This window comes from Streptomyces sp. NPDC048416 (assembly GCF_043200435.1).
Lineage (GTDB): Bacteria > Actinomycetota > Actinomycetes > Streptomycetales > Streptomycetaceae > Streptomyces.
Window position 1 is genome coordinate 57,384 of sequence record NZ_JBICXU010000029.1, and the last position, 51,556, is coordinate 108,939.

General features: G+C 71.5%; 45 protein-coding genes, 5 pseudogenes and 1 riboswitch (1 of these 51 running past the window's edge). Of the genes and pseudogenes, 36 read left to right on the forward strand and 14 right to left on the reverse strand.

Annotated features, from left to right (window positions below; all coding sequences use genetic code 11):
- Together ACGFW5_RS28310 and ACGFW5_RS28315 are read left to right on the forward strand one after the other, a co-directional pair.
- Window positions 1-38, forward strand: a pseudogene (locus tag ACGFW5_RS28310) (tetratricopeptide repeat protein); its annotated part reaches 982 nt to the left of the window's first position; the annotation flags it as partial.
- A gap of 332 nt (window positions 39-370) precedes the next feature.
- Complete coding sequence (locus tag ACGFW5_RS28315) at window positions 371-1,540, forward strand: polyprenyl synthetase family protein (RefSeq protein ID WP_393837129.1); 1,170 nt, start codon at window positions 371-373, stop codon at window positions 1,538-1,540.
- A gap of 66 nt (window positions 1,541-1,606) precedes the next feature.
- On the opposite strand, the gene ACGFW5_RS28320 is transcribed toward ACGFW5_RS28315, so the two are convergent.
- The gene (locus tag ACGFW5_RS28320; protein WP_393837130.1) at window positions 1,607-2,662 is read right to left on the reverse strand and encodes an isopenicillin N synthase family dioxygenase; all 1,056 of its coding nucleotides are present in this window, start codon (window positions 2,660-2,662) and stop codon (window positions 1,607-1,609) included.
- A gap of 462 nt (window positions 2,663-3,124) precedes the next feature.
- Between ACGFW5_RS28320 and ACGFW5_RS28325 the strand changes: the two genes are divergently transcribed.
- Window positions 3,125-3,637: a GNAT family N-acetyltransferase gene (locus ACGFW5_RS28325; protein WP_393837131.1), complete on the forward strand. Its 513-nt coding sequence runs from the start codon at window positions 3,125-3,127 to the stop codon at window positions 3,635-3,637.
- Window positions 3,638-3,847: 210 nt separating this feature from the next.
- Here ACGFW5_RS28325 and ACGFW5_RS28330 read toward each other — a convergent pair whose 3' ends face one another.
- Window positions 3,848-4,288: an SPW repeat protein gene (locus tag ACGFW5_RS28330; protein ID WP_393837132.1), complete on the reverse strand. Its 441-nt coding sequence runs from the start codon at window positions 4,286-4,288 to the stop codon at window positions 3,848-3,850.
- A gap of 248 nt (window positions 4,289-4,536) precedes the next feature.
- Between ACGFW5_RS28330 and ACGFW5_RS28335 the strand changes: the two genes are divergently transcribed.
- Window positions 4,537-5,433 carry a class I SAM-dependent methyltransferase gene (locus tag ACGFW5_RS28335; RefSeq protein WP_393837133.1) on the forward strand — a complete coding sequence of 299 codons (897 nt, stop codon included), beginning with the start codon at window positions 4,537-4,539 and terminating at the stop codon, window positions 5,431-5,433.
- A 170-nt stretch (window positions 5,434-5,603) separates the two neighbouring features.
- Here the strand turns inward: ACGFW5_RS28335 and ACGFW5_RS28340 are convergent.
- The 3 genes and pseudogenes from ACGFW5_RS28340 to ACGFW5_RS28350 form a co-directional block, all read right to left on the reverse strand.
- Window positions 5,604-5,882: pseudogene (locus ACGFW5_RS28340) on the reverse strand (esterase); the annotation flags it as partial.
- 263 nt (window positions 5,883-6,145) lie between these two features.
- Window positions 6,146-6,625: a GNAT family N-acetyltransferase gene (locus ACGFW5_RS28345; protein WP_393837134.1), complete on the reverse strand. Its 480-nt coding sequence runs from the start codon at window positions 6,623-6,625 to the stop codon at window positions 6,146-6,148.
- A gap of 477 nt (window positions 6,626-7,102) precedes the next feature.
- On the reverse strand, window positions 7,103-7,576 hold the full coding sequence (locus ACGFW5_RS28350; RefSeq protein WP_393837135.1) for a MarR family winged helix-turn-helix transcriptional regulator: 474 nt from the start codon (window positions 7,574-7,576) through the stop codon (window positions 7,103-7,105).
- 52 nt (window positions 7,577-7,628) lie between these two features.
- On the opposite strand from ACGFW5_RS28350, the gene ACGFW5_RS28355 reads away from it, so the two are divergent.
- Window positions 7,629-8,234, forward strand: a complete 606-nt coding sequence (locus tag ACGFW5_RS28355) for a TIGR03086 family metal-binding protein (protein WP_393837136.1) — start codon at window positions 7,629-7,631, stop codon at window positions 8,232-8,234.
- A 154-nt stretch (window positions 8,235-8,388) separates the two neighbouring features.
- Here the strand turns inward: ACGFW5_RS28355 and ACGFW5_RS28360 are convergent, their stop codons facing one another.
- Window positions 8,389-9,219, reverse strand: a complete 831-nt coding sequence (locus tag ACGFW5_RS28360) for a class I SAM-dependent methyltransferase (RefSeq protein WP_393837137.1) — start codon at window positions 9,217-9,219, stop codon at window positions 8,389-8,391.
- A 69-nt stretch (window positions 9,220-9,288) separates the two neighbouring features.
- Between ACGFW5_RS28360 and ACGFW5_RS28365 the strand changes: the two genes are divergently transcribed.
- The 9 genes from ACGFW5_RS28365 (at window position 9,289) to ACGFW5_RS28405 (ending at window position 15,932) form a co-directional block, all read left to right on the forward strand.
- Window positions 9,289-9,891: a TetR/AcrR family transcriptional regulator gene (locus ACGFW5_RS28365; protein ID WP_393837138.1), complete on the forward strand. Its 603-nt coding sequence runs from the start codon at window positions 9,289-9,291 to the stop codon at window positions 9,889-9,891.
- 237 nt (window positions 9,892-10,128) lie between these two features.
- A complete protein-coding gene (locus tag ACGFW5_RS28370; protein WP_393837139.1) occupies window positions 10,129-10,590 on the forward strand; it encodes a VOC family protein in 462 nt (153 codons plus the stop codon).
- 319 nt (window positions 10,591-10,909) lie between these two features.
- Complete coding sequence (locus tag ACGFW5_RS28375; RefSeq protein WP_393837140.1) at window positions 10,910-12,142, forward strand: SLC13 family permease; 1,233 nt, start codon at window positions 10,910-10,912, stop codon at window positions 12,140-12,142.
- Window positions 12,143-12,151: 9 nt separating this feature from the next.
- Complete coding sequence (locus ACGFW5_RS28380; protein WP_393837141.1) at window positions 12,152-12,736, forward strand: universal stress protein; 585 nt, start codon at window positions 12,152-12,154, stop codon at window positions 12,734-12,736.
- Between the two features lie 231 nt (window positions 12,737-12,967).
- On the forward strand, window positions 12,968-13,468 hold the full coding sequence (locus ACGFW5_RS28385) for a fluoride efflux transporter FluC (RefSeq protein ID WP_393837142.1): 501 nt from the start codon (window positions 12,968-12,970) through the stop codon (window positions 13,466-13,468).
- Window positions 13,465-13,812, forward strand: a complete 348-nt coding sequence (locus tag ACGFW5_RS28390) for a DUF190 domain-containing protein (protein WP_393837143.1) — start codon at window positions 13,465-13,467, stop codon at window positions 13,810-13,812. Before ACGFW5_RS28385 ends, ACGFW5_RS28390 begins: the two co-directional genes overlap by 4 nt.
- Window positions 13,809-14,183 (forward strand): fluoride efflux transporter CrcB, encoded by a 375-nt coding sequence (gene crcB, locus ACGFW5_RS28395; protein ID WP_393837144.1) that lies wholly within the window; start codon window positions 13,809-13,811, stop codon window positions 14,181-14,183. Before ACGFW5_RS28390 ends, crcB begins: the two co-directional genes overlap by 4 nt.
- Before the next feature lie 327 nt (window positions 14,184-14,510).
- Window positions 14,511-15,128, forward strand: coding sequence for a phosphatase PAP2 family protein (locus tag ACGFW5_RS28400; RefSeq protein WP_393837145.1), 618 nt, complete (start codon window positions 14,511-14,513; stop codon window positions 15,126-15,128).
- A 120-nt stretch (window positions 15,129-15,248) separates the two neighbouring features.
- Entirely contained in the window at window positions 15,249-15,932 is a 684-nt protein-coding gene (locus tag ACGFW5_RS28405; protein ID WP_393837146.1) for a hypothetical protein, read from the forward strand.
- Between the two features lie 148 nt (window positions 15,933-16,080).
- Here ACGFW5_RS28405 and ACGFW5_RS28410 read toward each other — a convergent pair whose 3' ends face one another.
- On the reverse strand, window positions 16,081-16,704 hold the full coding sequence (locus ACGFW5_RS28410) for an RraA family protein (RefSeq protein ID WP_393837147.1): 624 nt from the start codon (window positions 16,702-16,704) through the stop codon (window positions 16,081-16,083).
- A gap of 958 nt (window positions 16,705-17,662) precedes the next feature.
- Window positions 17,663-17,846: riboswitch (cyclic di-AMP (ydaO/yuaA leader) on the forward strand.
- A gap of 2 nt (window positions 17,847-17,848) precedes the next feature.
- Here ACGFW5_RS28410 and ACGFW5_RS28415 point away from each other — a divergent pair.
- From ACGFW5_RS28415 to ACGFW5_RS28430, 4 genes are all read left to right on the forward strand, one after another.
- Entirely contained in the window at window positions 17,849-18,631 is a 783-nt protein-coding gene (locus tag ACGFW5_RS28415) for a transglycosylase SLT domain-containing protein (protein ID WP_393837148.1), read from the forward strand.
- Between the two features lie 355 nt (window positions 18,632-18,986).
- A complete protein-coding gene (locus ACGFW5_RS28420; RefSeq protein ID WP_393837149.1) occupies window positions 18,987-19,418 on the forward strand; it encodes an anti-sigma factor antagonist in 432 nt (143 codons plus the stop codon).
- Between the two features lie 534 nt (window positions 19,419-19,952).
- Window positions 19,953-20,255: a hypothetical protein gene (locus tag ACGFW5_RS28425; RefSeq protein ID WP_393837150.1), complete on the forward strand. Its 303-nt coding sequence runs from the start codon at window positions 19,953-19,955 to the stop codon at window positions 20,253-20,255.
- The gene (locus tag ACGFW5_RS28430; RefSeq protein ID WP_393837175.1) at window positions 20,252-20,701 is read left to right on the forward strand and encodes a nucleoside deaminase; all 450 of its coding nucleotides are present in this window, start codon (window positions 20,252-20,254) and stop codon (window positions 20,699-20,701) included. The genes ACGFW5_RS28425 and ACGFW5_RS28430 overlap by 4 nt, the downstream gene beginning before the upstream one ends.
- 51 nt (window positions 20,702-20,752) lie before the next feature.
- Here the strand turns inward: ACGFW5_RS28430 and ACGFW5_RS28435 are convergent, their stop codons facing one another.
- Window positions 20,753-21,463: an HAD family hydrolase gene (locus ACGFW5_RS28435; RefSeq protein WP_393837151.1), complete on the reverse strand. Its 711-nt coding sequence runs from the start codon at window positions 21,461-21,463 to the stop codon at window positions 20,753-20,755.
- 295 nt (window positions 21,464-21,758) lie between these two features.
- Between ACGFW5_RS28435 and ACGFW5_RS28440 the strand changes: the two genes are divergently transcribed.
- Window positions 21,759-23,366 carry an adenosine deaminase gene (locus ACGFW5_RS28440; protein ID WP_393837152.1) on the forward strand — a complete coding sequence of 536 codons (1,608 nt, stop codon included), beginning with the start codon at window positions 21,759-21,761 and terminating at the stop codon, window positions 23,364-23,366.
- 151 nt (window positions 23,367-23,517) lie between these two features.
- On the opposite strand, the gene ACGFW5_RS28445 is transcribed toward ACGFW5_RS28440, so the two are convergent.
- Window positions 23,518-25,626 carry a glycoside hydrolase gene (locus ACGFW5_RS28445; RefSeq protein WP_393837153.1) on the reverse strand — a complete coding sequence of 703 codons (2,109 nt, stop codon included), beginning with the start codon at window positions 25,624-25,626 and terminating at the stop codon, window positions 23,518-23,520.
- Window positions 25,627-25,762: 136 nt separating this feature from the next.
- Here ACGFW5_RS28445 and ACGFW5_RS28450 point away from each other — a divergent pair, with 136 nt between their 5' ends.
- The 3 genes and pseudogenes from ACGFW5_RS28450 to ACGFW5_RS28460 all read left to right on the forward strand — a co-directional run.
- Window positions 25,763-26,236 (forward strand): hypothetical protein, encoded by a 474-nt coding sequence (locus ACGFW5_RS28450; RefSeq protein ID WP_393837154.1) that lies wholly within the window; start codon window positions 25,763-25,765, stop codon window positions 26,234-26,236.
- A 163-nt stretch (window positions 26,237-26,399) separates the two neighbouring features.
- Window positions 26,400-27,329, forward strand: a pseudogene (locus ACGFW5_RS28455) (ISKra4 family transposase); the annotation flags it as partial.
- A 165-nt stretch (window positions 27,330-27,494) separates the two neighbouring features.
- A pseudogene (locus tag ACGFW5_RS28460) lies at window positions 27,495-28,097 on the forward strand (ISKra4 family transposase); the annotation flags it as partial.
- Between the two features lie 20 nt (window positions 28,098-28,117).
- Here ACGFW5_RS28460 and ACGFW5_RS28465 read toward each other — a convergent pair.
- The 3 genes and pseudogenes from ACGFW5_RS28465 to ACGFW5_RS28475 form a co-directional block, all read right to left on the reverse strand.
- Window positions 28,118-28,876 (reverse strand): 2-phosphosulfolactate phosphatase, encoded by a 759-nt coding sequence (locus tag ACGFW5_RS28465; protein ID WP_393837155.1) that lies wholly within the window; start codon window positions 28,874-28,876, stop codon window positions 28,118-28,120.
- A 70-nt stretch (window positions 28,877-28,946) separates the two neighbouring features.
- Window positions 28,947-29,270, reverse strand: a complete 324-nt coding sequence (locus tag ACGFW5_RS28470; protein WP_393837156.1) for a hypothetical protein — start codon at window positions 29,268-29,270, stop codon at window positions 28,947-28,949.
- Window positions 29,254-30,061 (reverse strand): annotated as a pseudogene (locus tag ACGFW5_RS28475) (IS5 family transposase). The gene ACGFW5_RS28470 and the pseudogene ACGFW5_RS28475 overlap by 17 nt, the downstream one beginning before the upstream one ends.
- Before the next feature lie 55 nt (window positions 30,062-30,116).
- On the opposite strand from ACGFW5_RS28475, the gene ACGFW5_RS28480 reads away from it, so the two are divergent.
- Complete coding sequence (locus ACGFW5_RS28480; RefSeq protein WP_393837179.1) at window positions 30,117-30,335, forward strand: hypothetical protein; 219 nt, start codon at window positions 30,117-30,119, stop codon at window positions 30,333-30,335.
- A 200-nt stretch (window positions 30,336-30,535) separates the two neighbouring features.
- Here the strand turns inward: ACGFW5_RS28480 and ACGFW5_RS28485 are convergent, their stop codons facing one another.
- Entirely contained in the window at window positions 30,536-31,204 is a 669-nt protein-coding gene (locus ACGFW5_RS28485) for a helix-turn-helix transcriptional regulator (RefSeq protein ID WP_393837176.1), read from the reverse strand.
- A 116-nt stretch (window positions 31,205-31,320) separates the two neighbouring features.
- Here ACGFW5_RS28485 and ACGFW5_RS28490 point away from each other — a divergent pair, with 116 nt between their 5' ends.
- The 11 genes from ACGFW5_RS28490 to ACGFW5_RS28540 all read left to right on the forward strand — a co-directional run bounded on the left by ACGFW5_RS28490 (window position 31,321) and on the right by ACGFW5_RS28540 (window position 48,379).
- Window positions 31,321-34,479, forward strand: coding sequence for a bifunctional cytochrome P450/NADPH--P450 reductase (locus tag ACGFW5_RS28490; RefSeq protein ID WP_393837157.1), 3,159 nt, complete (start codon window positions 31,321-31,323; stop codon window positions 34,477-34,479).
- Window positions 34,480-34,657: 178 nt separating this feature from the next.
- Entirely contained in the window at window positions 34,658-35,590 is a 933-nt protein-coding gene (locus ACGFW5_RS28495) for an NADP-dependent oxidoreductase (RefSeq protein ID WP_393837177.1), read from the forward strand.
- Window positions 35,591-35,739: 149 nt separating this feature from the next.
- Entirely contained in the window at window positions 35,740-37,005 is a 1,266-nt protein-coding gene (locus ACGFW5_RS28500) for an imelysin family protein (protein ID WP_393837158.1), read from the forward strand.
- The gene (efeB, locus tag ACGFW5_RS28505; protein WP_393837159.1) at window positions 37,002-38,231 is read left to right on the forward strand and encodes an iron uptake transporter deferrochelatase/peroxidase subunit; all 1,230 of its coding nucleotides are present in this window, start codon (window positions 37,002-37,004) and stop codon (window positions 38,229-38,231) included. The genes ACGFW5_RS28500 and efeB overlap by 4 nt, the downstream gene beginning before the upstream one ends.
- Window positions 38,232-38,581: 350 nt before the next feature.
- Window positions 38,582-40,486, forward strand: a complete 1,905-nt coding sequence (locus ACGFW5_RS28510; protein WP_393837160.1) for a phospholipase C — start codon at window positions 38,582-38,584, stop codon at window positions 40,484-40,486.
- A gap of 166 nt (window positions 40,487-40,652) precedes the next feature.
- Window positions 40,653-41,567, forward strand: coding sequence for a glycoside hydrolase family 25 protein (locus tag ACGFW5_RS28515; RefSeq protein ID WP_393837161.1), 915 nt, complete (start codon window positions 40,653-40,655; stop codon window positions 41,565-41,567).
- A 92-nt stretch (window positions 41,568-41,659) separates the two neighbouring features.
- Window positions 41,660-43,273: an APC family permease gene (locus ACGFW5_RS28520; RefSeq protein ID WP_393837162.1), complete on the forward strand. Its 1,614-nt coding sequence runs from the start codon at window positions 41,660-41,662 to the stop codon at window positions 43,271-43,273.
- Window positions 43,274-43,550: 277 nt separating this feature from the next.
- The gene (locus ACGFW5_RS28525) at window positions 43,551-45,689 is read left to right on the forward strand and encodes a hypothetical protein (protein WP_393837163.1); all 2,139 of its coding nucleotides are present in this window, start codon (window positions 43,551-43,553) and stop codon (window positions 45,687-45,689) included.
- A gap of 54 nt (window positions 45,690-45,743) precedes the next feature.
- Window positions 45,744-47,387: a hypothetical protein gene (locus ACGFW5_RS28530; RefSeq protein WP_393837164.1), complete on the forward strand. Its 1,644-nt coding sequence runs from the start codon at window positions 45,744-45,746 to the stop codon at window positions 47,385-47,387.
- Between the two features lie 143 nt (window positions 47,388-47,530).
- Window positions 47,531-48,016, forward strand: a complete 486-nt coding sequence (locus ACGFW5_RS28535; RefSeq protein WP_393837165.1) for an Asp23/Gls24 family envelope stress response protein — start codon at window positions 47,531-47,533, stop codon at window positions 48,014-48,016.
- A gap of 45 nt (window positions 48,017-48,061) precedes the next feature.
- Entirely contained in the window at window positions 48,062-48,379 is a 318-nt protein-coding gene (locus tag ACGFW5_RS28540) for a YkvA family protein (RefSeq protein ID WP_393837178.1), read from the forward strand.
- Here ACGFW5_RS28540 and ACGFW5_RS28545 read toward each other — a convergent pair.
- Complete coding sequence (locus ACGFW5_RS28545) at window positions 48,336-49,751, reverse strand: pyridoxal-phosphate dependent enzyme (RefSeq protein ID WP_393837166.1); 1,416 nt, start codon at window positions 49,749-49,751, stop codon at window positions 48,336-48,338. The genes ACGFW5_RS28540 and ACGFW5_RS28545 overlap by 44 nt on opposite strands.
- Before the next feature lie 241 nt (window positions 49,752-49,992).
- Here ACGFW5_RS28545 and ACGFW5_RS28550 point away from each other — a divergent pair, with 241 nt between their 5' ends.
- On the forward strand, window positions 49,993-50,352 hold the full coding sequence (locus ACGFW5_RS28550) for a peptidase inhibitor family I36 protein (RefSeq protein WP_393837167.1): 360 nt from the start codon (window positions 49,993-49,995) through the stop codon (window positions 50,350-50,352).
- 106 nt (window positions 50,353-50,458) lie between these two features.
- Window positions 50,459-51,424: a class I SAM-dependent methyltransferase gene (locus tag ACGFW5_RS28555; protein ID WP_393837168.1), complete on the forward strand. Its 966-nt coding sequence runs from the start codon at window positions 50,459-50,461 to the stop codon at window positions 51,422-51,424.
- Window positions 51,425-51,556: the final 132 nt, after the last annotated feature.

The window sequence follows — 51,556 nt, forward strand, 5'->3', positions numbered from 1 at the left end:
ACATGATCGCCAAGGCGCGCACCGACCTGGGCATCCCGGCCCGCACCGACCCGAGCGCCGACGTACGTGCTCGGGACGCGGACGCACCCGCTCCGGACGCCGCCGCACATGCGCCCGAGGCGGACGCCGAAGCGCACGGGGGAGCCGGCGCCGAAGCACATGGGGCAGCTGTCGCTGACGCCGACGCCGACGCCGACGCCGATGACGCTGGCGTTGACGTACACGTCCCGGACGACGCCGCTGCCCCCGCCGCCGCCGCCGCCGCCGACGCTCGCGCAAGCGTTGCCCCCACCCCCGTCCCCGCCCGCTGAGCGCCGCTCCCGTGAAGTTCCGGGCCCGCTACGCACCGCCCACGTCAGGAGCAGAACCCATGCCCAGCCATCCCGGTCTGCATGCCACCGCGTCCGAGATCGTGCCCACGGAGGCGGCTCGCCGTCCGCGTACTTCCCGGGGCGCCGGGCAGCTCCCTGAGGGTGAGCGGCCGACGGAGGCGGACGCGCCCCGCCCCGCCGTTCAGCCGGCCGCCGCCACCCTCGACCGGTGCCGGAGCCTGGTCGAGCCCGCTCTGCGCAAGGCCGTACGGGGGCTGCACCCGGGCCCGCGGCGGATAGCGTCGCACGCGTTCGGCTGGTGCGAGACGGACGGTACGCCCAGTGCCCGCGGCGGGGGCAAGGGCGTCCGCCCGGCGCTCGTCGTCCTCGGGGCGGAGGCGGTGGGCGCTCCCGCGGACGTCGCGGTGCCGGGGGCCGTGGCGATCGAGCTGATCCACACCTTCTCCCTGATGCACGACGACATCATGGACGGTGACGGCAGCAGGCGTCATCGCGACAGCGCATGGAAGGCCTTTGGGACGGGCCCCGCGCTTCTCGCGGGGGACGCTCTGTTCGCCCTCGGGGTCCGTACGCTGGCCGAGGTCGGCGGAGACCGCGGCGGCGAAGCCGTCCGTCATCTCACCGTCATGCTGGGGGAGTTGGTGCACGGCCAAGCCGACGACGAGCTCTTCGAATCCCGGCCCTGGACCGGCCCGCAGGCCGTGGGCATCGCCGAGTACCGGGCCATGGCGGACCGTAAGACGGGCGCTCTGCTCGGCTGCGCCGCAGCCATCGGCCCCGTGCTCGCGGGCGCTCCGCGCCGGCTCACGTACGCACTCGCGCAGGCCGGACGGGAGTGGGGTCTCGCGTTCCAGGCGGTCGACGACGTCCTGGGGATCTGGGGCGATCCCGCGGTGACCGGGAAGCCGGTCCACAGCGATCTGCGGCGTGCGAAGAAGACGCTGCCGGTCCTCGGGGCGCTGGCCATGGACCCGTCCCTGGGGCCCCGTCTCGATCAGCTCATCGGCGCGGACACCCCGCCCGACGACGCCCGCCTGCGGCAGGCCGCCGACCTCATCGAGCGCGCAGGCGGCCGCGCGTACGCTCTGCGGGACGCGCGCAGCCGGGTGGCGGCCGCACGCGATCAGCTGCGGACGGTGCCGCTCGCGGCGCCCTGCGTGGACGAACTCGTCGCCCTGTCGGAGCTCTTCGTGGACCGGCGGGTGTGATGACGCCCTCCGTCCCGGGGAGCCGGCGGTGCAGAGGACGACCGTCCCCGTCGGGCCGGGCCGCGGTCAGGACGCCAGGGCGACACCCGAGAGGGGGCGCTCGGTGAGGAGTAGGTCGGCGTGGTGGCGGGCGGCGACCAGCGGGTGGGCCCGGAGCTTGCCCTTGAGCTCGTTGCGCCCGTACTCGGCGAACAGCGGGTTCGCCGGGTCGGCCGTCGCTCCGGGGGCGTGGGCCGCGTACGGGAAGGGAAGCGGCTCGATGCGGGCGTCCAGGCGCGGGTTGTAGAAGAACGGCACCGAGAAGCGCTCGGTGGCCCCGGCCGGGCTCACCACGCGGTGGTTGGTGGCCAGCAGATAGCCGTTGGTCGCCACTTCCAAGAGCTCGCCCAGGTTGACGACGAAGGCCCCAGGCATCGGCGGCACCGCGTGGAAGCGGCCGTCCTCGCGCTGTACCTCAAGTCCTCCGACGGTGTCCTGGTGGAGCAGGGTGAGGAAGCCGTAGTCCTTGTGGGCGCCCACGCCCTGGGCGCTGCCGTCCCCCGCGCTTCCGGGGTAGCGCACCAGCTTGAGGTGGAGGTGGGCGCGGTCCCCGAAGACGTCGTCGTAGAAGTCCTCAGGTGCGCCGATCGCGGCGAGCAGTTCGTGCAGCAGCTTCTCGGCGACCGCGCTCAGCCGGTCGATCCAGGTGAGCGCCGCGGTACGCAGCGCGGGCAGCGCGCCGGGCCACTGGTTGGGGCCCTGGAGCCACCAGTACGCGGGGTCGCCAGGGCCGGGCCTGCGCGCGGGGCGCTCGGCTCCGATGTCGAGCTGGTCGCGCCAGTCGCGCGAACCGCCGGTGCGTTCGTCGCCGATGCGCGTGTAGCCGCGGAAGTGGGGCGAGTTGACGTTGTCGATGGCGAGCCGGTCCGCCTCCGGCAGCCGGAAGAACGCCCGCATGGTGTCGTTGAGCGCGGCCGTCTCGGCGTCCGTGACGCCGTGCCCTACGAGCTGGAAGAAGCCGACGCCGTGCGCGGCGTCGTGGAGTTGGGCGTGCAGCAGTCGGCGGGCCTGGGGGCCGCGATCGGCGGCGGAGAGGTCGATGACGGGGAGCTGCGTGGACGTCGGGTACGACATGGGAGCCATCCGCTGGGATATGTCCCGGCCGGCGCGGGTGGGCGCGGTCGCGGCTCCGCCGGGATGAGGCGGGCGCCGCAGTGGCACGGGGAGGTGTGAAGGGGGGCCTGGGTCAGCGGTGAGCGCGACAGGCCATGCTCGTGACGCGGACGAAGTCCACGTGGCGGCGTCGAACGAGCGGAGGCATGACGCCAGGTTACTCCCGTGCGGCCCGGCGGAGATGTGATAGCGCTCACAGGCTCTGGCGGGAGCCGAAAGTGCCGCGATGAGAACGGCGGGCCCGCACGCCCCTCGGGCGAGGCGCGGGACTGCCAGCGATCCCGTGCCGGGGGAGGACGGCATGACCAGCGCCCTGCCGGTGTCGACCTCTTCGCGGTGGCGGCCCGGTTCGCCGATGGCGGCCGCTTCGATGTCACGATCGTGCGACGTGCCACCCCAAGGAGGCGGGGCGCCGACCGAAGGGATCACCAAGTGACCGTCACGGCCCAGCGCATCGAGACCGCGCGGCTCGACCTCGTACCGCTGCGCGTCGATCATGCCGACGAGATGGCCGCCGTGCTGTCGGACCCCGCGCTGCACGCCTTCACCGGCGGAGCCCCGGACACGGCGCGGGATCTCCGTGCCCGGTACGAGCGCCTGAGTACGGGGTCGCCGGATCCGGCGGTGAGCTGGCTGAACTGGGTGATCCTTCTGCGGGACGAGGGATGCCTGACCGGGACGGTCCAGGCCACGATCGGGCCCTGCGCCCTGGGGGCCCGCGCCGAGATCGCGTGGGTGGTGGGTACCCCTTGGCAGCACCGGGGGATCGCCGGCGAAGCGGCGCGAGGACTCGTCACATGGCTCGGCGGGCAACCGGTGGAGGAGCTGGTGGCCCACATCCACCCGGAGCATCACGCGTCCGCGGGGGTCGCCGCGACCTGCGGGCTCACGCCCACCGATGAGTGGCAGGACGGTGAGCGCAGATGGCTGCGCCGGGTGGGCTGACTGACCTGACCTGACCTGGCCTGGCCTGGCCTGGCCTGGGCCGACAGGCCCACAGGCCGACGGCGCCTGCGTCAACTCCCGGATATCGGTCCAGTGTTGAGGCGCGGGCGCCGTGCGAGCCGTGTGCGGGGGCCGCCGTGCCCCGGCGCTCCATGAGCCTGCGTACGAACGCCGAGGGGCTTCATGGGGTCGGGGGTCCGACGTCGGACGTCAGGTCTTTCGGGACCTGGTCATCAGCATGCCTCCCGCGACCAGTGCGAACAGGCACACACATGCGCCCGTGATGACGTTGCTGAGGATGGCTCCGGTGCCGGCGCTGCGTGCGACGACCCAGGGAGAGATGATCATCCACGCGCCGAGGAGCAGGACCACGAAGTTCAGGTCGTGAGACCTCTCCGGGACCATCGACATGCAAAGACCCAGAACGGCGAGGGCTATGCCGACGATCAGGTTGCTGATGGCGAGGGTCGGCTTGGCGGCCGAGAAGTGGACCGTCCAGCCAGAGATCGCGGCGTAGATTCCGGCGAGGATCACGAGTTCCTCGACGGCCGCGACACCACGGGTTTCCATCACCCGTGCGTAGCGGTCCCGCATTTCCGATGCGTCGGGGTGCCCCGAGATATCACCAGGGCGGTGTGAGACGTCGGCCATGCGACTCGCCTCCTTCTAAAAAGTCTGCACGTCTGGCCGCGCTGCGACACGGTGTCGCCCTCCCATTGTGCTCTTATCTGCCCTTTATGAGTAGTTGGAAGTCAAATTTCCTTTTCGCCCCATGTCGCCGTGACGAAGAGTAGTTGTACGTGTGCTGGTGGTGAAGAACCGCAGCGCTTCCGCGGCGGGATGCCTCGCGCTCGCCCATCGGCCATGTCCTGGCCATCCGGCGGGGATAGGACCGGGCCATGTCACCCACGACGACGCAATCGCCCACCGCGTCCCCGGCCAACTTCTCCGACGTCAAAGGCTGGTTCTGGCCGGCCGATCAACTGCTCTTCGACTGGTTCCTGACCCGTCAGGCCCAAGTTTCCCACCAGCGCGGTGACTTGCTCGAACTCGGCGCATATCTTGGCAAGAGCGCGATCTTCATTGGCGGTCATGTGCGGCCGGGTGAGGAATTCACGGTCTGCGATCTGTTCGACTCACCGGCGCCGGACGACCCCAACAGCGCGGAAATGAACAGGTCGTACGCCACACTGACCCGTCGCGCCTTCGAGACGAACTACCTCGCCTTCCACGAAAGGCTGCCCACCATTGTGCAGGCGCCGACCTCGGTCATCGGCGGCCGCCTGAAAGCGGGCAGCTGCCGCTTCATCCATGTCGATGCCTCGCACCTGTACGAGCACGTGTACGGGGACATCGAGGCGGCCAGGACGCTGGCCGCCACCGACGCGATCGTGGCCCTCGACGACTTCCGGGCCGAACACTGTCCCGGCGTCGCGGCGGCGGTCTGGGGCGCGGTGGCGACCAAAGAGTTGAAGCTCATCTGCATCACCGCCACCAAGGCGTACGGCACATGGGGCGACGCGGAGCCGGTGCGGGCCGAACTGCTGGACTGGCTGACGTCGCGTACGGACCTGTGGCACGGGGTGGAAGAGGTGGCGGGTGCACCGCTGATCCGGATCGGCGGCAAGAACGCCCAGGCGCCGACTCCGCCGCAGCCGCTGCACCCGACCCCGCCGCAGCCGCCGCACTCCGCCCCGCCGGAGACGCCCGACGCGGCGGCTGAGCCCAGCCCAACGGTCCAGTCCACGGGACGCAACGTGTTCGCCCGTGTCGTCGGCGGTCGGCGCCGGCGCTGAGAAACCACGAACCCCGGCCTCGGCGCTCCGGGCGGCTCGACACTGCGAGCCGCCCGGAGCCTCCGGCCGGGGAACAGTCAACTGCTGTGCCAGGAAAGCGACTTCACGCTAACCGGCACGGCGGCGGGACCTCAGTGTGCCGCGCCCACCGCCGGCAGCAGCTCCTGGATACCCGAACCGAGGTGGGCCGAGTGGTCGACGACCACGCCCACTCCCTGCTCCTGCCCGAACAGGTCCGTCCACGAGCCGAAGAACAAGAACGAGTTGTTGGTCGCGAGCCCCACCGCCGCGAACACCAGCACCTGTGTCGCCACCAGCAGGCCGAGTCGGCCAAGGAACGTCTTCCAGTTCTGACGTGCCAGACGCGGCCACAGCCAGATGGTGACGGCGAACATCACCACGGCGCACAGTACGGTCAGTACCAGCACCCTGTTACTCGTGAGACCCATGGGTCGACAAAACTCTCTGCCAGAAGATCATCCGGGCCGTCCCGGACGGCACCGCTCGCGGGTGCTCAGGAGTCTAGACAGTGATGGAGGCCGATCCGTTCCCATGCGGGCGGGGCAGCATTCGGCAGCCGTCGAAGGCCCGCCGGATCATGGTCCCGCGTGTGATCCGGGCGATCCGGGTCGGGAGCCCCGCGTCCAGCGCTCCCGGATCCACAGGACGCGATCCACGGGGGCTTCGGCGCAGGCCGGTCGGCCGGGCCGCGTCACACCTGGCGTATGAGCCGGAGCCCCGGGCGGCCGTTCAGCTGGATCCCGCCCACCGGGGTGAACCCGGTGCGGGCGAGGACGGCGCGGGAGCCGGCGTTGTCCAGGGTCACGCGGGCGTGCACCTCGGTCAATCCGTACGCCGTCGACGCGAGCGCGCAGGCCTGCCGCACGGATGCCGTGGCGAGCCCTTGGCCGGTGGCCCGCTCGGCGACCCGATAGCCGAGCTCCGCCGAACCGCCTTCCGCGTCAACCAAGTTGACCCGCCCCAGTATCTCGCCGTCGGCGTCCACCACCAGATGGAAGAAGCATGTGCCCGTTTCCTGCTCGGCCAGCAGCGCGCCGAGACGGGCGTCGAAATGGGCGAAGTAGTCGTCACCCCGGTCGGGGATCGAGGCGGCGAAATACGCCCGGTTCTCCCGCTCGAATCTCAAGAGGGCCGGTGCGTGGTCGAGGCGGAGAAGCTGGAGTTCGGGCATGCGCCCAGGCTACGGGGGTCGGCGCGAAGCGCGGTTGGGGCGGGCGGCGGCTCGGCCTCACCGTCGGCGTCGGCGGCCTGATCAGCCCCTGCTGGGACGCCTCGCCGATGCCACCTCGCTGCGCACCGCCCTGACACCCCTGATCGCCATGCCCGCGCTGAGCCGTCTGCTCTTCCATGCGCTGCCCGAGCTCGCGGTTCCCCGGCGTAAGCCGGCCGCTCCGGCACACCAAGACGCGTAGCGCCTGCACGGACACGCGACCACGCACAGGTTTCCTCACGCCTCCGAGCCCGTTGAAGAGCGATGGACACGGGATGCCCTCGTAGGCCCAGCGGCACGAACCCGCCGGCCCGCTCCGCCAGCCCCTTCGGCCGGCCCGCTCTGCCGGTCCGTTCCGCCGGACGTACGAGGGCATTTCACGCGAAAAGGCGGCAACCTGACTCCTCCACGAACCTCTGCGAGGCAGCCTCAACAGCCTCAGTGCCCGGAGATTTCCTCGGGCGGCAGCGTCGACAGCAGGCGCAGGGCGTTGAGGAAACCCCGGCGGTCCGCCGCCGGGAGACGGGCCAGGAGGTGTTCCTCGCGAGCCTGGATGGCCAACTGGACGGCGTCGCGCAGCCGTCGCCCCTCGGGTGTCAGGGACAGCAGGCGGACCCGGCGATCTGCGGGGTCGGGGCGGCGGGCGATCAAGCCGCGCTGTTCCAGATCGTCGAGCACGCCGATGATGCGCGTCTTGTCGGCGCCGATGGACTGCGCCAGCGCCAACTGGGTGCGCACGGGCCCGTCCTCCAGGTGAAGCAGCACGGAGTAGGCCCACATGGCCAGGCCGTGGGACTCCAGAACAGGAAGCTCGGCGGCCACCAGGGCGCGGCCGAGCGGTACGACCATCGCCGCCAGGTCCTTGCGCGCGGGCCGTGCGCCGCGCTCCGTTGCGCTTCCGCTCTCGGTCATGGCCAGAAAAATACACGTTGACAGATCGTACGCCGAGGCAGACCGTAGGCGTATGCCTATTGATTTGAATCGCATCAGGGACTTCGACGCCCGGGCCGTGCGGTACGGCGCCGAGCTCGTCGCCACGGTGAAGCCCCGTGATCTCGGCAGACCTACTCCCTGCTCCGCATGGACGCTCGCCGATCTGCTCGCCCATATGACCGCCCAGCACCGGGGATTCGCGGCGGCCGCGGCCGGCCGGGGCGGCGAAGCGGAACCCTGGCGCGTCGTGCCCGCCGGGCCCGAGGCTGTCAAGGACTACGCCGCGGCCTGCGACCTCGTCGTGGACGCCTTCGCTGCCGTCGATTCGGCGGAGCGCGGGTTCGACCTGCCCGAGTTCGGTGCCGGAGCGGCGTTCCCCGCCGGGCGGGCCATCGGGTTCCACTTCATCGACTACGTCGTGCACGGCTGGGACGTCGCCCGTGCGCTGGGCCTTCCCTACGCGCCGCCACCCGGGCTCCTCGAAGCAGCACTGCCGATCGCCCTGGCCGTACCCGACGGAGATCGCCGACTCGAACCGGGCGCGGCCTTCCGCCCGGGACTCGTACCGCGCGACGACGCCGGCCCCCTCGACCGAATCCTGACCGCCCTGGGCCGCTCGCCAGGGTGGGCCGTCTGAAGTCGCCGTCGGAGAAAGGGAGTTGGCGGCCATGAACAGGAGCCCGGCCTTCCCCGCGCCGCGCCGGGTCCCGACGGGGCGTGCGATCCCGGGCGACGTCACGGCTCTTGAGCGTGCCATGGCGCCGACCAGGGGCGGTTCGGCCCGCGCTCCCTCAGGCGTTACCTGTTCGCGCCGCGCAGATCGCCACCGTCGCGTAGTGCATCGTGAAGCGGCCGCCCAGTGTGTCGACGGCCGCTCCCACCTCGCGCAGAATCGCCGTCAGTTCGTCCGGCGGGAGCCGGGTGAGCAGGCCGGTGGTGGGGAGCTGGTCGAGGAAGGCCTCGCGTGTGTAGACCGCCTCCCAGTCGAACCGCCACCGCTCCGGCTCGCCGAACCCGCCTGCTGCGCCGATCCCCTCGGAGGCGGTGGTGAGCATCGTCCCGTACGGATCCACGGCCGACCGCACCATGCCCTTGGGGTCGAAGGGGGCGTCCGGCACCACGTTGCGGTACGCCGTCGAGAACGCCTGCGCGACCTCCTGCGGAAGCTGGAAGGCGTTCCAGAACGCGACGAGACGCCCGCCGGGCCGCAGTGCTTGCGCGGCCTTCACGGCCCCCGCGACCGGGTCGATCCAGTGCCAGGACTGGCCGGCGGTGACCACGTCGAACCTGCGCCCACCCGGCTCCCAGTCCTCGAACCTCGCCACGTCCACCACGACCCCGAGCCGCCCGGCCACCTCGGCCATCCGCGCGTCGGGCTCCACCCCGAGCACCCGGCAGCCGACGTCCTGGAACTGCCGGGCGGCGATGCCGGTTCCGCATCCCGCATCGAGGACGTCCGGCCCCGGAGCCAGGGCGCGGATCCGGCGCACGAGGGCGTCGGGATAACGAGGCCGGGCGCGGTCGTAGCGTTCGGCATCCGAGCCGAACGACTCGGCCATGTGACGGGCCCGGTGCGGCTCGGAACCGGAAAGGCGTGAGCCCTGCGGTGGCATAGTGGGCATGCGCCCACTATTGTGGGCGCATGCCCACTCGTCAAGGGGAGGGCCGGACAGAGAGCGGGGACCTACGCGATGCCGACCGGTGTGGCCATGCACGACGCGCGCCGCCAGCTGTTCTCCGCCGCCGAACAGATCCTCGTGCGCGACGGTGCCAACGGGCTGACCAGCCGTGCCGTCACCGCGGAGGCGGGCTGCGCCAAAGGCGTCCTGCACCGGCACTTCGACGACTTCGACGACTTCCTCGCCGAGCTGGTGCTCGACCGGATCGGCCGGATCGGGACACAGGGCGCCGCGCTGCGCGAGGCGGCCGGCAGCGGAGCCGTCGCCGACCACCTGACCCATGCCCTGAGGGAACTCTTCGGACCGGTCGCGGTGGCGATCGTCGGCCTCGTCATCTCCCGGGACGCCCTGCGCTCCCGGCTGCGGCGCACCACACCGCAGGGCATCCCCCTCCTCATGCAGGCCACGGCCATGCTCGCCACCTACCTCGCCGCCGAACGAGATCTGGGCCGCATCGCACCGGACGCCGACGTCGACGCCCTCGCCCCCACACTGATCGGCGCCGGGCATCTGCTGTTCGCCGACCGGCAGGGCCCGGCGCCGGACGCCGAAGCCGTCCGCAGGACCGTGCTCACCGTCATCGCGGGCGCGGTGCGGCAGCCGCCGGGCCGATAGTTCGGACGGGTACGGACGGGTGGGGGAATCAGCCCGCTCGCTCCGTCGTGCCGCGTTCACCGTGCCCACCGGTGTCCATGGCATCCCCCTGTCGGGGATTGAGGACCGATCCTGTCCGCCACGGGTGCCACAGTGGGCGCCATGGACGCCCATCAAGAGCCATCCACCGCCTCGCCGAGTCTGCCTGGTGCATGACCTCCACCTGTACGCCTCCCCCTCGATGACCGGAGCGACCCGATGAGCCGTCACCTTCAGATCACCTTCGACGCCCATGACCCACGAGCGCTGTCGCAGTTCTGGCGCGAGGTCTTGGGCTATGTCCATCCCGGGCCGCCCGGAGTCGAGTTGCCCCAGGGGGCCGACCCCTTGGCCGCGTGGGACGACTTCCTCGCGCGGGCCGGCGTACCGGAGGAGCAGCGCAACACGAGGTCGGCCGTCGAGGACCCCGAGGGGCACGGGCCACGGCTGTTCTTCCAGCAGGTGCCGGAGGGCAAGACCGCCAAGAACCGCGTCCACCTCGATGTCCGTGCGGCCCCTGGGCTGCTGGGGGACGAGCGGATGGCGGCGCTTGAGGCGGAGTGCGACCGGCTCGTGGCCCTCGGAGGTGCGCGGGTACGCCGACACGAGCCCGCGCCCCCGATGAGCGCCGGCTTCATCGTGATGACCGACCCCGAGGGCAATGAGTTCTGCCTGGACTGACACCCTTCGGCCGACCGGCCCAACCCCGTGACCGCCCCCCAACCCCGTGGCCGCCCCCAACCCCGTGACCGCTCGACCCCATGGCCCCTCAACCCCATGGCCGCTCAACCCCCGTGGCCGCACAGTGGTGTGCGTGCGTGGACGGGCGCGTATCGACCAGGTTTCCGTCCGGGCCTGTTCCGCGGACGCGGTGCTCCTGTCGGACAATGCGGGGAGGTGACCAGCGCGTAAGGTCACCTGCGGTGGTGTGGCACGGGGCCCGCGGCCGCGATCGTCCGTCGCCCGGAGGCCGACCCTGAGTACCGTCACCGCCGAGATCGTGTCGGCCGTCCTCCTGTTCGGCGTGCTCGCCTTCGCCGTCGTACGCCCCCGCGACCTGCCGGAGGCGGTGGCGGCGATCCCCGCGGCGGGACTGGTCGTCGCGCTCGGCGCGGTCTCGCCCACCGAGGCATGGCAGCAGACCCGCGACCTGCTGCCCGTCGTCGGTTTCCTCGCCGCGGTGCTCGTCTTGGCTCAACTCTGCGACGACGAGGGCCTGTTCGCGGCCGCCGGAGACGCCGTCGCCCGGCTGTGCGGGGCCAGTGCCCAGCGGCTGCTCGGCGGGGTGTTCGCCGTGGCCGCGGTCATCACGGCCGTCCTCAGCCTGGACGCGACGGTCGTGCTGCTCACCCCCGTGGTGTTCGCGACCGCGGCGCGCGCCGGTGTCCGGGCCCGCCCGCACGTCTACGCCACCGCGCACCTGGCCAACTCGGCGTCGCTGCTGCTGCCCGTCTCCAACCTCACCAACCTGCTGGCGCTCGCCGCCAGTGGGTTGTCCTTCACACGGTTCGCCGCGCTGATGGCGCTGCCCTGGCTCGCCGCCATCGCCGTCGAGTACGCAGCCTTCCGAATCTTCTTCCGTGCCGATCTGGCCGCCGCCCCGGGCGGGGCGCGGGCGCGGGAGAGCACGCCGGTGCCGGTGTTCACCGTGGTGGTCCTCGCCCTGACGCTCGCCGGGTTCGCCGTGACCTCGTTCGCGGGCCTCAGCCCGGCCTGGGCCGCGCTCGGGGGCGCACTCGTCCTCGCTGCCCGCGCCCTGTCACGGCGCCGCACCACGCCGCGCAAACTGGTGGCATCGGCGGGGCTCCCGTTCTGTCTGTTCGTGCTCGGACTCGGGATCGTCGTCAAAGCGGTCGTGGACAACGGCCTCGGCTCCGCCATCGGCCATCTGCTGCCCGAAGGCGACGGGCTGCCCGCCCTGCTCGCGGTCGTCGCCGTGGCCGCGGTCCTCTCCAACCTCATCAACAACCTGCCCGCCGTACTCGCGCTGCTGCCGGTCGCCACCGCGGGCGGCCCCGGCCCGGTCCTCGCCGTCCTCATCGGCGTCAACCTCGGCCCCAACCTCACCTACGTCGGGTCGCTCGCCACCCTCCTGTGGCGGCGCATCCTGCACGAACACGACGACGCGCCCGCACTCGGGCACTTCACCCGCCTCGGACTGCTGACCGTTCCCGCCACACTGGTCGCGTCCACCGCCGCGCTGTGGGCGGCGCTGCACACGATCGGAGGCTGACCGCATTCCATGAGCGTCATCATCTGGATCACCGAGGGCAGCTGGCCCGCCTGCGTGGACGCCGCACGCGCGCACGCCACTGCCGACGCCGACCTGGTACTCCTGCACGTCACCGACGACGCGGTGGCCGAGGCGGCACACGGCGCGTTCGCGGGGCTGCTCGGCCGTGGCCACCGCGAACGCGATCCCGGCACCCGGCTCGAAGACCTCGCGCGGGCCGCCACCGACGACCTCTTCGCCGAGGCCGAGCGGCGCCTGAACCGTCCGGCCCGCCGCATCGAGCGGCACGGCCGCGCCGAACAGGAGGTCGTACGCGCGGCCGAAGGCGCCGACCTCCTGGTCTGCGCCCGCGACGGCGACCGCAGCCGCCTCGGTCCCCGCAGCCTCGGCCACGTCACCCGTTTCGTCGTGGACCACGCGCCCTGCCCGGTCCTGCTGGTCTGGCCGGACGCGGCGCCGGACCTCGGCTCCCTGCCCAGCACGCCGCCCCCGCCGCCACCGCCACCGCCGCCGCCCCCACCGCCACCGCCGCCGCCCCCGCCGCCACCGCCGCCGCCCCCGCCTCCACCCCCACCGGGCCACCCCGGTCGCTGAGCTCGCCCCCGGTTCGAGGCCGGTTGGCGAGCGGGCTAGCGCGGGCGCTAGCCTGGAGGCAGCGGCGGTCCTGTGGGCCCGCCGCGCGGCGGTGGGGCCCGCCGTACCCGAACCGCGGCATCCGCGCCGCCAACGGTCCCTACTTGCGAGCGCGTGCGCCCGGATCGGGGTCTCCCTCTCTCTCGAAGGAAGCCGAGAGCTCGGGAAGGGTGCCCAGCAGGTAGGAGAGGTATGTCCGACGGAGCCAAGCAGCCCCTGACGGCCGACGGCCGCACCGAGTCCGACATCGACCCGGATCTGCCGCCCGCCGCGCCGCGCCGGCGCGACGCGGCGCGCGGCCTCGGGCCTGTCCTTGCGGTGGTGGCACTCGGCGGCGCCATAGGCACCAGTGCCCGCTACGGCGCGTCCCTCCTGTGGGCCACCGCGCCGGGATCCTTTCCCTGGACGACCTTGCTGGTCAACGCCGGGGGCTGCGCCGTGATCGGCGTGTTCATGGTGGTGATCACGGATGTGTGGGCCGCGCACCGGCTCGTGCGTCCGTTCTTCGGGACCGGTGTGCTCGGCGGCTTCACCACCTTCTCGACGTACGCCGTCGACATCCAGAAGTTCATGACCCACGGGCAGCCCCGCACCGGTCTCGCCTATCTGGCGCTGACGTTGCTGACGGCGCTCGTCATGGTGTGGAGCGCGGTGTGGACCACCCGCCGCGTCCTGGCGTGGAGGCAGCGATGACCAGACCGACCGGGCGGGCCCTGCGCCTGACGATCCTCATCGGCGAGAGCGACCTGTGGCACCACAGGCCCGTGTACACCGAGATCGTGCACCGTGCCCACGCGGCGGGCCTGGCCGGAGCCAGCGTGTTCCGGGGCATCGAGGGCTTCGGCGCGTCCTCCCGCATCCACACCCAGCGCCTGCTCTCCCTGAGCGAGGACCTGCCCGTCGCCATCGTCGTCGTGGACGACGAACAGCGGATCCGGGACTTCTTGCCCCAACTCGACGAGCTGGTCGCCGAGGGGCTGGTCCTGCTCGACGCGTGCGAGGTCATCCGCCACGGCGGACAGGAGCGCGCCCGGTGAACTGGCTGCTGGTGACGCTGGGCGCGGCGATCGGCGCCCCCCTGCGGTTCCTGACCGACCTGACCGTGCAGAAGAGGCACGACAGCGTCTTTCCCTGGGGCACCTTCACGGTCAACGTCGTGGGCTGCCTGATCCTCGGCGTGCTCACCGGCGCGGTCAGCGCGGGCGCCGCGTCCTCGCACGTGCAGCTGTTCGTCGGCACCGGCCTGTGCGGAGCACTGACCACGTACTCGACGTTCTCCTACGAGACGCTGCGGCTCGCCGAGGACGGCGCGAAGTTCTACGCCGCCGCGAACGTCGTGGTCAGCGTGGTCGCCGGTCTCGGCGCGGTGTTCATGGGCGTGACGCTCGCCGAAGCCCTCTGGGCCTGAGACCCCGCCTGAGACCCCCGGGCGGCGGCGGAACCGCCGGGGGGCCGCGTGGGGGCGAGGTGAGTCGTCACCGGGGCGCCGCTCGGGGGCGAGGCGGGCTGCCACCGGGTTGCCGGCTGGCCCCACACGCCGCCCGGCGAGCCGCCGCCCGGCGCACCCGCGCAACCGATCGGCTTTCTTTTACGTCTACGAGCCTGTAGACATTCACGGAGCCCCTGAAGATTCGCCCGACCGCCGCCCGGCCGTCACGCGCAGGCCCCCTCGTGGACCCGCCGCGACGGCAGCCGAGCGCGCGCTGCCCGCCCAACCTCCGGAGAACCCCACCCCATGACCAGTTCCACCGTTACGACGCAGGCCCTGGACGGAGCGTCCATCGACGGCGGCCTGTACGGCGACATCACCGACTTCGCCCGGCACACACACTGGCTGAACGGCCCGGTGTTCGCCTACACCAGTTACGGCGTCGCCCTGTTCGCGGTGTTCATGCTCGTCGGCTGGTGGGCGGCACGGCGCAAGGACGCGTCGGTGATGGCGGCGGCGCTGGCCGCGCCGGTCGCGATGGTGCTCGCCTACGCGGTGAACGACGCGGTCAAGTCGGTGTTCACCGAGCCGCGCCCCTGCCGCGCCCTGCCGCACGACTTCCTGATCGAGAAGTGCCCGCCCCTGGACGACTACGCGTTCCCCAGCAACCACACCACGGTCGCCGCGGCCGCCGCCGTCGCCCTGTTCTTCGTCGACCGCAGGCTCGGCGCCGTCGCCACGCTGGCCGCGCTCGCGATGGGCGCCTCCCGGGTGTACGTCGGAGCGCACTACCCGCACGACGTGCTGGTCGCGTTCGTGGTCGGAGCGGTGGTGGCGTTCGCGGTGACGTGGTCGGCGCGCCGCTACGCGGCGCCGCTCGTCACACGGCTGCGAAGCGGCGCCCTGAAGCCTCTGCTGGCCTGAGGCGCGAGGGCCCGGTGACCGGAAGCCGGGGTGCGGACGGCGAAGTCCGGGACGACATCCCGCGTACGGGCGGGCGCTCACCGGTGTCCACAGCGCGCCGCAGCCCCTAGGCTCGGCGACGTGCTGCGAATCGTCGATGAACTCGCCGGACCTGGCCCCTTGCGCGTCTGCGCCCATGCCCCCGCCGACGGTGACCCGGGCACCGCCCTGCGGGTGCTGCTGATCGCGGACGTGCTGGCGCGCGTCGTCGAACTGCGTGGCCGGGCGGTCCTCGTGGGACGGACCGGCCCGGTGTGGCCCACGGCGGCCGCCGACATCCGCCCGGCCGACGCCGAGGGCGGCCTCGACGAGGTCACCGAAGGACTCGGCGGCCCGCCGGACGTCCATCTCACCAGTGGTACGTACGAGGGTGTGAACACCGCGTGCCTGAGGATCGGCGAGGCCGATCTGCCCCCGCTCGACGACCTCGATCCCCTGGCGCTACGTCTGTTGCTGCTGCGCCGGCCCTACGAGGAGCCGGTCACGGCCACTGCCGAGGAGATCGGCGACGCCGCCCGCACGCTGGGCCGCTGGCGGCGTGCCGTGGCGACCTGGGCCGGGCAGCCGTCGAAACCGATCCCGGCCGAGCTCAAGAGCACGGCCCGCGCCGCTCTGGACAGCCGGCTCGACACCGCCGCCGTGCTGCACCTCCTGGAGGACCTGGAGACGGCGCCCGAGGTGCCGGAGGGCGCCAAGTTCGAGACCTTCGCCCACCTGGACCGCGTCCTGAGTCTGGAACTCGTGCGTGAGGTGGGCACGGTCTGACCCCGCCGCCGTTCGCCGCCCGGCCGGCCCGACGGACCGGCCGGCCCGGGGGCGCGGTGGATGGCGAGCATCGTCGGCGCACCGACCGCTGACACCCCCACCTGGCCCTCAACGGACCGCGCCAGACGCCCAGTTGGCGCGTGTGCGCTCAGCCCTCGAAGCCGCCCTGCTTCAGGAGCTCGTCGATGCGGCCACGGTGCGCCGCTTCCCACGCGTCGAGTGATTCGTCGGCCTCCATGGCGAGCTTGCGCCGGGCGTCGAGGAGCACCTGCTCCCCACGGGCCCGCGGCGTGACGACGACCCCCTCCTCGTCGGCCACCACGAGATCGCCCGCCTCCACCAGCACTCCGCCGCAGCGCACCGGGGCGTTGAGCGGCCGGACGGCCTTCTTGGCCCCCGGGACGGGAATGACGCCCCGGGCGAAGACGGGAAAGCCCAACTCGCGCACCTCGGCGAGGTCACGGATGAGCCCGTCGGCCACGAACCCGGCGACGCCCCGGCGTTGGGCCACGGCGCACACGTTGCCACCGGCGAGCGCGTAGTCCAGATCGCCCGATTCGACGACGATGACCGAACCCGGCTCGGCGCGGTGGATGGCCGCGTGCAGCATGAGATTGTCGCCCGCGGGACAGCGGACCGTGAACGCGGGCCCGGCGAGGCGCGGAATGGGGGACCAGAGAGGGCGAATTCCGATATCCATGACCTGCTCGCGTCCCAGAAGGTCGGCGAGCGTGGTCGGGGAAATGTTCTTGAATTCATTGATGTCGTTCATGTTCATCCTCGGTCGTGTTGCGAGTGGTCCGGCACGGAAGGGTGGTTCTGATGGACCGTTCGTGATGTTACGCAGCGCATTCCGAGATGGTCTCAGGCGATCTGACCGGCCGCCAGAAGCCTTTCCCGTACGAGGGACCGTGACCCCGGGCGCCGTACACAGGGCGAACTCCCGGTGGTGGTCGGCCAGTCCGTCCCAGGTGTGGAGGAGATCTGTGCCGGCCGGGGAGATCGGCGGGGCGAAGTCGACACCCCGCGCAGTCAGCCGCTCGCGCACCTGGGCGCCGGTCCGGGCGTCGCCGACCCAGTCGATCAGCGCGACATCGAGGCCTAGGGGGTGTCTGGTGGATCATGGCCGGGGGTGCGGCGCCTGGCACGGCACCTCGCGGCGTTGCCGAAACGCCCCGATAGCTCCGCTATCACGACGTTCCGGCGCCTTGCGATGCACCGCACCAGGCGCCGCACCCTGACCGACCCTGATCCACCAGACACCCCCTAGTGCCCTGGCTCCGAGGGCCACGGTCACCCCGGTGTGCGGGCCGTGAGCATGATCTCGAAGTGACGGCGGGGCCGCGCCGCTTTGGTGCCCGGGCAGCAGCGCCACCTTTGTCGCCCGGGCAGGGCACCGGGTGCACGGCAATATGCCCTTGTGTCCGAAATGGAACGCTATGGGATTTCCTGTCACGGCCGGGACAATGTCCCAATTGGGGCTATTGGGCGAACCTCACCACTTTTGATACCAGCCCGTACGGTTCCCCGAAGGGCAAGTGAATTGGGTCACTCACCGGACGGTGTGTCAGTGGAGTCCGCAGGGCCATTTCCGTTCGTTTACAAGAGAGTTGAGGAATTCGATCAAGCGACGGAGGCGTGCCGATTTCGGTGGATCAATATCCCGGGCGGCCTTCATTGAATTCCCACCTTGTTTCTCCTCGGTCCATTCGTTTACGTTCACCGTCAATCCGGATGGAACGCCGAATCCTGCCACCGTCCGGAACCTCCCACACACGTATGGCAGGAGCGGGGGACCCAGGTAAGCCGCCGGTCCGGATTCCGGAACGGCTGGGGTGAAGTCGTGTGCAGCACGACCGGACATCTCCCGTCCGAACCCGACAGCTCACCTCGCAGGCGAAGGAGAGGACATCACCATGCCTGCAAAGGGCAAGCACCGCCGCCCCAAGTCCAACTCGCTCACCCGGGGCCTCGCCGCCGCCGGCACCGGCGGTGCCGTACTCGCCATGCCGGTGATCGGTGCGACCACCGCCACCGCCGCTCCCGCGACGGTCCACTCGGCCACCGTGGCGAGCGTCGTCGCTGCCGCCCAGCCGGTCACGACGGCGAAGGCGGCCACGAGCTACGCCGTCGTCCAGGGTGACTCGCTGGCCAAGATCGCCGACACCCTCCACGTGAGCGGCGGCTGGAAGCAGCTGTACCAGGACAACCGGGGCGTCATCGGCGGCAACCCCGCCGTGATCCACCCGGGTCTCCGGCTCACCCTGAGCGGTCCGGCCAAGGCGGCCGCTGCCCCTGCTGCGCGGGATGCCTCGGACGACCGCGCGGACCGCTCCGCACGGTCGACCACCCTGACCGCCGCGACGACGACGTCGTACGCCAACAACCTCGACGGCTGGATCAAGCAGTCGCTGGCCGTCATGGCCCAGCACGGCATCCCCGGCACGTACGACGGCATCTACCGCAACATCATGCGCGAGTCCTCGGGCAACCCGCTGGCCATCAACAACTGGGACTCCAACGCCGTGGCCGGCACCCCCTCCAAGGGTCTCCTCCAGGTCATCCAGCCCACGTTCGCGGCGTTCCACGTGCCGGGCACGTCCACGGACCTCTACGACCCGATCGCGAACATCACCGCGGCGTGCAACTACGCCGCCAAGACGTACGGGTCGATCGACAACGTCTTCGGCGCCTACTGAGGCAGTCTCTGAGACAGCCCCTGCGGCCGGGCGCTCCTCCCGGCCGCAGGCAGGGTGTCCGGGTCGCCCCGGCGCCGCCCGCCCGGCAGTACGGCCCCCACCGGCCGTCTGCCGGGCGCGGTTCGCTCCGGCGTCTCGCGGCCGTCGCGAGGGCCCCGCACCCCGCTTGGGGCGTTCAAACGGGGCCGCCGCAAATTCCGTTCACCCCCCGGGGTGAACAATTTGAAGGTTGTACGTTTCTGCATGCGGGCCTTTTCCTAGGGTGGTAGTGCGTCACCCCGGGACCACGGTGACTGCCCGATGACCGTGCACCTCCGTACCGGCGGGGGTCCTTGCTGGACCGGGAGCTGCTGCCATGGGAACCACCGCTCGGCCATCCGTACCGGCCCCCGCATCGCCGGGGCTTCTCCCGGAGCGATGCCGCAATGCCAGGACCCACCTCATGCGGGGCGCCACGGTCGTCGAGGTCCTGGGCACGGTCGACCTGGCCACCGCGCCCGACGTGCGGCGCCATCTCGACGCGGCGACACAGCCGCCCGGCGCCCGCGTGATCGTGGACCTGCGGGCCGTGGACTTCTTCGACTGTGCCGCCCTCACCCTGCTCTGCCGGGCCCATCGCAGGATCCGCGAGCGCGGCGGCCGGCTCGGTGTGGTGTGCGTACGACCCTGGCATCTCCGGGTCCTCGCGGCGGGCGGACTCGACGGTCTGATCCGGCCGGCCGCCACGGTCGAGGAGGCGGCCCGCACCCTGGTGGCGCCCCCGGCGCCTGGCGCCAACAGGCCCTGACCGAAAGCCCGTTGCTTCGCGGGGGCGGCACGGTCCTTCATGGTGGACGGGGGAGGCCCTGATCGCTGCGGCCGATGCCCGTGCCCTGCTGGCTGCCTGTTGTGCCTTCGCCCCACGACCCCACCGGTGGTAGCACGTAGGGCCCGTTTTGGCGTCCCGCTACCCAAGGGGCTCACGTGGGGAACGTCCGCCGAGTCGCCGACCCCGTCGCCAACACCGCTGTGCGTGAGCAACGGGCCGTGGGGCGTGAGCAGTTGCTCAATGCGGCCGGTGAACAACGCTCACCCGCAACGGAGTTGAGACGCATGGCCCGCTACCTCGACGAGAGTCGGCTGCCGGGCCTGATCGGCTCTCTCTGTCAGGCACCTGCGAGCAGCCCCGCGCGAAGCCGGTCGGCGGGACGCTGACCCACGCGTACGGAAAGCTCACCCACACCGATGAGCGCCGGGTGCAGGCGCAGGGCGACCTCTTCGGCCGGGGGCTCGGGGCGTCGCTCCGGCCAAGGCGGGTGCCGAGCGGCGTATCTTTTCGTGGGTGAGTGCCCTTCAGAAGGCCGACTGGAACACCACCGTCAAGCGCGAGGCCGTGGTGGAGGAGAGCGAAGCGCTCAAGGCGCAAGCGGGTCGAGACCTCGTGCTCGGCGGTGCCGATCTCGCGGCCGCCTTCCGGCGCCACGACGTCATCGACGACCACCACGTCTACCGCAACGGCCGGAACGGCACGACCGGGGACCGGGCGCGGGGGCGCAGGGACGCCCGGACACGTCATCAGGACGGCGCGGAGCCGCGCGGAGTGGACACGCCACCGGGACGGGGGAGCGGCACGTGCAGCCCATGACGCGGGACCTGGCCGCGCGATGGCTTGCGACGGCCCTCGAAGAGGCGCGGGCAGGCCTCGCGGAAGGCGGCATCCCGATCGGCGCCGCGCTTTACGGCGCCGACGGCACACTCCTGGGGCGCGGTCACAATCTGCGCGTACAGCAGGACGATCCTTCCCTGCACGCGGAGACCGCCGCCTTCCGTGCCGCGGGAAGGCAGCGGTCCTATCGGGGCACGACCATGGTGACCACGCTGTCCCCCTGCTGGTATTGCAGCGGCCTTGTACGGCAGTTCGGTATGGCACGTGTCATCGTGGGTGAGGACGAGACATTCCGGGGCGGCCAGGAATGGCTGGCCGGGCACGGAGTGGACATCGTGGTGCTCGACGACCCGGAATGCGTGAGCATGATGACGCAGTTCATCGCGACACACCGCGCATTGTGGAACGAGGACATCGGGCAATGACGGCGCACGGGGGTGTTCAGGATGGCAAACCCGCCCTGCGCGCCGCCGGCCTCAACGCGCTTGCTGCGCAAGGCGGTTCAGGTGGGCGGGCAGATCACCGACGTGTCCGAGTGTGGCGATGGGCCCCGGCAGCGCTGCCGGGCGTGGCAGTGAGGTGATGAGAACGGCGGACATGCCGTAGCGGTGGGGAGCCGCGGCGTCGTTCTCCGCGTTGTCGCCGACGAACAGGATGTTCTCCGGCGGGCAGCCCGCGGCCCGCGTCACCGCGGCATAGAAGCGGGCGTCCGGCTTGCGGATGCCGAGCGAACTGGACAGCACCAGCGCGTCGAAACAGTGGGCGATCCCGGCTGCCCGCAGCGTACGAAGGCGTACCGGCTCGGGGCGGTCGGTGTTGGAGGCCAGCACGCAGGCCAGTCCGCTCGCGCGCAGATCCCGCAGCGCCCGCGCCGCCCGCGGGTCGACCCGCGCGTCGGGGACCGCCGTGAACACCGCCTCGACCGCGAGTCGCAGGTCCGGGACGGCGGCGCCGCAGTCATCGGCGGCGCGGCGCAGGCGTGAGGCGAACGAATGGTGGGCCCCCGGGGAGCCGTCGCCCGAGCGGGATCGGCGCGTGACGTGGTCGAACCGGGCGGCGAAGATGTCCGGGACCACCGCTCCGGGCAGGGCCCGCAGCACCCGGGCCACCAACTGGCCGTCGGGCGCCGGTCCATGACCGGCCAGGGTGCCGACGAAATCGAGCGCGAGCACGCGGACCTGAACCATCCGGACGTCCCCCTTCCGTTTTCCTCCTCACCTTACTGAGCGGGCTCCCGGACACCGGGTTCATCGGCATGCGTGTGCGGACGGATCCGCCGAAGCAGCCAAGGCCGGCAGGGGCCCCGCCCCGGCAATTCGGTCGGCCCGGCAGTACGGCAGTCCGGCGGTCCTGACGTCCGGTGTCCCGCGGCCCCGCCGTCCGACAAGTGCGGCGTCCGGCGGGGCAAAGGGGTCTTCCGGGTGCCCCGTGGTGTGATGCTGCCCGGGTGTGACCCCGCGTGCACGAGAAGAGGGACGGACCATGCGGAAGTGGCTCGCGAGCCGGTGGTCGGTGGTGGCCGCGTCAACGGCCCTCGGCATGGCCGCGGGAGTGCTGCCCGCGGCGGCCGTTCCACCGCGGCAGGGTGAAGCGGTCGGCGAACAGGCCCGTACACAGGCGTACTTGGCGCGCGTCGCCGACTCGCCAGAAGACCTGCGGCGCTTTCTGGCGGACCTGCCCAAGGGCGGCGACCTGCACCACCACCTGGCAGGCGCGGTACGTGCCGAGTCGCTGATCGGCTACGCGGCGCGGGACGGCAAGTGCATCGGCACGGCGACCTACGTCGTCACACCCGGGCCCCGGCCCTGCGCCGCCGGACAACGCCCCGCCGAAGATGCCCTGACGCCGGGCCCGTTCCGGCGGGGCGTGGTCCGGGCGTGGTCGATGCGAGGGTTTCCCCTGCCGCCCGACGGCGACCCCCAGCCCGGACACGACCACTTCTTCGACACGTTCGCACAGTTCGGGGAGGCCGAGACCGGTCACGATGCGGACATGCTCGCCGAGGCGGCCCGTGCCGCGGCCGGAGAACACAGCGGCTATCTGGAGACCCTTGTCACCCCGCAGGCCGGAGCGCTGCACCAGCTCGTCGACCGCATCCACCTCACGGACCCCGACGCGGGTGATCTCGCGGAGTTCCGTGCCACCCTGACCGGGGACCCCGGGTTCCAGGCCCTGGTCCGGCAGGCCGCCATCGACACCGACCGAGCCGTACGCGAGCACCGCACACTCCTGCACTGCGCAACCCGCACCGCCCAGAAGGCGTGCGCGGTCGCGATCCGCTTCGACTACCAGGTGCTGCGCGCCCAGGAACCCCGCCATGTGTTCGCCGAGCAGATCCTGGGCTTCGAGCTCGTACGCCAACGGCTCGGCGGGTTCGTGGGCGTGAACCTGGTCCAGCCGGAAGACGCGCCCGTCGCCCTGCGCGACTACACCCTGCACATGAAGATGGTCCGCTTCCTCAAGTCCCGCGCTCCCCGGGTACGGGTCAGCCTGCACGCGGGCGAACTCACCGAAGGCCTTCGCGGCGTCGGCGCCCACGACCTGCGCTTCCACATCAACGAGGCCGTCGACCTGGCAGGCGCCGACCGCATCGGCCACGGCGTCGACCTCACCCATGAGCGGGACCCCGAAGCGCTGACCGCGCGCATGCGCCGCCGGCACGTCCTCGTCGAGGCGCCGCTGATCAGCAACGCCCAGATCCTCCGTGTCGGCGGCGACCGGCACCCGCTGCGCACCTATCTCGCCGGGGGTGTCCCGGTAGCCCTGGCGACCGACGACCCGGGGGTCAGCCGCAGCGACCTGACCGCCGTCTTCCAGCGGGCCGTCACCGACCAGGGGCTGAGTGTGGCCCAGCTGCGCGCCTCGGCCCGTGCCTCGCTGGACCACGCGTTCGTGGAGGGCCGCACCCTGTGGCAGGAGCAGGACCGGTACGACGTGTTCGCCGCGCCATGCACCCACACCGTTCCCGACGCCCACCGGCCACCCGGCCCGTCCTGCCGCGCCTTCCTGGATGCCAACCCGAAGGCGGCGCTCCAATGGCAACTGGAGGCGGACTGGAGCGACTTCGAGCACCGGTACGGACACCGCTGAGCCAGGTGCCCCCTACGCCATGGTGACCGTGAGCAGCGCGTACCGCAGTACCGTCACATCCACCCTCACCGCACTCTCCACCGGTCGCTGACTCCGGCGGGCGGGGTGGTGTTCACGTACATGCCGCCGGCCTGGCCTGCGCGGGATGGCGTTACGACACCGCCTGCGCCGGGCACAGCCTGCGTGGGCTGCCGCCCTTGAGGGTCGCGTCCACGCAGCCGCCCGGAAGCCCGGCGTGGGGGACGGTGCCGAAGTTGGCCGTGACCGTCAGGGCGCCGTCGCCGAAGACGGTGCGCTGCACGGTGCGGTCGGCCGTCAGCCAGTCGAACGACGTCAGCTCCTTGGTTCCCGCCGCCTGGTGCAGGGGGGCGAAGTACGCCTGAAGTACGGCCAGTTCGCGCAGGTTCTGCTCCTGGCGCGGGTCCTGGTCGCTGAGCACGAAGTTCAACGGGGTGTTGTAGAGCATCGCGAGCAGTGCCCTGTTCGTCTTCAGCTCCGGCAGTTTGCCGAAGGGCAGTTCCCAGCGTTCCAGGTTGACCACCGAGCTGTGCAGAGCGGTTTCGTACAGCGGGGCGCGGTAGGCGGGGTCGTACATGGCCTTGAGGGCGTCGGCCACCGCGGCCCGGTGCTCGGGCTTGAAGTCGTCGACCCGGACCGGCTTGAAGAAGGTGTCCGGGGCGAGCGCGGGTGTGTAACCGCCCCAGGCCGTGTCGTCCTTGGGCTGGTCCGGCGTGGTGTCGAAGTGGCCGGTCTCCATCGGCCACAGCCGTCCGTCGACCGGCGTGCCCGAACCGTGGTCGAAGGCGAGGACCTGGTTGGCCCAGGACCCGGCGGCCTCCGAACCCAGCACGAGCGGGGTGCGCCGTGGGGTGGCGGGATCGAAGGTGCCGTCGCTCAGACGCCGCATCCGGGCAAGACGGTTGCCCCGGTCCTCGGCCATGGTCATGGGGTGGGCGGGGTCGTGGTCGCGGAAGAGCTCGCCCGCCGCGTCCACATCCAGGAAGTAGCTGTCCGCGCCGCCCGCCACCAGGGACCGCGTCCGGCCCGCGAGGTAGTGCTGCTGCGGCTCGGCCTGCTCGAAGGCCTGGGAGCTGAGATAGCAGCCCTGCCGGTGGAAACCGGGCTGCGGTGTGCCGTCGGCCCGCTGCACGCAGAAATCGGGGTAAACCCCTTGGGGCCACAGGGAGTTCGGGGGAGCGTCGGGGTCCTGCGGGCGCCCGTTGGCGAACGAGTCGTACGGTCCCACCAGATATCCCGCCTGCTGCGCCGCCGCGATGTCCTGGCTCTGCATGGGGGCGTCATCGGCGTCGTAGCCGAGCCAGAGCCGCGAGACGCCGAGGGAGGTGAGCCGCTGCACGCCCGCCGTCTTGCGGTACCCGCCCCAGGTGTAGGCGTGGAACGCGCCCAGAAGTTTTCCGGTCCCCGGGTTCTTGCGGATCTTCTCGCTCAGGCTGCCGAGTGTGCCGTGTTCGGCGAGCCAGTGCCGGTAGTCGACGGCGGGCGCCACCGCGGAGCCGTCGGTGAGGCTGAACGCGACGGTGTAGGCGCCGGTCGCGCCGGCCTTCGAGAAGGTGTGCGTGGCCGTGGTCCGCAGGCGTCCGCCCCGGGAGGCGTACGACAGTGACGTACCGATGTCGGTGGGAGTGAGGTAGCTGACGCCCAGGCCGCCGCGGAGGGTGTAGCCCCACAGGGGCAGGGAGAGCTGCGACGCCATGTCCTCCTGGGAGCCGACGAGTTGGGCCCGAGGGGAGTTCCAGAAGGAATCGGCGACCGGCAGCGAAAGGCCCTCGCCGCGCGGGAGTTGAAGGGCGGAAGCGGCCGGGTCGGAGCCCGTGACGGGCCAGGCCAGGGTCGAGTCGCCGGACGAGGTGATCGTGACGAGCAGCCTGCCGCGCTCGACGCGCGCCTGCGCGTGCAGCCCCCTGCCCGGGTAGGACCACTGGGCGCCCTCGTCCGACCTGGTCACGGCGCTGGGCGGACCCAGGGCGTCGACAGCCGGGTCGGACATCCGCAGGCCGCGCCCGCCGGTGGTGCGCGCGTCGATCCGCAGGGTCGCCGGATCGATGCTCGCCGTGCCGCCGGAGACGGCCAGATCCACCCGCCCGTCATGGATCCGCACCGGCGCGGCGCCGGTGGACCCGGTCGCGGCCGGGGTCAGGCCGGCCGCCAGAGCGGTCGTGACGGCGAGAACGAGCAGGGCACGCCGGGCACTTCGGGGTGCGGGGCGCGCGGGGGACGACTTCCTTGTGATGGTGTCCATGGCGCAGTGATAACGAAGAGTCGTAAGAAGGCTCTAAGACGTCATCTCATTCGGGTGCGGTTCTTCTGAAGGGAAGCAGCCGGTAGGTCGGTGCTGATCGGGGTGTGTTCGGCTGGGTCCCTCTCTACCGTGGGCGGTGGAGGAGGCGATCCTGATGGGCTCGTTGTTCGAGGAGTTGGAGGCCCGGGAGGCGACTGCCCGATTGCGGGTGGACGAGCTTGAGGAGCAACTAGCCGAGGTGACTGGCCGGTTGGACGAGGCTCGGGAGAATCTGGATCGGTTGCGGATCGCGCGGGAGACGGTGTCCGAGGTGATGGCCGAGATGTCGGCTGGTGCCTCTGCCGCGGTGGGTGCGGAGCCGCCGGAAGCCGTCGGGGCGGACGCGGCCGAGGAGTCGTCTGCGTACGCCGGAGCCGAGCGGCAGATGGTAGGGGTGGTGGCGGTGCCCCACTGGCGGCCTGGGATGGACACGAGTGCGCTGCCGAAGATCTACCGGGACATTGTGGAGGTGGTCCGGGACGCGCCCGGGCCGGTACGGGTCAAGCAGGTCGCGCCGAGGATCGGGCTGCCCGAGAGATGGGGAAGATCGAGGGGACCCGGGGAAAGCTGAAGCGGCTGGTCGCCAGGGGCCGGCTGGCCGAGGGCGATCCGGGCATGTTCTCTCCGGCCCACCATGAGGCGGAAACGGAGTCCAACTCCTCGTGGAGAAGGGGCTCTTCTCCCTGGAGTCGAAGGTGCCGACCAAATCGACGCTCGCCGAGAAGAGCCCCAGAATGGAACCGTATGACACAAGGGTGAGTGCTGATCTGTTTGCCCGCTCGATCAGCGCCTTCGAATCGCTGCTATGCACCCTGCGAGGCAAGCCGGCCCAGTGGTGGACCCACGCTGAGCTTGCGGAACACCTGGAAGAAGCCGGACGTCAACTGCTGCGGCAGCTACTGCAGGATCACCTGGATCTGCGGGCCCGCAGGGAAGAGGCGGCAGCCAGGCGAGAAGTGCGGCCGCGGGTGATCGGCTCGGACGGGCGGCTGCGTCCGGGGCGGGAGACGGGCCATGCACGCTGGCTGGCCTGCCTGTTCGGCCTGGTGCGGGTGGAACGCATGGCCTATCGGGGCCCCGCGATGGCCAATGTTCATCCGGCCGATGCGACGCTGTCGCTGCCCGCGGGTCGGCACTCGATGGGACTGCGGCGGCTCGCGGTGACCGAGGCGGTGCGGGGTTCGTTCGACCAGGCCCAGACAGCGATCGAGCGACGCTGCGGACGAGTGCTGGGCAAACGCCGCCTCGAACAGCTGGTGGCCGCCGCTTCCGGTGACATCGACTCCTTCTACCAAAAGCACATTCCCGTCGCCTCCAGCCGGGACGTGCTGCTGGTCATCGAGGTCGACGGCAAGGGCGTGGTCATGCGTCCGGAGGCGCTACGGCCCGCCACCCAAAGAGCACGGCTCGCCGCCAAGGTCGCTCATCGGAGCCGACTCACGCCGGGCGAGAAGCCCAACCGCAAGCGGATGGCCACCGTGGCCTGCGCCTTCGACGCCATCCCAGCTCCCCGGAGGCCGCACGATGTGATCCATCCGCCCGGCGGCCGCAGCACCCGCCGCCGCATCCGACGCGGCCCGGCCGCGGAGCGCAAGTGGTGCACCGCCTCCCTGGTCCATCCGCCCGAGAGGGCCATCGCCGACGTCTTCGCCCAGGCCGAAGCCCTAGGGGGTGTCTGGTGGACCATGGCCGGGGGCGCGGCGTCTGGCACGGCACCTCGCGGCGTTGCCGAAACGCCCCGATAGCTCCGCTATCAAGCCGTTCCGGCGCCTTGCGATGCACCGCACCAGACGCCGCGCCCTGACCGACCCTGATCCACCAGACACCCCCTAGACCCCGGCCATCACCGCTGCTGAGTCGTCCTGGTCGACGGCGCCCGCCACCAACTCGACCTGATCCACCGCGAAGCAGCCCGCCGCGGCTGCACGATCAACGTGCTCCTGGACTTCGTGCACGTCACCGAATACGTCTGGACGGCGGCCCACGCCTTCCACAAGCCCGGCACCACCGAGGCCGACGCCTGGGTCGCCGACCATCTCACCACGATCCTTGCAGGCCACGCTGACCACGCTGCCTAGGAGATGACCACCCAAGCCGACCGGACCGGCTTACGCGCCGGTCGACGAGAGGCCGTGGAAGCATGCCGTCGGTATCTGACCGGTCACCTCGACCAGCTCCGCTACGACATCGCACTGGCCTCTGGCTGGCCGATCGCCACCGGCGCGATCGAGGGCGCATGCCGCCACTTGATCGGCGACCGTCTCGATATCACCGGCGCCCGCTGGGGTCTCGTCGGTGCCGAAGCCGTGCTGCGCCTGCGTGCGCTCATCGACAACGGCGACCTCGATGAGTACTGGCGCTATCACCTCGAGCGCGAACACCAGCGCCTCTACCCTGCGCCCGACCAGCAGCATTACGACCTCACTGCCTGACCGACCAGAAGTTCGTGTGATCAGCCGACGCCGACGAAGGCGCCGTCGGTGAGTACCGGCACCACGCGGCTGACACCCAGCTCCGTGGCGACCGCGACGTCCTCGGCATACCCACCCTCACTCAGCTCGCGCCCGGACGAGCTGGACACGACAGCGGCGCTGGGATCCGGGGACCCGGTGAAGGCCGCCGCGGCCATGGCGGCTTCCGACGAGGGTACCTCACCGCCGCACTCAAGCAACACAGCGATCACCGCTCCGGCACCGAGCAGGTCCTCAAGTGCCGGCCGAAGACTGCCATCGGGCCAGCGTTCACCCGCGGCAATCACTCCCACAGGACGTTCGACGGTTCCGTAGCCATGAGCGCCGTGCCACCGGCCGACGGCGGTCGCATTCCTCAACGAGGCCGCGACTACGGTGGAATCTTCGGCGGCCGCAGCGGCGATCGCCGACCCGTTGGGCGACGGCAGCACCAGCCGCGGAGTGCACGGAGCACGTTGCAACGCAGCCGGCGACAGCGACCACGGTGAAGCCTCGGTCACCCCCCGGCGTCCCACCGCCAAAGCGGCGTCCATCTGCTTGGCAAAGCCCACGGCAGAATCATCTCGCCAGCGATAGGGGAACACCTGCGTCCCCGCTTCGGCCGCGACGGTCACTGCCGTCGTGAACGACAGCACGTCGACGACCACCAGGCAGGCGACATCACCCGCGAGTCGTTCCGCCCCAACTGGACCCCACTCGAGGCGCACACCATGACCAGCCTGCACGAAGACATCATTCACAGCTGACGATCATGCCAGCAGAAGCTGCCACTCGGCCGTAGCTCTTCCCTGCGGAAGGGCTACACCCATCTCATTTGGTGCTCGATAGGTTCCTTGACACGAGCACAGCGAGCTGGTGCAACCGCTGGCAGTACTGGGCCCCCACGGGGTCATTGATTTCAGGGATGACTCGCTCCAGGTCCTCGATGCGGCTCTGCAGAAGGATGCTGTTCTTGGAGTCGAGAGGGCCGCTGTTGTCGAGCCAACGAAGAACGCAGCCGGCGATGTCCAACTCAAGGAGCCATACGCCTGTGCCCCCGAAGGTGGCATGTCGCAGGCTGTCGGGGAACGGCTCTTGGCGGAATTCCCGCCAGAGACGATCTGCGGTCTGCACCTGTTCAGTCGATTCGCTCACTTGAGCCATCTTGCCGTAGCCGTTGAGTCGCTTTCATGTTCGTCTTCAAGCGGCGGTAGCAGATGAGGGATGCAGCGATGCCTGCGAACGCCAGGACGTGTTCAGCCTTGCGTTCATAGCGCCGGTGTAAGCAGCCCGAGAGCCAGGACATTGTCCGCTCCACGACCCATCGGTGTCGGCCGAGCCGGTTCGACGGCTCGATTCCCTTGCGTGCGATGCGATGACGGATCCCGCGTTGGCTCAGCCATCTCCGCAGGTGGGCGTAGTCGTAGCCCTTGTCTCCGTGGAGCATGCCGGAACGGCGGCGACGCGGTCCGCGGCAAGACTTGATAGGTGGGATGCCCTGGACCAGAGGCTGAAGGGCCTGGCTGTCGTGGACGTTCGCCCCGGAAATTCCGACGGAGAGGGGCAAGCCGGTCCGCTCCGTGATCAAGTGGATCTTCGACCCGAATTTACCCCTGTCGACAGGATTCGGGCCCTTCAGGTCCCCCGTCGATCGCGCCACGGGACCAATCCAACTAGCCGCGGGCGCTGGGCTCGTCGAGGACCAGACGGTGGAGCTTGGCCCACACCCGGGCCTTGCTCCACTCGGAGAACCGCCGGTGGGCTGTCGCCCCCGACGGCCCGAACGACGCCGTAGGCAGCTGCTGCCAAGTACACCCCGACGTAGCCACGAACAGAATCGCGGCCAGCACCTCCCGGTCACCATGCCGACGTCGGCCACCGCTTTGAGGCCGCGATGGAGCCTCCGGCACCACCCGCTGGAACAGCTCCCACAACTCATCCAGCATCAGCCGCTCAACAATGCCCACCACGACCGGCAGCCTACCCACCCCGCCAAATGAGATGAATTCTAAGAGCGCGACGTTGGGGAACAGCCACCGTCCTGGTACGGACCGGATCGAGGTGCTGCGGTTCACCGACGGCGACATCGTCCGGTACGCGACCCTCGGCCACCCGCCCCGCCCCCTCGCACCCGAAACCGGGGCCGCCCCGGCCCACCGCATCGTCCACCTCGACCCGCGACGCGTCCCCGGGGGGCGGGACCGCATGCAGTCGGCCTGATGAGCAACATGCCGCTGCCGAAGGGGCCGATGCCCCCGGGCATGCGGATGCCGCGCGGCGAAAAGATGCGCTGACCCCCCTACCTCGCAGCAGCAGGCCCGCCGGCCACTCGCCCCCCGCCCGCCGACATCGCGCTGCGCGAGGGGCCCCAGCGGGTCGACCGGGCTCTGGACGACACCAGGTGTCCCCGTGCGCACGGGTCAGGGCGCGGTGAGGTCGTGCGACGCCACCGGCGGCCAGTGGCCCGGGGCGAGGACGCCGAGCGCGTACGCCTTGGCCACCAGGGCCGTACGCCCCTGCACGCGCCAGCGCTGGGAGAGCCGGGTCAGGTGGTAGTTGACGCCGTCCACGGTCAGACCCAGGGCCTTGCCGATGGTGGCCGTGGTCGCCCCGGACGCCGCGAGCGCCAGGATGCGGGCCTGTGCCTCGGTCACCGAAACCCCGGCAGGCGGCGGGGGATCGGGACGCTCGTTCCGTACATACAGCATGGCGAGGAGCACCGGAGGGACCCCGTGGGTGGACATGATCGGGTCGATGGTGAACTCGCCCCGGCGATCGGCGCCGTCCGGGCCCGCCCGCCAGGTCACCTCGATGGGATAGCGGGAGGTACGCCCCGTACGCAGCGCCCTGACCAGCCGCTCGATCTGCTCCTCCGAGCGCGGCGTGAACAGCTCGCGCAGCGAGCGCCCGCGCAGCCGGCCGGGGGCGGTGCCCCATTCGGCGGCCATCGCGGGATTGGCGACATGCACCTCGCCGTCGATCCGGCAGACGGCTATCGGCATGGGGATGCGGTCGAGCAGGGTCAGGAAGTGGTTGCGCCACGCGCCGATGTCTTCCTCCTCCTCCACCGCCGCCTGCTGGTCGGCCATGCCGTGCGTCACCGTCCCTTCCTGGTCCGTCCGCAAGGGCCGGACGGGAGAAACCACTGCACAATCATGCAGTCGGGCTTCCGGAAGCGGCACACCGGGCGGGTGAGTCTTGAACCATGACGGACACGATCCCGATCCCCACCGCAGCAGCACGCCCCGCCGACGACGGCGACGTCCCCCTGGCCGACATCTCGGCCCGAGGGCTCACCGAGACGCCGATCCAGCAGGCCATGGAGCTGGCCCGGACGCACGGGCCGGTGTTCAGGCGACAGCTGGGCGAACACCAGCACCTCTTCGTCAGCTCACTCGGCCTGGTCACCGAACTCGCCGACGAGACACGCTTCTCCAAAGGCATCTCCAAGGTGCTCGACTACGTACGCGAGTTCGCGGGTGACGGTCTGTTCACCGCGCACAACGACGAGCCGAACTGGGCCAAGGCACACGACATCCTCATGCCGGCCTTCGCGCTCGGCTCGATGCGGACCTACCACCCCGCCATGCTGCGCGTCGCACGCCGCGTGACGCAGAGCTGGGACAGGCGGGCCGCGCGGGGCGCTGCGGTGGACGTCGCCGACGACATGACACGGATGACCCTGGACACCATCGGGCTCGCAGGCTTCGGCTTCGACTTCGACTCGTTCGGACGGGACACCCCGCACCCCTTCGTCGAGGCGATGGTGCGCTGCCTGGAGTGGAGCATGCGGCGCCTGGGCCGCGCCCCGGACGCCGACCACCGCGAGCAGGACCTTCGGTTCGAGCGGGACTCCGCCTACCTCGCCTCCGTGGTCGACGAGGTCATCGCCGCCCGGACCAAGAGCGGGGACACCTCCGTCGACGACCTGCTCGGTCTGATGCTGGGCGCCGCGCACCCGGCGGACGGCACCACCCTGGACACGGACAACATCCGCAACCAGGTCATCACCTTCCTCATCGCCGGTCACGAGACCACCTCGGGCACCCTCTCCTTCGCGCTCTACCACCTGCTCAAGGACCCGACCGCGCTCCGCCTCGCCCAGCGCGAGGCCGACGAGCTGTGGGGCGACGACCCCGACCCGGAGCCCGCCTTCGAGGACATCGGAAAGCTGCGCTTCACCCGTCAGGTGCTGAGCGAGGCGCTGCGCCTGTGGCCCACGGCGGCCGCCTTCACCCGGCAGGCCCGCGAGGACACCGTGCTGGGCGGGCGCCTCGCGCTGCGGGCGGGCGACCTGGTCACCGTGCTCACGCCGATGCTGCACCGCGATCCCGCGTGGGGCGACAACCCCGAGCTGTTCGACCCGGCGCGCTTCACACCCGAGGCGGAGGCGGCTCGCTCACCGCACGCCTACAAGCCCTTCGGAACCGGCGAACGGGCCTGCATCGGGCGGCAGTTCGCGCTCCATGAGGCGACGATGCTGCTCGCGCTGCTCGTCCACCGCTACCGGCTCGTGGACTCGGCCGACTATCAGCTGCGGATCAAGGAGACCCTGACCCTCAAGCCCGACGGGTTCACCCTCTCCCTCATCCCGCGCACTCCGGCCGACCGGGCCCTGAGCCGGGCGGCGCTGCCCGGCACGCGCTCCGCCGCACCCGTCACCGCCGGCTCCGCGCCCGCGCTGCCCTCCCGCGTCCGCCAGGGCACCGGCCTGCTGCTCCTGCACGGCACCAACTACGGCACCTGCCGCGAATTCGCCGAACGCCTCGCCGCCGAAGCCACCGCCCTCGGCTTCGACAGCGAGATCGGCCCGCTCGACTCCTGTGCGGGCGCGCTGCCCAAGGACCGGCCCGTCGTCATCGTCGCGGCCTCCTACAACGGACAGCCGACCGACGACGCGACGCAGTTCGTGCGGTGGGCCGAGCAGGCGCCGCCGGGAGCGGCGCAGGCGGTGCCGTACGCGGTGCTCGGTGTCGGCGACCGCAACTGGTCCGCCACCTATCAGCGCGTGCCCACCCTCATCGACGAACGCCTCGCCGCCCTCGGGGGCGACCGGCTGCTTCCCCGCGCCGAAGCCGACGCGTCCGGTGAACTCGGCGACACCGTAAGGGAGTTCGCGCACTCACTGCGGGTGGCCCTGCTCGAACGGTACGGCGACCCCGACAGCGTCGGCGCCACCGCGCCGCCCGTCCAGGCCGCGTACACGGTCACCGAGATCACCGGCGGCCCGCGGGAAGCGCTCGCCGCACGGCACGGCCTGGTGGAGATGACCGTCACCGAGGCCCGCGACCTGACGGCGCCGGGCCACGCCCGCCCCAAGCGCTTCGTGCGCCTGGCCCTGCCCGACGGCGTCGGCTACCGCACCGGCGACCACCTCGGCGTGCTGCCCGCCAACAGTCCCGCCGTGGTCGGCCGCGCGGCCGCGGCGCTGGGCGTGGACCTCGACACCGTGGTGAACATCCACGTCCAGGGCGCCGCGCCCGACACACTGCCCGTCGACCGGCCGCTGACCGTGCGCGAACTCCTCACCCACTACGTGGAGTTGGGAGGCCGTCCGAGCGCCGCACAGATCGCGCTGCTCGCCGAGCGCAACCCGTGCCCGCCCGAACGCGCCGCCCTCGAACACCTGACGGCGCACGATCCGCGTCCCCTCGTCGAGCTCATCGAGGACCATCCGGCGCTGCGGGGCGCACTCGACTGGCCCGCCCTCCTCGCCCTGCTGACCCCGCTGCGGCCCCGCCCGTACTCCGTGTCCTCCTCGCCCGCCCGCGACCCGCGCCACGCCGACCTGATGGTGGCGCTCAACCCCGGCGGCACCGGATCCGCCCATCTGCACTCCCTGCGCCCCGGCGACACCGTGCTCGCCCGTGTGCAACCCTGCCGTGAGGCGTTCCGCATCGGGCCGGACGCGGCCGAGCCGGTCATCATGATCGCGGCGGGCACCGGCCTCGCCCCCTTCAGGGGAGCCGTCACCGACCGTCTGACGGCACATCGACCCGGTCCTGCCCTCCTTTATTTCGGCTGCGACGCACCGGAGAAGGACTTCCTCCACGCCGACGAACTGCGCGCCGCCGAACGGGCCGGGGTCCTTTCCCTGCGACCCGCCTTCAGCGCGCCCGCCGAGGGCGAGGGCCGCTTCGTGCAGCACCGCCTCGCCGCCGAGGGGGACGAAATCTGGCCGCTCCTGGAGGCAGGCGCGCGGGTCTATGTGTGCGGCGACGGCAGCCGCATGGCGCCGGGCGTACGCGCCGCCTTCCGGGACCTCTACGCGCGGCGCACGGGCGCGTCGGCCGAGGAGGCGGAGGGGTGGCTGAACCGGCTGACCGCCGAGGGCAGGTACGTGGAGGACGTCTACGCGGGCTGACACCGCACAGCCCGCTCCCCGGGGGGTTGGCTCTCCGGGGAGCGGGCACGCGCGGCGCGCACCACAATCGTAGGAACCGGGAAGCCCAGGTCACCGAGCGGCCGGCCGTCCCGCCCACCTCGACGTCGGGAGAGAGCACGCGATGCCCACCAGCTCCGCAAGCACCGAGAAGAGCACGATGAAGGCCATGACGTACACGGCGTACGGCGACAACACCGTGCTGAGCCTCACCGAGCAGTCGCTGCCCAAGGTGGGCCCCGGCGAAGTGCTCGTCCGGGTGCGCTGCGCGTCCGTCAACCCGGTCGACTGGAAGATCATGTCCGGCGGCCTCGACGCGATGATGGACACGGTCTTCCCGGTCGTCCCGGGCTGGGACGTCGCGGGCGTCGTGGAGCGCACCGGCATCGACACCCCCGAGTGGAAGGAGGGTGACGAGGTCTTCGCGTATGCCCGCAAGGACTATGTGCACGGCGGCACCTTCGCCGAGTTCGTGACCGTGCCCGTGCGGGCGCTCGCCCGTCGGCCCAAGTCGCTGAGCTGGGAGGAGACGGCAGGGCTCCCGCTCGCGGGACTCACCGCCCAGCAGACCCTGACCCGGCTCGGCGCCGGCCGGGGTGACACGGTGCTTGTGCACGGCGCGGCGGGAGGCGTGGGCACGTTCGGCGTACAGATCGCCCGGGCCCTTGGCGCCCGGGTCATCGGAACGGCCTCCGAGCGCAACCACGACCGGCTGCGCGAGCTCGGCGCCGAACCCGTGACGTACGGCGACGGCGTCAGCGAGCGCATCCGGGCGCTGGCCCCCGACGGGGTGGACGTGGTCGTCGACTACGTCGGCGGGGTCCTCGACACCACCCGGGCGGTCCTGCGCGAAGGCGGCCGCCACGCCTCGATCGCCGACCCGTCCGTCATGGAGGCGGGCGGCCAGTGGATGTGGGTACGCCCCGACGGCCCCGGCCTCGAAACGCTGGCCCACCTCGCGGACGGGGGACAGCTCAAGGTCCCCGTCGCCGAGACGTTCCCGCTCGACCGCCTGGCCGACGCGTTCGAACTCAGCCAGGCGGGCCACACGCACGGCAAGATCGTCATCCGGGTCGGGGACGACCGGGACTGACCTTTTCCTCCCGGGGCCGGGCCCGGTGACGTGTCGGTGAACGCGGGGGTAAATCTGGACGCGCCCCCACCCGGATGCGCGTTCGGGGCCGAACGAGTGCCTAGCATGAGCGGCATCGTCCTGCCCGCCGACACGAACGGAGCGCCCCGATGCGCGACCCCGATCCGGGCCCGGATCAGGAGCCGGCCGAGCCCGCAGAGGGGCCGGTCACGGCGCGCCGCGCGACCCTGAGCGGCCGCAAGCGCGCCGGCGCGGCCCTGGCCGTGGCGTGCGCCGCGGCGGCCGTGGGCGCCTGTGCCCTCGGCTCCGGCGGGGGCTCGCCGGACGCGAAGGCGCCGACGAGGAAGGGGCCGGTCGCGGTCGAGGTGTCGGCCGGCGCCTGCGGACGGGGCTGGAGCGGCGCGGCGCCGGGCCCCCAGGTCTTCGCACTGCGCAACACCTCAGCAACCCCGGCCGAGGTGTATCTCACCGATGTGGCCACCGGCGCCGTGCACGGGGAACTGGAGGGCCTTGCCCCCGGCACGACCCGCGAGATGCGCGTGGTGCTCGGCGGCGGCTCCTACGCCTTCAAGTGCCTTCCGGACGACGCCGACGCGGTGACAGGACCCACCGTGAAGATCGCGGGCGCCCCCGGCGGCGGTGGCCCCGCCGCGGTCCCGGTGACCCAGCACGACCTCATCCCGGTCGCCCTCGCCCACCAACGGTGGATCACCGCAAGAACCCTCGAACTGACCGGCCGCACCGACGAGTTGAAGCGTGCGATCGACGACGGGGACCTCTCGGGCGCGCGCAAGGCGTGGCTGAGCGCGCATCTGGTCTATGAGCGCATGGGCGCCGCCTACGACGCGTTCGGCGACGCCGACGAGGCCATCAACGGTTCTGGCCCCGCCCCGTCCGCCGCCGGGTCGGCCGAGGACTTCGAGGGCTTCCACCGCGTCGAGTACGGCCTGTGGCACGGTGAACCGGCGGCGTCACTGCGCGCTCCCGCCGACCGGCTCGCCCAGGCCGTGCACGCCCTGCGCGACAGCTGGCCGCAGGAGCGGCTCGATCCCGGGCAACTGGGGCTGCGCGCCCACGAGATCCTGGAGGCCACGGCGCAGTCGGAACTCACCGGCCGCACCGACTACGGCAGCGGCACCAGCCTGGCCACCGCGCGCGCCAACCTGGACGGCACCCGCGAACTCCTCACGCTGCTCCATCCGTTGCTCACCAGCCGCTACCCTGACCTGCCGCGCCTGGACGCCTGGCTCGACCGCACCCAGCACACCCTGGACGGCTTCGGAGCCGACGGCCACTGGACGCCGCTCGACCGGCTCGGCGGCCCGGACCGGCAACGGCTCAACAGCGACATCGGCCAGGCAGTGGAACTTTTGGCCCCGGTGGCCGCCATCTGCGACGCGCGGAGGACAGCATGAGCGAGGTACGACGCCGGGGCTTCTTGCGCGGCGCGGCCGCGGGGCTCGGGACCGCGGTCACCGGCGCCGCCCTGTCCGGTGCGGTTCCTCACCCGGCCCGCGCCGAAGCGGGGAACACGTCCCGCGCGCACCTGGACTTCCACGGCGTGCACCAGGCGGGCATCCTCCAACCCCCGCAGCGGGCAACGGCGTTCGTGTCCTTCGACGTGACCGCGGCGGACCGCGGGGAGCTCACCGAGCTGCTGCGTACGCTCACGGAGCGGGCCCGTTTCCTGGCGACGGGCGGCGCGCCCGCCCCGGTCGGCATCACCGCGCCCCCCAGTGACTCCGGGGTGCTCGGGCCGCAGGGGCCCACGGGCGGGGTGAGCGTCACGACGGCCGTGGGCGCCTCGCTCTTCGACGACCGGTTCGGACTCGCAAGCCGCCGGCCGGCCCGGCTCACCCCGATGCCGGCCTTCCCCGACGACGACCTCGCCCCCTCCTGGTGCCACGGCGATCTGAGCGTCCAACTGTGCGCGCAGAGCCCGGACATCGTCCTGCACGCCCTGCGCGACGTCACCCGGCACACCCGCGGCGCGATGCAGGTGCGCTGGCGCATGGACGGCTACACCAGCCCCCCGAGACCGAGCGGAACGCCCCGCAACCACATGGGCTTCAAGGACGGCACCGCCAACCCGAACACCTCGGACGCGGCCGCAATGGACCGCCTCGTGTGGGTGGGCGCCCAGGGCGCCGAGCCCGCGTGGACGGCCGGCGGCAGCTATCAGGTCGTGCGCCTGATCCGCATGCTGGTGGAGTTCTGGGACCGTGTCTCGCTCACCGAGCAGGAGCGCATGTTCGGCCGCAGCCGCGACACCGGCGCTCCGCTCGACGGCTCCGCCGAGTTCGACGTGCCCCGGTTCGCCGACGACCCCAAGGGCGACGTGATTCCGCTGGACAGCCACATCCGGCTGGCCAACCCGCGCTCCGGGCCGAGCGAGCAGCAGCGCATGGTGCGCCGCGGCTACAACTACGACCGTGGCATGGACACCAACGGCGACCTCGACATGGGGCTGCTCTTCTGCTGCTACCAGCAGGACCTGGCCCGGCAGTTCGAGACCGTACAGAAACGGCTCAAGGGCGAGCCACTGACGGACTACATCAAGCCGTTCGGCGGGGGCTACTTCTTCGCCCTGCCGGGAGTGCGCGACCGCGCCGACTGGTTCGGCCGGGCCCTGCTCACCTAGGGGGTGTCTGGTGGATCATGGCCGGGGGTGCGGCGCCTGGCACGGCACCTCGCGGCGTTGCCGAAACGCCCCGATAGCTCCGCTATCACGACGTTCCGGCGCCTTGCGATGCACCGCACCAGGCGCCGCACCCTGACCGACCCTGATCCACCAGACACCCCCTAGGGGTTGGCCCCTCGCGCCCCATTGCCAACAGGGGGTCAAGTTTTGGCCTGGGATTCCTGACCGGGTGTTCACCCGAGGGACACGATGTCGCAGTCGCGGTGTAGTGGTGCGCGCGAAGCATCGTGTTCCGTAACGACATCACGAAGGCGGCCGCGCGCCGGACGCCAGTGGAGGCACGGGGAAGCATGAGTAGCAGAGGCAGCGCGGTGGGCAGGGGACGCCGGGCCAGACGATGGGGAGCGTGCGCCGGGGCGGCCGCGCTCGGTTTGCTGTGCGGCACGGTTCCGGCCGCGGCGGACTCGGCGGACCACTGGGGCGGCCGCACGGCCACCCCGGTCAAGCACCTGGTGGTGATCTTCCAGGAGAACGTGTCCTTCGACCACTACTTCGGCGCCTACCCGGTGGCGGCCAACACCGACGGCACGAAGTTCACCGCCGACAAGCAGACCCCCAAGGACATCAACACCCTGCGCAACGCCGGGCTCCTGACCGAGAACCCGAACCAGTACCCGCCCAAGCGGCTCACCCCCGAGCAGGCCATGACCTGCGACCAGAACCACAACTACGGCCCGGAGCAGTACGCCGCCAACGGCGGCAAGGCCGACCAGTACGTGCAGAACACCGACTCCGGCAAGTGCTCGGGCCATCTGTTCGGCGAGCCCGGTCTGGTCATGGACTACTACGACGGCAACACCGTCACCGCGATGTGGAACTACGCCCAGCACTACACCCTGGGCGACAACTCCTTCAGCACCGCCTACGGTCCCTCCACGCCCGGCGCGATCAACCTCGTCTCCGCCCAGACCCACGGAGTGATCTCGACCGACCCCGCCTCCGGCACCGAGCACCCCAGGCAGACCGCCACGCCCGACCCGTACGCCGTCGCCTCGCCCGACGCCAAGGGGGTCGGCACCATCATCAACGACCCCGATCCGGCGTACGACGACTGCTCGAACAAGGACCACACCAGCAAGGACGCACTCGGCGCCATGCAGGGCCGCAACATCGGCGACCTGCTCAACCAGCAGAAGGTGACCTGGGGCTGGTTCCAGGGGGGCTTTCGCCCCAGCACCGCGTGGGACGGCAAGCAGAGCGACTACGCGAAGTGCTCGGGCAGCACCCACAAGAACGTGGGCGGCGCCGCGGCGGTGGACTACAGCCCGCACCACGCGCCCTTCCAGTACTACAGGTCGACGTCCAACCCGCACCACCTGCCGCCGAAGAACACCGCCGAGATCGGCCACGGCGGGCAGGCCAACCACAACTACGACCTCACCGACTTCGACGCCGCGCTCACGGCGGGCAGCCTGCCGTCGGTGAGCTTCCTGAAGGCCGCCGAGTACCAGGACGGCCACGCCTCGTACTCCGACCCGATCGACGAACAGCACTTCGTCGTCGAGCAGATCAACAAGATCCAGCAGTCGCCGCAGTGGAAGGACACCGCCGTCCTCATCGCCTACGACGACTCGGACGGCTGGTACGACCACGCCTACGCCAAGCCGCAGAACGGCTCCAAGGACACCAAGGCCGGCTCCAGCGGCAAGGCGACCGACAGCCCCGCCTGCCAGGCCGCACCGGCCGCCGCCGGCGGATACGACGACCGCTGCGGCCCCGGCACCCGCCAGCCCCTCCTCGTCATCTCGCCGTACAGCAAGGTCAACGCGGTCGACCACACGCTGACCGAGCAGGCCTCCATCACCCGGTTCATCGAGGACAACTGGGGCACCGGACGGATCGGCGACGCCTCCTTCGACGCCCGAGCCAACTCGCTGACCTCGGCCTTCGACTTCAAGCACCCCAACAACAAGCAGGTGCTGCTCAACGCCGACGGCTCGGTCAAGTCCGTCAAGGACATCCCCGAACACCCGGCCCCGCCGGCCGCGTCGGCCACGCCGTCCGCCGCGGCGTCCACCACGGGCGGCTCCGGGAACACCCCGGCCGCCCAGACCTCCGGCGAAGCACTCGCCGAGTCGGGCTCCTCGCCGGTGCTGCTTCCCGCGGGCCTGACCGCCGCCGCGCTCGCGGCGGCAGGCGCGGGCATCGCCTTCATCCTGCACCGCCGCCGGAACCGCACCGCCCCCACCCGGTAACTCCCGCCACAGCGCTGGACAGAGGGCCGCCGACGCTTCGTCGGCGGCCCTTCGGCCTGCGTGCGAAAGCCGCGGGCGCGACACGCCGACAGGGGAGTCGAGCCGCCCCGTCGCGGGCAAGCAACAGACAGGAAGAGGTGGTTCCGGCCCGCGCGAAAGGGCTCCGATGGGGATCTACGGGCAGGACTGGGCTTCGTACCAGTCGTCGACACCGAATACGAGCGGCTTGTCCTTCGCCTTCGTCAAGGTCAGCGAAGGACTCTCGTACATCAACCCGCGCTGGGTCTCCCAGCGTGACCACGCCAAGGCCAACGGGCTCGTGTGGGGCGGCTACCACTACCCGAACATGAACAACAGCGCCCGCGCCGAGGCCGACTACTTCATCGACCAGGTCGACTGGAAGCCCGGCGATGTCGTCATCCTCGACTGGGAGGGCTACGACACCGCGAACTCAGGCGTGCCCAAGTCCACTCAACGCGCCTACAAGGACGCCTGGTTGCGCTACGCCAAGAGCCGCCTGCCGCACAATCCCGTCGGCATGTACGCCAACCTCGACTACTGGTGGAACGTCGACCAGGACAGCTTCTGCGCCGACTTCCTGTGGATCGCCACGGACGGACGCGCCGCCGGGGACCCCGGCATCCGGGCCCCCTGGCTTTTCCACCAGTACGGCGAGTCCGACGGGCTCGACCGCGACTACTGCCACCTCGCCGACACGGCCCAACTGCGCGCCTGGGCACTCTCGTTCCAGCCCGCACCGCCTCAGGAGACCGACATGCCCCAATGGATCACCGGCCGCGTCGACCCGGGCGTGCAGCCCACCGTCGTCCTGCTGCCGCACGGCACCGCATGGGACACCTACAACCGCCGACTGCACCTCGGCATGGACCAGATCACCGACGCCCCCGCCACCGCGTCCGTCCGCGTCGCCCTCCACAACGGAACCATGTGGCGCGACATCGAGTCGGTCCGGCTGGCTTCCGCGAGCGGTTCGGTGGATGTGATCATCAACGAGAACGACGTGAAGCTGAGCCTTCAGACGGACGCGGCGGGCGTCAGCTTCGCCGTCGAAACCTGGTAGAACTCGGCCCGCTTCCTCGCGGACACCTGGCGCCGGGCATGACACGCTGAGCACTTCGGTGTCCTCACGTCATGCGAAGGAGGCGGGTGCGCGTGCGGCCGACGCAGCCGGGGGAGACCCCAGCGGTCCTGACGGTGCTCGGCGAGGAGCGACGGCTCCGCAAAGAGCTCGGGTTCTGGAGCCTGACCGCGATCGGGTTCTCCAACATCCTCGGCTCCGGCTGGCTGTTCGCCGCCATGTTCGCCGCGCAGACCGCGGGGCCCGCCGCGCTCCTGTCCTGGATCGCGGCCGGGGTGCTGTGCGCCCTGGTGGCCCTGGTCATGGTGGAGCTGGGAGCCACCCGCCCCGAAGGCGGCGGAACCGTGCGATGGCCGCTGTACGCGAGCGGACGCCTGGTGGGCACCGTCATCGGCTGGTCCGTGCTGCTCTCGGTCGGCGGCACCGCGGCCGAGATCAGCGCGATCATGCAGTACGCCGCCCACTATCTGCCCGGCCTCTACGACAACGGCCGTCTCACCGCCTCGGGCCTGGCCGTGGCCACCGGTCTGAGCGTGCTTCTGACGGCCCTCAACTGGTTCGCCGTGCGTGCGTTCGCGCGGCTCAACAATCTGGTGTCCTTGTTCAAGGTCCTCGTCCCGGTCCTCACCGTGATCGCCCTGTTCCTCTCCGGCACCCACGCCGGCCGCCTCACCGGCCACGGCGGCTTCGCCCCGTACGGCTACGCCGCCTGTCTGACCGCGCTCGCCGGCGGCGGCATCGTGTACTCCGTCAACGGATTCCAGGCACCCCTCGACTTCTCGGGTGAGGCCCGCAACCCCCGCCGTACCGTGCCGCTCGCCGTGCTCACGGGGATCGGGCTCGCGGTCCTCGTCTACCTCGCCCTGCAACTGGCGTTCCTGTTCACCGTGCCCGACTCCCTGCTCGGCCACGGCTGGCACGGCGTCACCTTCGACTCGCCCTTCGGCCAGCTCGCCCTGGTGCTCAACCTGCACTGGCTTGCCACCCTCCTGTACGCGGACGCGGTGGTCTCGCCCGGCGGCTCGGCCTATGTCGGTGTCGCCATCGACGCCCGGCACACCTACGCGCTGGCCAAGAACGGGCTGCTGCCCCGCTTCTTCATGCGCATCGACCCCCGCGCCGGCACGGCACGCCGGGCGCTGCTGCTCAACCTCGTGGTCATCATCCTGTTCATGCTGCCGTTCGGCGGCTGGCAGGACATCGTCAGCGTGATGGGTGACATGTACCTCCTGGTGTACGCGGCCTCGGCCGTCGCCGTCGCCGCGTTCCGCGCGCACGGCAGGGAGCGTGGCCTGCCGCCGGCGGACGGACAGGTGCCCGGGGTGCACTGGATCGCGCCCATCAGCTTCGTCGTGGCCGGCGAATTCGTCTTCTGGTCGGGCTGGCACAATCTGCGACTCGCGCTCCCCCTGGTCCTCGTGGGCGTCCCCCTGTTCCTGATGCTGCGCCGTGACACCGAGGGCCGCTCACCGCGTGACGAACTGCGCCACGGCGCCTGGCTGGTCTGCTACCTCGCCGCCCTCACCCTGCTGTCCTGGCTCGGCACGTTCGGCGGCTCGGGCCACCTCCCGGCGCCGTACGACTCCGTCGTGGTGGGCGCCCTCTCGCTCGCGGTGTTCGGCTGGGCGGTGCGCTCCGGCACGGCCCACCTGCGCACCGCACCCGTCACGGCCCTGCCGACCGACTGAACCCGTCACGGCCCTGCCGACCGACTGACCCGTCCCGCCGGGGGCCCGTCCGGGCCTGCCCCGAAGTCATCGCCAACCCGCCGCCGAGGCACCGGAGTTGAAGCCTCCGGGCCCCGGCGCCACCTCCTAAATCCCCGCAACTGCCCCACCCTCGCCGATCCGGCCGGCCGATGTCGGGGAACACCCGTCGCAACGTGTCCATCCGGTGTTACCTTCCGTGTCAATCGATGCGGGAGGTGCGCCTTGTGCGCGTCGGTTCGGGGGGCGGTGAGCGCGGGTGGGGGATCTTGACGCGGCAGGGGGCGCCGATGCGTTCCTGCGGCACATGCTGTGGCGGTACCCGGGACAGCGGCAGCCGGTCGTGGCGCTGCTCGGGCCGCGCCAGTCCGGCAAGACGGATCTGTTGCGGGCCATGTCACGGGCGTGCGGTTCGACGGTGGTCCACGCGGACCTCGACTTCGACCGCAATCCGGTCGATCCGGTCTCGGCGGCCGCGCTGGCCGCCTTCCAGATGATGCGCGGCTGGGACAACCTGCGGCACGGCCCGGTGTTCCACCGCTTCGGCCTCGGGCTGCTCGCACTCAACGAGAACCTGGACGCCAACCGCGGACGGGCCGCCGAGCAGGTCAAGGAGCTCATCCAGCAGTACACGCGCACCACCCGCTACGGCGGGATCGCCGACCGCATCGGGCAGGCCGCGGCGACCACGATGAACGTCGTCGCCCAGGGAGCGCTGAGCCCCCTGGTGTCGGGACCCGCGCGTGAAGTCGTCTCCGCCGTCCGCGAGCAGGCCAAACCCGTCATCGGCTCCCTGCTGCAAAGTGCCGCGCGCTGGGGCGTGCGGGACGCGCTGCGCTGGCACATCAGCGTTCCCGAAGCCGAGTCCGCCCGCTCCATCGACGCGCTCATCAGGCTCAGCTCCACCTCACGGTCCGCGGCGGTCGGCCCGTTGATGGCGGCCTTCCTCGCCGACGTCAAGGACCAGGCCGAACGCCATCCGCCGCTGCGTTCCGCGTGCTCGTGCGTGCTGCCCACCCGTGCCACCCGCCGGGACCGCCACGACCACGCCTGGGTGCTCCTGGTGGACGGCGCGCAGACCCCGGCCGGCCGCCGCTTCCTGACCGAACTCGCCGGCGCCAGATCCCGCAACCAACTGGCGGACATGGACGGTTCGGGCGCCGCGGACCCGCTCCTCGTGGTGTCCGCGTGCCAGCAGTGGCAGTCCGAATGGACGTCCTGGTGGTGCGAGCCCTGGCGCTCGACACCACTGGCCGCCACGCCCCAGCGGCGCGTCCCGCTGCTCTCGCGGGCCACCCGCGCCCTGTGGGCCAGGGACAACGACGCGGCCGTCGGCGTCGAACGCGGGCCCGCGGCCGCCTGGTGGTATCCCGTGTGGCTCGACCCGACGACCGAGGACCAGATCGGGTACGCCATGGACCGCTCCGATCCGTCGCCATCCCGGCCGCTGCCCGCGTCCGTCGTCCACCGTCTCACCGGGGGCCACCGCGGCGCCGTCTCCGCGGTCCTCGGCGAACCCTTCGGCGCACAGCCCGCACCGCACGGCACGGGGCCCGCGCTCTCACTGCGCGCCCCGGCCGACGAGGAGGGCACTCCGCTGTGGGCCCACGCCCTGGACACCAGCCTGCCCGAAGGGCTGCCCGTCCCGGGTGACACCTGGAGCACCGCCCCCGCTGTCGTGCTCGCCACCGCGTACCTCGCCGACGTACGCACGGCCCACGACCCACGGCTTCCCGCGACCTCCACGGAACTGCCGCGCGGCCTTGAACTCCTGCGCCGCCACCTGTGGGTGAGCACCTTCTCCCACCACCCCTCGCGCATCCGGCGGATCGGCTGGGGCGACGACGCCGACGCGCCCGCCACCCTGCACCCCTGGCTCGTCCGCTCCGTCCTGACCGCGCTCGACGCCGCCCGGCCCGCACGCCCCGACGAGGTGAACCCGTGGCACGAGGTGTTCGCCGGGCAGGCGCTCGCGCTGGCCGCACTGCCGGCGCCGGGCGGCGACACGGCGGCCACCGAACGCCGGCTCTTCCACGACCTGGCACTCGGCCGGTTCGCGCCGGTCGCCGCCGCCCTGGCCGACCGCTTCGACGAGGACCACCGCGCATGGATCCGCCTGCTCGACTACCTCGCGTCGGCGCCCTGCCGCCTGCTGTACAAGCGCTCACCCCACGAGGCGTACGCCCTGCTGCTCGACGGCGTCGAGGACGGCCGCCAGACGGTCCTCGCGGTGGCCACGGCCAAGCTGCTCGCGCTGCTGTGGCTGTACAACGACCCGCTGACCGAACACACCCGGCGCTGGGACGGCGAGATCCAGGAATCCTTCACCCGCCTCGCGCACAACTCCCGCCTGCTGGACGTCAGTCCGCTCCAGCAGGCGGCGGCCGCCTTCGCCTAGCCCCGCGGCGGCCGCGGCCTCCCGCGTCCGCCGACCGCACCGCAAGGAGTGTCCATGCCACCCGCTGTAGGCAATCCCCGCTTCGGCCGGCTGCGCCGCCACCCCGTCCTCACGGTCCTCGCGGCGCTCGTGCTCCTCACCGGCCTCGCCTTCGGCGGCCGCTGGGGCTACGGAAGGCTCTTCCCGCCGTCACTGACCTGCGGCGCCGGCCTGACGGCGACGGGAACTCCGCTCGCCTGCGCCGGGGTGAACATCGACAGTACGCCGTTCACCGACCACGAACCGGCCCGCATGCGGGAGTTGGAGAACATGGTCAGGACGGCCAACGACGGGGTGAAGGGCCCCTACACCAGCATCGTCCTGATGCTGGACCTCTCGCCCGTGTCCGACGTGGACACCCTCACCTACGACTCCCTGTACCCCAACATCGAAGGGGCCCTCACCGCGGTGTGGCGGGCCAACAACACCGCCGCCTACGGCAGCACGCCCGCCATCAAGCTGTACCTCGCCAACCTGGGCAGCCAGTACGGAGACTGGTCGGTGACCGTCGACAAGCTGAAGGAGAAGCTGAACGCCGAGCACGTCTCCGCGGTCGTCGGGCTCGGCCAGAGCACCGAACAGACCCGCCGTGCCGCGGCCGCGATCTCCTCGCAGCTGCACATCCCGGTCATCGGATCGACGGTCACGGGCAACTCGATGAACATCGACCCGGGCGACCCCACCGGCAAGAAACAGATCGTCGACCTGTTCCGCGTCTCCCCGACCAACTCGGACTCGGTGGTCGCCGCGACCCAGTACGTGTCCACCCTGAAGCCCGCGGTGACCTCGATGGCCGTCGTCGCGGACAGCGTCACCGGCGACGACTACACGCAGACGCTCGCGGAGGCCGCCAGGACCCGTTTCCGTGACCCGAACCGCACCGTGACCGTGCTCCCGTACACCTCGCCCAGTGATCTGCCCGCCGGGTCGGGCCGCCAGGACTACCTGGTGCAGCAGTTCAACCTCATGCACGCCAACCTCTGCCAGGCCGCGCCCTCCGTGGTCTACTTCGCGGGCCGGGGCCGCGACCTCGGGGCGTTCGTCGAGAACTGGGTGCAGGGCGCGCCCTGCGGGATCCCGCAGCTGCACATCCTGGCCGGGGACGACGCCTCGGAGAGCATCCACGACAAGGGCGTGCTCAACGGCATCGCGACGGGCCGGGTCACCGTCTCCTACACCGCGCTCGCCAGCCCCGACGAGTGGGGCACCGAGTGTCCCGGCTCGGACGCCAAGCACAACTACGACCAGTTCTGGGCCGCGTTCACGGGCCGGCCCGACCCGTGCACCGGCCAGCAGCTGACCGCCGACAAGGACGTGGCGGCGCTCTCCTTCGACCCGGTGGACCTCGCCAGCGGCCAGGCCATGCTCACCCATGACGCGGCCGTGGCGGCGATCAGCGCGGGCCGCCGCGACGCCGTGGGACTGAAGAACCCGGGCCTCCAGACCGGCATCCTGCACCAGTTCTACTGCGCGCAGATGCTGCCGGGGGCCAGCGGATGGCTGTCGTTCGGCAGCGACGGCACACCCGCGGGCAAGCCCACCCCCGTCGTCCGGCTCGGCTCCGACGGCACGACCAAGACGGTCGCCCTGACGTGGCCCGACGGCACCCCCAACCTCAGCCTGCCGCAGCGCGGCGGCAAGGGGGCGCCCGGCTGCTGAGCCCGACGGCCGCAAGGGGCCGCCCGGGTGCCCGTTGCCTCGGACTGGCACCCCGATGCCCGCATGAACCGGCGCGGGCACGGTACCCGCAGAGGGACGGGCGGCGGACAGGCCGCCGGAGCGCTTTTCGAGGAGGTGGCCCCATGACGGAGCCGATGGGCCAGACACTGCGCAAACCCGACACGGACGAGTTCCGCGCGGCCACGGACAGCACGACCCTTGAGCCCGCGAAGAGCGGGCCTGGCGAGGCGCCCGCGACCCGGGGCCGGACCACCATCGCCGGCGGCGTCGTGGAGAAGATCGCCGCGCTGGCGGCCCGCGAGGTGCCGGGCGTCAACTCGATGGGCAGCGGCCTGGCCCGTACGCTCGGCGCGATACGGCCGGGCCGCGCGTCCGTCACGCGCGGGGTGAAGGTCGAGGTCGGCGAACGCCAGACCGCCGTCGACCTGGAGATCGTCGTCGAGTACGGGGTGAGCATCACCGAGGTGGCCGCCGAGATCCGGCTGAACGTCATCGCCGCGGTGGAACGCATGACGGAGCTGGAGGTCGTCGAGGTCAACATCGCCGTCAGCGACGTCCACCTCCCCGAGGAGAGCGAGCCCGCTGTTCCCGAGAGCAGGCTTCAGTAGCATCGCCGCCACGGCGCGAGGGAAGGCGATTCGTTGAGCACCGACATGACAGTGATCCTGGTCCTCGTGGGCCTGGCGCTCCTGGCGGCCGCCGTGGGGGCGGCCGTCCTGACGGTACGCCTGGTCCGCGCCCGCAAGGTGCTGAGGGACGCCGGGATCCCGCTGACCCACAAAGCCGCGTTCTGGGGCGCCCTGGCCTATGTCATCAGTCCCGTCGATCTCCTTCCCGACCCGGTCTACCTGGACGACATCGGCGTACTGCTCCTCGCCCTGCGGGTCCTGCACATGGCGGCGGTCACCCCACGGGGTGCCGGGGAGCTCAGCGGGGAGTGGGCAGGGCGGCCCGCAGGCCGGACGAAGTGATCAGGGCCTGGGCGCAGCCGTCCCGCAGGACGACCGCGGTGTCGTGGGCGTGCCGGGCCAGCCGGGCAAGAGCCTCCTCGACCGGCTCGCCGTAGCCGATGTGGGGCAGGGGCGGTTCGAGATGGTCGGCCAGCCGGTCCGAGGGGGCCGCCGTGCCGTGCAGGAGAGCGGCCTCCACAGCCGAAAGACTCACCGATCCGGTGAGCTCGGGCGCCATGGGACGGCGCTCGGGGCCGGCCGGACAGGGTCCGGCCGGCAGGACGGGGTCGGCGCCGGCGAGCGCCCGGGCGCGCAGCACCGCAAGCGCTTCGGCGATGTCGGCGCGGGTGTTGACGTAGGGCAGCGGTGACGCGTCGCTGCCTTCGGGGACGGCATCGGCGACCCGGGCGGCGGTCTCGTCGCCGTCGAGGAATCCCAGGCGCAGCATCCAGGTGTCGTTGAAGTACTTCGACAGGTACTGCCGGCCGGAGTCGGGCAGGATCACCACCACGACGTCGTCCGGCCCTGCGGCGGCGGCGACCCGATGGGCCGCGGCCAACGCGGTGCCGGAGGATCCGCCCACCAACAGGCCCTGGGTGCGGGCGAGTTGACGCAGGGTGTCGAGTGCCTGGCGGTCCGCCACGGGGACGATGCGGTCGAGGACATCAAGGTGGTAGGACGTGGGCCACACATCGCGCGTGGTGTCGGGATGCACGAAGTGCCCGGCCGCCTCGATGAAGTACGGCCGGCCGTCGCCCCCGGAGTAGACGGAGGACGCGGGGTCCGCGCCGATCACCTGGACGGCGTTGCCGCTCACCTCTTTGAGGTAACGTCCGGCGCCGCTGATCGTGCCGCCGGTTCCGATGCAGGACACCAGATGGGTGACGCGTCCCTCGGTCTGCCGCCAGATCTCGGGACCGGTGGTGAGGTAGTGGGCTTCGGGGTTGGCCGGGTTGTCGTACTGATTGGCTAGCCACCCTCCCGGCGTCGTCTCGGCGAGGCGGGCCGCGAAGCTGATCGGGTGTTCGGGGTGCTCACGCGGCAGGCCGCTCGACTTGACCACCACACCGGCGCCGAACGCCCGCAGGGTGTCCACCTTCTCGGCGCTGACGCGGTCCGACACGACCAGCACGATGCGGTACCCCTTCTCGGCCGCCGCCAGCGCGAGCCCGATGCCGGTGTTGCCGGAGGTCGCCTCGACGATGGTGCCGCCGGGCCGCAGCAACCCGTCCTTCTCCGCCTGTTCGATCATGCGCAGACCGATCCGGTCCTTGGCGCTGCCCCCGACGCTCAGATACTCCAGCTTCGCGTACACGGCGGCGGCACCGCCGGTGCGGATCCGGACCAGCGGCGTGCCGCCGATGAGGTCGAGCGCAGACTCATATACGTCCATCACGGCACCTTAGCCAATGTTCCGTGACACAAACGGCGCTATGCGTCGGCCGGTTGCCGCGCCCGAACGGGTCGTACGAATGCCGCGTGCGATGAGGGGTTTCCCCGTTTCCCGATGGACGGGGCGACGGGAAACCCATCGCCCCGGCGTCCATCGGGTGACCAGACTCCTCACACCGGGCCGGACGCCCGCCCGGCCCGAACGACCCCTCGGGGCGCGCCTGTTCAACGAGGAGAGATCCATGAAGCCGCAGTCCTGGCCCCTGGCCCTTGCCCTGTCCCTCACCGCTCTGCTCATGCCCGCGTCGAACGCGGCGGCAGCGCCGACGACCCCGGCCGCACCCTCCTGCACGCAGGGGTCGATCTGCTTCTACACCGGTTCCCGCTTCGGCGGCCGGAGCTGGGAATGGGTCGCCAAGGACGGCTATCACGACATGCCGGCGGGCTTCCACGACAACGTCGGCTCGTTCGTGGCGAGCGCCGAAGGCTGCTTCGTCAACTGGGACCCGAAGGAGACCCGCGTGGTGCACAGCGGCGACAACCGGATCGACTACGGTTCCGACTTCGGCGGCCGGATCGACGGGGTGGGGCCGGGCTGCTGAAACCGGTGACGCGAACGGCGTCCGTACCAGCGTCCTTTGCGGAAAAGCGTCCCGGAACCGGCAACGATAGTTGCCGTATCCACACGACGGGCGCAAGCTCCTCCGCATGAGCGCACACAACGACTACGCGGCCGACACGGCGCGCGGCGACGCATCCGGCGACGGGCACGGACACGGGCACGGCCATGGCCACGACCAGGGCGACATCGACTGGGAGGCCATGGCCGCCCACCTGGAGGACAGTGCCGAACTCCAGCTTCCCGTCCTGCGCCGGACGGCGGCGCGCCTGGAGCAACTGCTCGGCGCCGAACAGAACGTCCGCCGCGTCCTCGACATCGGAAGCGGCCCGGGCGTGATGACCTGCGTGCTGGCCGAAACCTTCGCCCACGCCGAGGCGGTCGCCGTGGACGGCGCCCCCGCACTCCTCGACCACACCCTGCTCCGTGCCCAGCGGCTCGGTCTGGGTCCGAGGGTGTCGGTCCGGCACGCGGAACTGCCCGGCGCTTGGGAGAGCGACGGGCAGGGGGAAGGCGGGCTGGGCCCGGCGGATCTGATCTGGAGCAGCAAGGCCGTGCACCATCTCGGCGACCAGCAGGGCGCGTTGGACGCGCTCGCGGGTGTGCTGAACCCGGGCGGGCTGCTCGCCATCGCGGAGGGCGGCCTGCCCATGCGCTACCTGCCGCGCGACATCGGCGTCGGGAGGCCGGGCCTCCAGGCGCGACTCGACGCCACCCAGGAGCACTGGTTCGAGATCATGCGTGCCGCGCTGCCCGACAGGACCGCCGCGGACGAGGACTGGCCCGCGATGCTGAGCCGGGCCGGGCTCACCGAGGTCGGCAGCTTCACCTACCTCCTCGACCTGCCCGCGCCGCTCGAAGAGCCGGCCCGCAGGTTCCTGCACGCCCATCTGACACGCCTGCGCGAGACGATGAGCGAGACCATCGACGCGGAGGACCGCAAGACGCTGGACCTGCTGCTCGATCCCGTGGCGCCGGAGGGGATTCTGCGCCGCCCCGACGCCTACCTGCTCTCCGCCACCACCGTCCACACGGGCAAGCGCCCGGCCCGATGACCGTGCGAACGGCCGGGCCGGCGCCCGGTGCGCGGCGGGACTAGGGGGTGTCTGGTGGATCATGGCCGGGGGTGCGGCGCCTGGCACGGCACCTCGCGGCGTTGCCGAAACGCCCCGATAGCTCCGCTATCA

Bases quoted from the DNA above. Each gene is read 5' to 3' on its own strand.
- ACGFW5_RS28555 (WP_393837168.1), top strand. From the start codon at position 50,459: ATGAGCGCACACAACGACTACGCGGCCGACACGGCGCGCGGCGACGCA.
- ACGFW5_RS28480 (WP_393837179.1), top strand. From the start codon at position 30,117: ATGAATTCTAAGAGCGCGACGTTGGGGAACAGCCACCGTCCTGGTACG.
- ACGFW5_RS28315 (WP_393837129.1), top strand. From the start codon at position 371: ATGCCCAGCCATCCCGGTCTGCATGCCACCGCGTCCGAGATCGTGCCC.
- ACGFW5_RS28355 (WP_393837136.1), top strand. From the start codon at position 7,629: ATGCCTATTGATTTGAATCGCATCAGGGACTTCGACGCCCGGGCCGTG.
- ACGFW5_RS28370 (WP_393837139.1), top strand. From the start codon at position 10,129: ATGAGCCGTCACCTTCAGATCACCTTCGACGCCCATGACCCACGAGCG.
- ACGFW5_RS28385 (WP_393837142.1), top strand. From the start codon at position 12,968: ATGTCCGACGGAGCCAAGCAGCCCCTGACGGCCGACGGCCGCACCGAG.
- ACGFW5_RS28435 (WP_393837151.1), bottom strand. From the start codon at position 21,463: ATGGTTCAGGTCCGCGTGCTCGCGCTCGATTTCGTCGGCACCCTGGCC.
- ACGFW5_RS28410 (WP_393837147.1), bottom strand. From the start codon at position 16,704: ATGAACGACATCAATGAATTCAAGAACATTTCCCCGACCACGCTCGCC.
- ACGFW5_RS28550 (WP_393837167.1), top strand. From the start codon at position 49,993: ATGAAGCCGCAGTCCTGGCCCCTGGCCCTTGCCCTGTCCCTCACCGCT.
- ACGFW5_RS28485 (WP_393837176.1), bottom strand. From the start codon at position 31,204: ATGGCCGACCAGCAGGCGGCGGTGGAGGAGGAGGAAGACATCGGCGCG.
- ACGFW5_RS28490 (WP_393837157.1), top strand. From the start codon at position 31,321: ATGACGGACACGATCCCGATCCCCACCGCAGCAGCACGCCCCGCCGAC.
- ACGFW5_RS28445 (WP_393837153.1), bottom strand. From the start codon at position 25,626: ATGGACACCATCACAAGGAAGTCGTCCCCCGCGCGCCCCGCACCCCGA.
- ACGFW5_RS28335 (WP_393837133.1), top strand. From the start codon at position 4,537: ATGTCACCCACGACGACGCAATCGCCCACCGCGTCCCCGGCCAACTTC.
- ACGFW5_RS28440 (WP_393837152.1), top strand. From the start codon at position 21,759: ATGCGGAAGTGGCTCGCGAGCCGGTGGTCGGTGGTGGCCGCGTCAACG.
- ACGFW5_RS28350 (WP_393837135.1), bottom strand. From the start codon at position 7,576: ATGACCGAGAGCGGAAGCGCAACGGAGCGCGGCGCACGGCCCGCGCGC.
- ACGFW5_RS28345 (WP_393837134.1), bottom strand. From the start codon at position 6,625: ATGCCCGAACTCCAGCTTCTCCGCCTCGACCACGCACCGGCCCTCTTG.
- ACGFW5_RS28365 (WP_393837138.1), top strand. From the start codon at position 9,289: ATGCCGACCGGTGTGGCCATGCACGACGCGCGCCGCCAGCTGTTCTCC.
- ACGFW5_RS28330 (WP_393837132.1), bottom strand. From the start codon at position 4,288: ATGGCCGACGTCTCACACCGCCCTGGTGATATCTCGGGGCACCCCGAC.
- ACGFW5_RS28360 (WP_393837137.1), bottom strand. From the start codon at position 9,219: ATGCCCACTATGCCACCGCAGGGCTCACGCCTTTCCGGTTCCGAGCCG.
- ACGFW5_RS28430 (WP_393837175.1), top strand. From the start codon at position 20,252: ATGACGCGGGACCTGGCCGCGCGATGGCTTGCGACGGCCCTCGAAGAG.
- ACGFW5_RS28495 (WP_393837177.1), top strand. From the start codon at position 34,658: ATGAAGGCCATGACGTACACGGCGTACGGCGACAACACCGTGCTGAGC.
- ACGFW5_RS28380 (WP_393837141.1), top strand. From the start codon at position 12,152: ATGAGCGTCATCATCTGGATCACCGAGGGCAGCTGGCCCGCCTGCGTG.
- ACGFW5_RS28540 (WP_393837178.1), top strand. From the start codon at position 48,062: ATGACAGTGATCCTGGTCCTCGTGGGCCTGGCGCTCCTGGCGGCCGCC.
- ACGFW5_RS28545 (WP_393837166.1), bottom strand. From the start codon at position 49,751: ATGGACGTATATGAGTCTGCGCTCGACCTCATCGGCGGCACGCCGCTG.
- ACGFW5_RS28510 (WP_393837160.1), top strand. From the start codon at position 38,582: ATGAGTAGCAGAGGCAGCGCGGTGGGCAGGGGACGCCGGGCCAGACGA.
- ACGFW5_RS28500 (WP_393837158.1), top strand. From the start codon at position 35,740: ATGCGCGACCCCGATCCGGGCCCGGATCAGGAGCCGGCCGAGCCCGCA.
- ACGFW5_RS28320 (WP_393837130.1), bottom strand. From the start codon at position 2,662: ATGGCTCCCATGTCGTACCCGACGTCCACGCAGCTCCCCGTCATCGAC.
- ACGFW5_RS28400 (WP_393837145.1), top strand. From the start codon at position 14,511: ATGACCAGTTCCACCGTTACGACGCAGGCCCTGGACGGAGCGTCCATC.
- ACGFW5_RS28415 (WP_393837148.1), top strand. From the start codon at position 17,849: ATGCCTGCAAAGGGCAAGCACCGCCGCCCCAAGTCCAACTCGCTCACC.
- ACGFW5_RS28390 (WP_393837143.1), top strand. From the start codon at position 13,465: ATGACCAGACCGACCGGGCGGGCCCTGCGCCTGACGATCCTCATCGGC.
- ACGFW5_RS28535 (WP_393837165.1), top strand. From the start codon at position 47,531: ATGACGGAGCCGATGGGCCAGACACTGCGCAAACCCGACACGGACGAG.
- ACGFW5_RS28530 (WP_393837164.1), top strand. From the start codon at position 45,744: ATGCCACCCGCTGTAGGCAATCCCCGCTTCGGCCGGCTGCGCCGCCAC.
- ACGFW5_RS28515 (WP_393837161.1), top strand. From the start codon at position 40,653: ATGGGGATCTACGGGCAGGACTGGGCTTCGTACCAGTCGTCGACACCG.
- efeB (WP_393837159.1), top strand. From the start codon at position 37,002: ATGAGCGAGGTACGACGCCGGGGCTTCTTGCGCGGCGCGGCCGCGGGG.
- ACGFW5_RS28420 (WP_393837149.1), top strand. From the start codon at position 18,987: ATGGGAACCACCGCTCGGCCATCCGTACCGGCCCCCGCATCGCCGGGG.